The organism is Paraburkholderia sp. IW21 (assembly GCF_041321145.1).
GTDB lineage: Bacteria > Pseudomonadota > Gammaproteobacteria > Burkholderiales > Burkholderiaceae > Paraburkholderia.
Map to the genome: position 1 here is coordinate 457789 of NZ_JBGGWA010000004.1, position 54722 is coordinate 512510.

Genomic DNA, 54722 nt, shown 5'->3' on the forward strand with positions numbered 1-54722 from the left:
CCAGAAAAGCTCCGCTGTGGTTGTCAGCTTCATCTTTGGCATAACGGCTTACAGCGCTGACGCAAGCTTCTTGAAGAACGCTGCGATGTGTTCAAGGAACGATTCAACGTGCGCTGCTGGTACTGCTACGGTCACTGACGTGCCGGTCGCGCCTACATCAAGGGATACAGTGGTTTCTACTGCTGGTGCTGCTGTGTTGTCTGGGGTTGTGGAGTCTGACATTTCAAATACCTTTCACAGCGGGATTGCTGCTCAGGGTTATTTATCCGTGCAGTTCATTTGGTTATGCACCGTGTTGGTGCGTTATGAATATTGACGGACGAGTTTGGCTGCTGGATCATCTCGCTCAACAAGTACAAGACGGGGCCGCCATGGAAGATACCCAATCGAAAATGTGGTTCAGCGGGGTTGCGTTCATCCCGTATCTGGCACTTGCAGGCCTCTATACGTGGTTCATATCGGGCCACGAAAAGGACTTTTGGACTGCCGCAGCGGTATTGATCGGCGGGCGGGTCGTGTATGCCGTACTGGACAGCATCATGTCCACCCTCGCGTGGCGCACGTATGCGAGAAAGCGCACCACGGACAAGATGCAGAACCTGTTCCTTGAGAGCCGCATGCCTCAGCGGGACTATGCAAACGAAACGCTCGACGCCTATCTGTACCGTATCGAGAACGGTGACGAGGACTACCCGGTTGCCGTCAAATGCACCGCTCGACAGCTATCAACTCTGCTTACACAAGCCAAGCATGACGGATTGCTAGCAGGCGGTCGGGTTGAACAGGCAATCACTGATGCCTATAACCGCTATACACGGCGAAGCAGCGTCCAAAATCCGCTCGGTGCGCCAGTTTAATTTTGACTTACCGTATCTGCGATTGCATAATCACATTCCAATAGGTCGCAATGGCCGCAAACGTCGCTGGAAGCTCTTAATTGCAGCTTTTTGAACGAGAATGATAAATAAAAGTAGAAGCGGAATTAGAAGTCGAGACTAGTTCCAATCACAGATTACACACGTTTGGCAAAATACATTTGGCAAACATAAACCCGCTACAGTGCGTGCTCGACTCACCGCTGTTAGCGGGTTTCCCCATTCTACAAACTAAAAATACAAAAGCAGTAATACACGGCAATGACGCATGGAGAAATCCCCGGTAGTTGCTAGGTAGCCAACGGGCAGAGATTAGGGCCACAGTATCCCGAAATAGTATGCATAACCGGTAGCGAAAGCTACGAAGCGCTCTGGTGTTCTACGTAACCAGATTAAAGCGACAGGACGAGAACTGGTAACAGCGCAAGGAAAGCAAGCGCGTACGTTACAACGGGGACTAATGTAGACGGTAGAGATTTGGGTTTAACTCCCAATGAGAACGATAGAAGAGGGTGTCCAAGGGCAGTTGCTTATTACGATGAGCAACACGTAAATCACTTTCCCATCACCGGGAAGAGGGATTTAGATTTCTTTACTCTAAAATTTCTAGCTAACTTGTTTTACTTAATGCAGCTCAGTTGTTCCTGCTAGTCACAACTGAGCGGCGTTTAGTTCTCGCACCTGGCTTGCAAGCAAGACCAGTTGCTTACGAACTAACCGCTTGTTTGTTTTACTTCGCAGATACGAAAAAGCGAAGTAATGTAAAATCTGACCGCCCAGGTCAGATGGCATTACGTAGCCCCTTGATGCAGATGAGCGCTAGCGAAGAAGCAGCAAGGCGCTGCATAAAACAGAAGTACACGAAGAAACACCCGAAGTGATTTCCGTCGAATGAATCCCAAGAAGTAGCTCAGATACGAAGAAGTATCAAAGCTATACCTACGTCCAAAGACGGGACACACGTCGCGAAAAGCAACGCAGCAGCGCGCGAATAAACGCGTCACTAAATAAAAGAAAGAGCCGTACGAAACGGCCAAGGAGAACAAAATCATGAGGCTGGTCACACGTGGCGAATTCCTAACCATGCCTGCTGGCACCGTCTACTACGACGCAGATCAATGGGGCAACGACGAGGGACCAATTGAGATCAAGGGTGAATCATTTGTCTTTGATGGCTTGCCAAAAGACTACTATGTTGGTCGTTTGCTTCCACCGCCTGAAAGATTCTACGAAGAAGGTAAGGATGCCATAGAGCATTGGGAGCAGCGTTCTGCTAGATGGGATGGCGATGACTTCAGCAAGATTCCAGAAGACTACTTTATGGTGCTTGATGATAACGATGCGCAGACGGTAGCGGACGCGATTATCAACACTGTAGACGAGCAGCATATGATCAACTACCACATAAGAGGTCTGCTCAACGCTGGATTGTCAGCAGATGAGATTGTCCAGCAATGCATTATGGCAAAGCTCCGAAAAGAATAACAAACAAGAGTGCCAGTCAACGATTGGCACCGGAGAATAATAACAATGAACAACGATAACCTGACAGTCACCGTCTATCCAAATGGCTACATTCATCTTACAGAGATGCGAGATTGGTGCGACGAGAGCGTGACTAGCTATAGCGACTCTCATGACGAAGCAAAAGCTACCAATCCGTACTACTACACCATCTGGGACATAGGCCACGCAGTCACTACGAAAATAACCAGACGTAGACCAGTCTCGTTCACCTTTACCAACGATGTGGACGCCATGCACTTCAAGCTTAGATGGTCGGCATACCTGCAATCCCTCTCCCCCCAAAAACGCTCCCTCCTTGTCTTGTAAATAGAGTGACAAGGAGAAAGCAATCATGCACAACATATTCGAAGTCACACTACATCTAACCGGCTATGCCACATTGAAGGCAATTCTGAAATGGTGTGCCGCCAATACTAGCGAGTTTGACACTACCAGCCCCGCAGATAACGACCTTGACGAGGCTTGTTTTATTCGGAATCTACTCGACTCCGGCACCGTCGAAACACGGTTCTATTTCTTTGAAGAGACAGAAGCAATGCTGTTCAAGCTGACATTCGCGGAGTACCTGTGATGAAGTCACAATCAGTAATCGTACACGTGGCAGCAGTTGCGCAGGTGCTATCTGGCAAGCTGCAAGCAGATCACAAAAGAAGCAATTACACCAATGCACGTGAGTACATGACCAACACACGCTCATGGAACGAGTTCACGAGAGCATACCTACAGTATCAGGAAATTAAACAATGAGAGGCGGCGGTAAAAGCACGTTCGCACGGCAGTGCCCACACTGCGAGCGTGTTATCAAGTACGAAAAGACCTACAAGGAGAGGCACGGCGACAACTGCACGGAGATCGTGTCCAACGCATATCAAGCGCTGGCCGACTTGAACAATGCCGCAGGAAAGCTCAAGTACGCTGACTATGTGGATCGGCTAAAACGCTTGCATGCAGCGAAGAAGAACCTGCAAGCGCAGATTGATGAGATTGACAAGGTGTTGGCAAGCTTGAACGGATGGAAGCTAGTGTTCATGCAACGCTGAGAAAACGAAAAGGCCCGGGATTACCGGGCCTTCGCGTACAAAGGAGAAAAATACAACTTCAAGTTACAAGCACCATGACAAAGTTCTTGTACTTTTATTTATCTTCCTCAACACCATGTTAGTTTGAACTGTAAAGCGTCTGTCTCATCGTGAAACGTCACTACTAGCGCTTGTACTGATGGGATGAGCGGTTTCCCGTCGATCTGGATTAGCCTTTGCCAACGTACTCCGAATCTCCCAGAACAAGCATGGGAGCACCACTCACCTACTGATGCCTCAAACGCAGCATCGCGGCCTTGTGTGATTAGCTCAAAGCGCGTCACTGTCATTGCCACTCTCCCAACTCTTCGTGATCGAACTCAGCACCAAACACTAGCTGAAACTGCAACGCATCATCCTCGTTGTAGAACGTGTATGTAGGTGCTTCGAATCCAATCATGTATTTGCAAGCACTCGGTTGAGCGTAGTGCTTGACCAACCCTGTCTCCATGTAGTTGCGCACATTGTTGCTTGCCAACCATTCGCTGACCGTTTCTGCAAGCGCAGCGACGTTGTCAAAACCTGCACCATCGAACGTGACTTGCAGGCTGTCTTTCACTGTAAAAAAGTATGTCATGTTGTTGTCTCCTTTTGTATGACCTCTTTATTTAGCGAAAAACGTCGAAATTGACGCATTAACGCACCGCTAAATAGATGGCATTACACAAAAGGAGGATCAAATGTCATTTGATCAAACAAAAGCAAACAACCTGATTCAGATCAGCAAAGAGGAGGTGCGCCAGTACTGGCATTTGGTACGTCCCGGTCTTGAGTACATGGTCTCTGAGGGAAGAAACCCAGACGGCTGGATTCCAGAAGAGATTTTCAACGTCTTGACCGCAGGACGTGCAGACCTGTTCTTCACGTCGATCATGCGTGGTGAAGACAAGGGCATGCGATACGCGACGCGTGAAGCAGCGATTCAAGACAGCAGCGGCTTTGTGGTTCTGCAACTGCTGCCAACGTTCGACGGGCGCGTGGTTCACATCTGGATTGCAGTCAGCAACGACTCAACAAACAAGTCAGACGCTGGTTCGATCATGCGCGTATTCAACGACGAGCTAACTAAGATCGCCACTGACACAGGATCGAACGGAATTACCTTCGGAAGCAACTGCGAGTTCTGGGAAACGATTGGCCCTCGTTTTGGATTCGAGAAGCAAGAAACTAAATGGAAAAAATTGGTGAAGTAAATGGATGACCTGACAACACTCGCAGCAAACCTCAACAGCCTGACAACCTATCCGTCAATCGCTGACATGCACGCACTGGCAACAGAGCTACAGCAGTACAACAAGGACGATGTAACGCAGAAGCTTTTGCCAGCACTGACTAACTCATTGCTGGTGACAGACATTAAGCGCTTGATCGCTGGCGCACTACCTAGCACGATTAGCGCGCCCATCTTTGTGCAGCCTACCAACCCGACTGATCCCAAGTATCCAACCCCTACTTCCACAGTTGATGCCGGCGCAGCTACTGGTACCGAGCCACAAATCAAACCAGCAGCATGAGCGATGAGTCTGTCTTCAACGTCATAGTAGTTGCAAAGGTCGATAAGTGCGGCAAGCGCTTCATCTTCGAGATGCAAGTGCTTGATGACAACGGCGAGGACATAACAGACCTCTTTGCCTTCTACGCCAGATTCGCAGAGAAGGACGTAGGGAGAGAAGACGTCATTGATGCAGTAATCGTCAAAAAAACAATTTGACAAAAGAGCCACCCTTTGCGGTGGCTTTTTCATTTGACCCACTACTCGCTAAATACAGGAACAACAACACGCTCGAATTGGAGAGCGGCGAGAAAGCGGAAACCAAGATGAAAAAGCAACTCACACAAGAGAGACTCAAAAGTCTCCTGCACTACGACCCACAGACAGGTCACTTCACTTACCTCGAAGCGTACAAGGATCACCAAGCAGGTGATCGCGCTGGCTACGTTAAGACAAACGGCTATCGCGAAGTTGCTATCGACGGACACAAAATTTACGAACACCGTCTAGCAGTTTTCTACGTGACCGGCGCATTCCCTCAAGAGTGTGTTGATCATGTCAACAGAAACCCAATTGATAACCGTTGGGCCAATCTCCGCGAAGCAACCTACTGCCAGAACTCTTGGAACACTGGCCTGCGCAAAGACAACACATCAGGCTACAAAGGCGTTTGCCCAGCTCGCAACGGTCTCTGGCAAGCATACCTCTACGCAGACGGAGCACGCTTGAATCTCGGCTTCTTCGAAGAAAAAGAACGAGCAGTAGAAGCAGTTGCAGCAAAGCGCAAGGAGCTACACGGCGACTTCGCATATCAAGCCACAAAACAATAACAACAAAGGCGATTACATGGCGGTGGATTTTTACGCAGGCACGACGTTCAGTTATGCCGGCACTCTAGCTTTAGAAGGTGGCGTAGCCAGTGGCACTTCCGGTGTCAATGGCGATCAGCCTGACTTTAGCCAATGGTCAATTCAAGTCGGGCTGTTTGATGCTGAGGCCGAGACACAAATCGGTTCCTTCTCAGTAACCAACCTCTCCGACCCAACGGTTCCAACAACCAACGGACTTTTCCAGATTACTGCTGCGGCAAGCGCAACGGCTACATGGCCTGTTGGTAAAGCGCAGTTCTGGATTTCCGCGAAGGGTCCAGATGGAACCACGCTTTCTTGCCAACCGTTCTGGTACCGCATCAAAGCTAACCCACTCAGCAAATACGGGTCATAAGAATGACAACAAATACGACACCGCGTCTAACGTTCACCATGCAGGGCGACCAGCAAAATCTGGTTGCCAACTTTGGGCCTTATCTCCCACTGCCCATTGATGCAACGATCCAGCAGGTAATCGCTGCATCTGCTCAAGCGCAAGCCTCAGTCACACAAGCGGCAGCTTCTGCAACAGCAGCTTCATCATCCGCTTCTGACGCTGGCAATAGCGCTTCAAATGCGTCCTCAAGTGCTTCCGCTGCGTCAAGCTCCGCGTCATCAGCAGCAACGCAAGCGGGCAATGCCTCCAACAGTGCGGTATCAGCTTCAACCAGTGCGACAGCAGCCGCAAGTAGCGCATCGCAAGCTGCTACGTCAGCGACGAACGCATCAAATAGCGCGAACTCCGCAAGCTCGTCAGCGAGTGCCGCAAACACATCAGCAACAAACGCGAGCAACAGCGCATCAGCAGCAGCGTCATCACAGTCGGCAGCAGCGACAAGCGCCACAAACGCTGCCAACTCCGCAACAGCAGCGGCCAATAGCGCAGCGTCAATTCCAACACTAGCAACAGTCGCAACGACAGGCTCATACAACGACCTCATCAACAAGCCAACGATTCCACCTGCATACACGCTTCCAACAGCTTCAAGCAGCGTATTGGGCGGAGTTATGGTTGGCGCTGGCTTGTCTATCAGCAACGGTGTGTTGAGTGCCAACGTGCAATCCAACGGGGTTACAACCTTCAACAACCGCGCTGGCGCTGTCTCGCTTACTAGCAGCGACGTATCAGGCGCTGGTGGCGTTGTCTATGACGCACAGGGCGCGATCCACTTTGGCACGTACAGCGAGAGTGTTGAGATTAACGGCGACTCATACAAAGCATACAACGCAAAGTGGGACGGCTCCAACTGGCAACGCGTCGATACGACAAAGGTTGCATGGCTTGAGCAAGCGAACATTCAAAACAACATGCTGTACGAAGGTTATCCGGCACTGTCCTACTGGGTATGTCAACCCGGCAGCAACCCAATTGGTGCGTTTGGAACAGCAGCGGGTTGGACTCTTCTACAAAGCTACAGCCAGTATCACGATGTGACTGTTGGCGGCTACGGCTTCGAGATCGACGGCAATTACACCTACCCGTATGCGCGCGTTCAGCATGCAACAGTTGGCTCACTGAAGCGCACCGGCATGATGACCAACTCGTATATTGACGAGTCGGGTCGTGATGACTCAACGAAGAACAGTTGGTGGTTTGGTGTCAGTGATGATGGCTCTGCGAGCGGCGACGTATTCAAGGTTCAACGAGCAGCAAGCGGCAGCGCGTTCGCGTGGACCGATTTGCTTTCTGTGTCTTCTTCAGCACAACTACAAATTGGCAGTGGTGGATCGTTGAAGTTTGCAGACGGCACCGTTCAGTCAACAGCGGCGGTGGCGCAAGTTAATAGCGACTGGAACGCGACAAGCGGCACAGCGCAGATTCTCAACAAGCCAACACTGGCAACAGTAGCGACTTCAGGCTCGTACACAGACCTAACAAACAAGCCAACTATCACATCGGGCACGGTAACTAGCGTATCGGTATCAAGCTCCGATCTGACAGTAAGCGGTTCACCAATTACCACAAGCGGCACGATTAGCTTGTCGCTTAATACAGTACCAGTCGCGAAGGGCGGCACAGGCCTCACCTCGCTAACAGCAGGTGCTCTGCACTATAGCTCAAGCTCAACGGCATTTGGTCAGCTTGCTTCCGTTGCAACGGGTTCCGTTTTGACCTCGCAAGGTACAGGAGTAGCGCCCGCATGGGGCAAGGTTGCGTTGACTTCAGCAGTAAGCGGCGTGCTGAATGTCGCAAACGGCGGTACTGGTCAAAACGGATGGACAACAGGTGCGCTTATCTACGGCGGTGCAAACCTGAACCAGCTTAATCCTGTCGCTACCGGTTCCGTGTTGCTATCAGCAGGTACTAACACTCCACCGACATGGGGCAAGGTCGCTCTGGCTTCCGTAGTAAGCGGCACATTGCCAGTTGCCAACGGTGGTACTGGTTTAACAATCACAGGCGCAGCGAAGCAATACCTGCGCGTAAATTCGGCGGGTTCAGCGCTTGAATACGCGTCGCTCACAGCTAGCGATATGAGTGGCCTTGCCACTGTTGCGACAAGTGGCTCATATACCGATCTGATCAACAAGCCAGTTGAATCACGATTGTATTTGGACGTGTCTGCTGGGGGAACATTCACCCTAACGGACGCTCAGTTTGCCAACGCCATCTTGGACTTCTACGGAAGCTTGGCCGGTAATGTGATCATCGTTGTTCCGCAGACGATACATCGCTTTACAGTAATCACAAATGCCATAACGGCAAACGGTCACACGGTTTCCATAAAGACTTCAGGCGCATCTGTTTATGCTCCACTTGTAATCCCTACTGATTCTGTTTTGGGCCTTACCTGCGATGGAACCGGCGTGTTTTCCGATGCTGGCTACTCGCTTAATGGCGGCTTTACCGGTGCAGTATGGACTACAAACGCCGACGGTTCTCTCGGCTGGGTAGCACCACCAGTAGGCGTCACTAGCGTTGGAATCTCTAGCTCAACACTGACTGTAAGCAGCTCTCCTATTACTTCGAGCGGCACCATTCAGATTGACATTCCTGCTGGTGCGAATGGGCAAGTTCTCTCAACCAATGGTAGCGGTCAAGTTGTTTGGGCCGCTGCTCCTACTGGCACGATCCCATCACAAAGCGGCAACGCTGGCAAGTATCTAACAACTGACGGCACAAATGCTTCATGGCAGACGCTCAGTGGTGGTAGTACCGGCAGCAACTTGCTTAACGTTCAAGTCTTCAAGACGTCAGGTACTTACACACCAACGTCTGGCACAAATACTTGCATCGTTGAAATGGTAGGTGGCGGCGGTGGAGGTTCAGGCCTCTGGACTCAACCTGATGGAAACGCAGGTGCAGCAGGCGGTGGTGGAGGCGGATATGTCCACATGAAGGGGCCAGTTGCTAACTTCGCCGGCCAAGCAGTAACGGTTGGCGCAGGAGGTTCAGCGGGCGTCGGAACAAGCGCGGACTACGCTGCGCCTATTAGCAATTACTCGGGCGGGGATGGCGGCAATACCACTTTCGGTGCTAGCGGCTCGGTGGCATATGGCGGCACTGGTGGCGCGTCGGGTGGTTGGACTAATACAGGAACGATGGGGACAGCATTCTTCTATCCGGTCGGTGGCAGCGGTGGATCAATTACTGTTTCTGACGGCTTCGACATTGGGAGTTTTTCAGGCGGCGGTGGCGGCAGCGATCAGACTCAAAACATTAACGCCAATTTGCCTTCCGGCGGCGGCTCCAAGTTTTCTGCGTTTGGCCAATTGCCGTACTGCAACGCTGCTGGATCAGCGTTATCGACGCCGAATGCGTCCAACTATGGCGCTGGTGGTGCGGGTGCTGGCACCGGTGGCAACAGCGGTGGAGCAGGCGCTCACGGAATTGTAATCATTTGGGAATTTAGTTAGGGACTACTATGCGATTTGCAGTTATACAAAACGGCCTCGTGTCGAATATTATTATGTGGGACGGAGCTAGTACCCTGGCCCTCCCAAACGGTGCTACCACAGTTCAGCTAGCTGACACGCAGAACGTTGGAGTCAACTGGGCATATGACGGAGCAGCCTTTTCGGCTCCGCCTCAGCCAACACTTACTGTGACGTTGGATCAAGCGAAGAAGAGCCAGCTAAAGGCGCTCTCCAACGCTTGCCAAGCGCAAGTCTATGCAGGCTTTACGTCAACGGCGCTTGGTGCCGCCCACACATACCCAGCGAAAGACACTGACCAGCAAAACCTAACTGCGTCTGTACTTTCGTCGCTCATGCCCAACTTACCAGCGGATTGGACGACGCCATTCTGGTGTGAAGACGTCAACGGCGCATGGGCTTATGTCGCACACACAGCAGCGCAGATTCAGCAAGTTGGGCAGGACGGCAAGAACGCCGTTTTGCTTGCTTTGCAAAAGCTTCAGACATTGCAAGCGCAGGTAGCGGCAGCGGCAACAGTAGCGGCTGTGCAAGCTGTGACGTGGTAAAGCGCGACGTTAAATAATAAGAAAAGCAGGACGTTTATGAATTTCTACGCAGGTGCCACATTCAATTACGCGGGCACGCTACAACTGAAGGGGCCAAACCCGGGCGGTGCTTACGGTGTGAACGGCGATCAGCCTGACTATAGCCAATGGACAGTCACAGCAAATCTTTTCGACCCAACGGGCGATACGCTGATTGGTAGCTTGGCTGTCACTAACAACTCAACCCCTACCCTGCCTTCCACAAACGGCAATTTCCAGCTAACAGCAACGGCGGCACAAACCGCTCTATGGCCTGTTGGCAAAGCACAGCTTGTTCTCAAGGTCTCTACTGACATTGGCACTGTGCTGTATGCAGACCCTATCTGGTTCCGCATTAAACCAATTCCAATGGGACCACGCATTTCATGAGCAGCACACAACTAATCTTTACGTTGGACGGCGATCAAGGACAGATCGCAGCAAACTTCGGCCCCTATTTGCCAATCCAAGTTTCCGGGACATTGCAAGACATGCTCAACACCATTGAGCAAGTCGAGGTATCAGTTTCAACCGCATCAGCAGCGGCTACTACTTCAGCGACAAACGCGGCCAATGCAGCAACAAGCGCGACAGCGGCAGCAAGTAGCGCAGCAGCGGCTAGCACGTCAGCAACCAATGCATCCGCTAGTGCATCAGCGGCAGCAAACAGCGCGACAGCGGCAGCTAATAGTGCGTCATCCATTAGCACGTCCGCATCTCAAGCTGCTACATCAGCACAGCAAGCACAAACAGCAGCACAGGCACTCACCAACGTTGCTCCGCTTGTTCCTACTTCTGACAATGCATTGAACCTTGGGTCGGCAACAAACCGCTACTCAAACATGTATGCGGTCAACTTCCAAGGTGTCGCATCATCAGCACTGTACGCCGACTTGGCAGAACGCTATGAAGCTGACTGCTACTTGGAACCCGGTGACGTAGTAATGATTGGTGGCGAGAAGGAAATCACAAAGACATGCTCCGCATATTGTCCTAACGTGTTTGGTGTCGTCTCCACCGCCCCTGCTTTCAAAATGAACGCGGGCGCTGGAGACGACAGCACGCACCCATACATTGCCTTCTGCGGACGTATCCCGGTAAAGGTAACAGGCAAGGCACAGAAAGGTCAGCGTTTGGTCGCATCTGCAATCCCAGGTGTGGCAATGGCGGTTGACGTTAGCGAGATCAACACTACGCTTATCGTGATTGGCCGCGTCCTGCAAAACAAGCAGTCAGACAGCATCGAGCTTGTCGAAGCAGTGGTAGGAGCGAAGTAATGTCAGCAACAACAGGCGTCAAGATTCCTGCTGCTGACTTCAATTCGATCCAATCGACTATCAGTACCGTATTGGGGACGCCCAGCGGCAATTACGGCTACGGTCAAGCGCCTGCAAGTGCCCAGGTAGCAACTGGCAACCAGATCAAGCTGACCGACTGGCAGAATGTGATTACTGACATCACGCACGCGTATAGCCATATCTACGGCAGTGCCCCATCAGTGCCTGCACTCTCGAACACAACGCGAGTAAAGGCCGCTGATGTAAATGCGTTGGCGACGCTCGCGACACAGTGTTCAACCAACAGGCTCACGATTGCAGCAGCAAACCAGACGGCTATCGCGCCAACGTCAAACACGACTATCACACGCGCAACTACGTGGGGCAATGGGTCAACCGGCATTACATGCGTGGCATCTTTCACATGGGCGTCAGAAGCAGCAGCATCAGCTTTCTTTAACACTGGCGGCACAGTGACGATGAAGCTTGCTCATCCTACTACATCCACAACGCAAGATAACGCGTGGAACGGCTTCTTGTCTGCGATTGGCACGATGGTATTCAGCGGAACAGGCAGCACTAAAGCAGGCGGAAACGGCACCATGACATCGCTTGCATATTCCGCTTACACAACAGGTGGAACGGCAGTCATGAACGCAGTAACGATGACCACTGCTGCATACACGGCCAACTACATCACAGTCACGGTAAAGAAAATTACCAACGGCATGTCGATCACTGTGTTGCTGGAAGATAACCACACGAACGCTTACTACGACTCTGTGGCAAGTGGCACCAACGCTGCATTTGGCTGGAGCTATGCAACCGACTCAGCAAATCTTGCAACTGCTATCACAGTGCCTACTTTCGCGAAGACGACAAACTTCTGATCTCCTGTCAACCATGTCTTGATTGGTTGCCACCAGAACTTACCATCTGAACGTGGTTAAACAAGAGGAGTCCAAAACATGTCGTACGAGATGCCCCGCGCTGCAAAGCTGTTGAAGGAAGTTGAGTCGAAATACATTGGTTTGTCCGCAGGTCGCACGCACAAAGCTGGCAAGAAATGCAAAGTGCAGCGCTCCCCCGCTGATCCCGGTCTGTTCATTATTTGGTTTGGCAAGACCGAGATTGCCAAGGTTCCCGCGCTGCAACTCACCGAAACCATCGAATACACGGACGGGAGGCAACAACTGTGAATCTCGTCAATCTCGCTAACTGGATCGACACACACGACCGCCCGCACCCCACGCTAATCAATGGCGACGGCACGCTGACTGTGTTCTCAGTTGAAATCGACTTCGTAGGCAACACGCACGTAATTTCCGACACGATCCCCGCAACGCTGCAAGACGCACGCAACCTGCTTGGTTACTAGGAGAACAACATGAACGCGAAAGCACTGTCTATGTCCCCTGACGCAGTACGCAAGCGCGAGCAACGCGCTCAAGAAAAGATGGCTGAGTTGGCGAAGGAAATGGAACTGCCCCAGCAAGCAGAATTCACCGTGCTCAAAGTTGGTCACGCGCTGGTCAAGGGCAAGGGGACTGCGAAGCCGAAGAAGGACAGCATGTGGGGCATTTTTGTAAGCGCTGATGTGCTGGTGAAGTTCTTCGGTCGCCGTGGTAGCGCAATGCGTTTCAAGCAGGAGCCGATTGCTGCTCTGGACGCTGCACTTGAGCTTTACCAACATAAGCTTGCAGGCACGGACGCGAAGAAGCTCAAGCATGTAGAGGTAGCTGAACCTGAGCAGAAAGCGCTGCTTGGTGACGACTGGCCGCAGGGCATGTTCGACCGCTACAAGCAAGCGCTGGCTGACGGGAAAGTTGATGTTCCCCTTGTGGTGAAGCCTGCTGCGTGAGAGTGGCCCACTGCTGCAAAGATGACTCAAGCTGCAACCGCGTAAGCGTGCTATAACTATAGGGAGCAACCGACCGTGAGAGAGCAGATGGACATTCTCAAGTTCGAAGCAGAGTTGGAGGTGCTACGCGCAACCAACTCCAAGCTGATTCAAGAGACAGCCAAGATCGCTACTGAGCGACAGTGGATGCCCTTCGTCTGGGGTGCAACTACTGCATCACTTACCATCGGCGCTATCGTTAGCTTGTCACTGCTGTTCGCGAAGATGCTTCACTGATCTCCACAGCAAAACCCAAAGAGGGGAGCAGTGCTCCCCTTTTCTACCTTCAAAGCTTGTAGCCGTTGTGCCCTTCGAAGACCTTGCCATTAACAGACACCGCGTATGGTGTTCCGTTAGCATCCAAGGTGTCCAGAATACCCAAGGGGTCTGTATGACCCAAGTCGAACTCGTACACGTCTGAGTCCGGACTGACCGCTCCACCTGCTGCCTTGATATCGGTCGAGTTGTTCTTGTGAACCCGCAGCACTATAGACATTCGTTTCGCCTCCCCATGTGGTGAGCGTTCAGCTTAACTTATCTTTGCAGCAAGTTCATCAGGCGTGCAGAGGCCGTCGTCCCAACCGCTGACGACGGCGTAGCCAAACTATAGAAAACTATTGTCCGGCTGTGTTTAGCCAACTAAACTACAAGCAGAAGTTGTGGCCTTTCATCCTGCGTGCAGGTGCGAAAGCCACATGAGGCCATACACGACGGCCAAGACAAGATAAAGGTCAGCAGAAGTACCCATAGAGTTACCTAGTGTAAAGGTGGACAAATCTGTCGGAGCCGTTCGGTTACTAGGCCACTGCGGCTCCGACAGAATCCATCTTACTGGAAAAAGCGAGCGCTTCACTAAATTGGGGGCGAGTTGGAAAATAAGTAGCCACTCACATGCCACAAGCGCCCCCGGTGCTTACTACCAGAAGTAGAAAAAAGTAGAAATAGATAGGTCTAGCTAGAAATAGTTTAGATAGCCTACGGCGCAAATATCCGCGTTCATGGGCGATTCGCTGTGGCAAAAATGCAACACAGCGAAGCCAAAGATGCATGAGGTCTCAGCACTTACCTGCTCAGCCGATCTTCGCAGCAAGTTCCTCTGCTGTCGTGTGGTAATAGCGGGCAAGCATCTGCACATTGCTATGACCTGTTACGCGCGACAACTCGATCACGTTGGGTAGTTTCTTCGCAAGCCTCGTTGTAGCCATGTGACGCAGATCATGGAAGTGAAAATCCTTGATCCCCGCTCGCTTGCAAGCACGGTTCCAAGCTCCATCAACAGCAATCTTGGTAATGTCGAACACAGGCTTTTTAGTGCGCGGCAACGCTGACAAAATCTCGCACGCTTTGCTGCTTAATGGCACTGTGCGAGCCTTGCCGTTTTTAGTGATAGCCAGGAACGCTGTGCGTGCTTCAAGATCGACTCTATCCCACGTAAGCCCCAACAGTTCCCCTCTGCGCATTGCAGTTTCCAGAGCGACTTGAACTAGGGGCAACATGAAGGGACTACGCAGAGCATGGAGCTTGTGATCTAGCTCGTGATACAGCAGCGCCAATTCTGCGTCAGTCAAAATGCGCTCACGACCCGGTGGTAGTCTGGGTTTCTTTACGCGGTGTACGGGGTTCTCGATATTAAGGCCCCACTCTCTGCGTGCGTGATTGATGATGCCTTGAATGTTCATCAACTCACGTGCCACAGTAGCAGGCCCGACTTCCTGCATACGCTCGTCTCGATACTTGCCAATAACCAGAGGCGTGAGGTTCAAGACGCTGTAGTTGCCAATCCACCCGTTAGCGATTTTGCCGAGTCTGTAGTACTCGCTTTTGTTGTCGTAGTTGCGCTTGGGTATCTCTACGTCGCGGTAACGCAGAATCAAATCTTTAAGCAGCAGTTCCCGTTCAGCAGACAGGTCAACGTATGACCTGCTATACATGGAAGACTCGACCTCTGCTGCCCACGCTTTGGCCTCAGCCTGCGTGTCGAAGGTCTTGTTTTGCTTGGGATAGCCCTTTACTGCGATGCGAGCTAGCCAGCGCCCGTTACGCGGAACAATGCTTGCCATTTTGTAAGCCTCACTTGCACTTTGTTAGCACTTTCGAGCTACTTTGCGCAGGGGAACTTGGCTAAGTCTTTGTACGGTAAGGGGAAATTCTGGCTACACTCTCAGCGAGCAACGTCGCAATTGATGCACTCGTCGGTAATCATCAAGGCCATACTTCTCTCACTTCGCGTCGGCCGAAGCCGACTTTGATCCGTCAATCCGGTAGTTTACGCCGGTTACGGTTGTCCCGCCGATGCGCCGCCATCCTGATCCAGCGCAGCAACCTTGTCTTTCAGCCGCTTTTCGACCGACGGGAACACGAACTTGCTGACGTCGCCGCCGAGTTGAGCGATTTCGCGCACGATCGTGCCCGAAATGAACTGGTACTGATCGGACGGGGTCATGAACATGGTTTCCACGTCCGGCAGCAGATAACGGTTCATGCCGGCCATCTGGAACTCATACTCGAAGTCCGACACCGCGCGCAGGCCTCGCACGATGACCCGCGCGTTATTACTGCGTACAAAGTCTTTCAATAGCCCCTTGAAGCTCATCACCTGGACGTTCGGGTAGTGCCCGAGCACTTCATGAGCGATGTCGAGACGCTCTTCCAGCGTGAAGAACGGCTTCTTGTTACGGCTGTCGGCAACACCCACCACCAGCGTGTCGAAAATGCTCGACGCACGTCGAACGAGGTCTTCGTGACCGCGCGTCAGCGGGTCGAACGTGCCCGGGTACACGGCGACTACCATGAGACTTCTCCTCTCTTCAGACAAAGGGGCACGTCAAAGCGTCACGCGACGCATTTGGCACCGACCGCACACGTGACGGCAACCCGCCCGGCGCTTGTTTTGGAACGCGCATTATTCCTTATTTTCGCGCTGCAGCAAATGAAAGTGGACAGCGCCCGCTTTGCCTTGCCGCACGATTTCCCATCCGGCGAGCATCTCGTTCCCATCGAGCTGGAGCGCAACGCCGGCCTCCACATACAGAAAACCTTCCGGGCTCAGCAGCGGTACAGCCAGCGCGAGCGCCTTGTCGAGCAGATCGTCGCCGAACGGCGGATCGAGGAAAACCACGTCGAACGATCCCGCTGCGAGACTCGCGGCCAGGCGCAAGCCATCTGCTTCCGCGATTTCGATGGTGCGCGCCGACAGGCGTTCCTGGTTCGCGCGCAACTGGCTCGCGGCCCGCGCATTGCGCTCAACCATCAACACCCGTGCCGCGCCGCGCGAGGCGGCTTCGAAGCCAAGCGCACCGCTGCCGGCGAACAGATCGAGGCAGCGCTGGCCGTCCAGACGTTGGCCGAGCCAGTTGAACAGCGTTTCGCGCACGCGGTCGGGCGTGGGCCGCAGACCGTCGAGATCGAGCACAGGCAGCGGCGTGCGCTTCCAGTCGCCGCCAATGATACGGATGGCGTGCGGCTTGCCGCCTTTGGACGAAGCGCCGTGGGCGCGTGAAGATGCAGAACGGGGCATGCAGTTTCGATTACGTTGTAGAGGCGCCCGCAACGCCGATGCGCGCAGGCCGGAGCGCCAACGTTACCACAGGGGCGCACGGCGTCCAGCCTGGCCGTTCGGCCGATACGACGGGCGGCGGCGCGCCTGATAAAATGTGCGGCTTCCAGCGCCTTGCATCCCGCATCGCAACGCTGCCTGCCGCTCCCGCCGGACTTTTACCGGCTGCGCGCATCGGCGCGCGCTCTCACCACGCCAGATCATGTTCAGCTTTTTCAAACGATTCAAGGGTTCGAAAGAGTCCGATAACGCACCAGAAGAATCGCCGGAGGGCCTCGCGCCCGAGCCCGCCGCAGGCGCGCCGACAGTGCCCGCTGCGGTGCCGGCGCCGGCGCCGCGTCCGGCTGCTCCACCAGTGAGCGTTGTTGCACCGCAGCCGGCAGCCAAGCCGCTTGCAAGCGAGCCCGAAGTCGAGGAACCCGCGCTCGAAACCGCCGAAATCGTCCCGCCGCCTATGCAGGACGAAGGCGCGAAGCGCTCGTGGCTCACCCGCCTGAAAACCGGCCTGTCGAAAACGAGTTCAAGCCTGACGGGCATTTTCGTCGGCACGAAGATCGACGAGGATCTGTACGAAGAACTCGAAACCGCGCTGCTGATGTCGGACGCGGGCGTCGAAGCCACCGAATTCCTGCTCGAATCGCTGCGCGAGAAAGTGCGTGCCGAGCGCCTCACCGATCCCCAACAGGTGAAAATGGCGCTGCGCACGCTGTTGATCGACCTGCTCAAGCCGCTGGAAAAATCCTTGATGCTCGGGCGCGCGCAACCGCTCGTCATGATGATTGCCGGTGTCAACGGCGCGGGCAAAACTACCAGCATCGGCAAGCTCGCCAAGCACCTGCAAAGCTTCGATCAATCGGTGCTGCTGGCCGCGGGCGATACCTTCCGCGCCGCCGCGCGCGAGCAACTCGCCATCTGGGGCGAGCGCAACAAGGTGACGGTCGTGTCGCAGGAAAGCGGCGATCCGGCCGCCGTGATTTTCGACGCGGTCGGCGCCGCGCGGGCACGCAAGATCGACGTGATGATGGCGGACACGGCCGGCCGTCTGCCGACCCAGCTGCATCTGATGGAAGAGTTGCGCAAGGTGAAGCGCGTGATCGGCAAGGCGCAAGACGGTGCGCCGCACGAGGTGCTGCTGGTGATCGATGCGAATACAGGCCAGAACGCTCTCGCGCAAGTCAAGGCCTTCGACGACGCGCTCGGCCTCACCGGCCTGATCGTCACCAAGCTCGACGGTACCGCGAAGGGCGGCATTCTCGCGGCGATCGCGCGGCAGCGTCCGATTCCGGTGTACTTCATCGGCGTTGGCGAAAAGGTCGAGGATTTGCAGCCGTTCAGCGCGGAAGAGTTTTCGGACGCGTTGCTCGGCGGCTGAACACAGCAACGTTCACCGCGAACCAGAAAAAAGGGCGCTCATTTTCGGGCGCCCTTTTTTCGTTCAAGCCATCACGTCATTCCGCGTCCGGCTGCACGCCAGGCGCCGCACGGGCGAACGCGTCAAGTTGCATCGCGTGATCGTAGATGCGCTGAATCATTGGAAACTTCGCTGTGTCGACCTTGAAGCGCTGCGCGTTGAACACCTGCGGAATCAGACACGCATCGGCCAGCGTCGGGGTGTCGCCGAAGCACAACTTGCCGGTGCGCGCATCGGCCGCCAGATGCGCCTCAAAAGACGCAAAGCCCGTTTCGACCCAATGCTTGTACCATGCGTCCTTCGCATCGTCGTCGACACGCAGCGTGTGCTTCAGATACTTCAGCACGCGCAGATTGTTCAGCGGATGTATCTCGCACGCCACCTGCAACGCCAGTGAACGCACGTACGCGCGATCGCCAGGCGTAGCCGGCAGCAACGGCGGCTCAGGATGCGTTTCCTCCAGATACTCGATGATCGCGAGCGACTGCGCCAGCACTTCACTACCGTCGACGAACGTGGGCACGATGCCGTCCGCATTCACCTTGCGGTATTCCGGCTTCAGCTGCTCGCCGCCGTCGCGCATGAGGTGCACGGGCACATAGTCGTACGGCAGATTCTTAACGTTCAGCGCGATGCGCACGCGATACGACGCCGAGCTGCGGAAATAGCTGTAAAGCTTCATGGTGTCCGTCTCCTCCAACCGCTCATCAGACGACGCGTACGCTAAGCTCACCAAGTCCGTCCACGCCGCCCTTCATGAGGTCGCCCTGCACCACCGCCCCGACGCCTTCAGGCGTGCCGGTGAAAATCAGATCGCCCGGTTGCAGTTCGAACAGCGTCGACAGATACGCGACCGTCTCGGCCACCGACCAGATCAGTTGTGACACGTCCGAGCTCTGTTTTTCCTCGCCGTTCACCGACAACCAGATCGAGCCCTTGCCGACATGCCCCACCGTCGTCACCGGATGAATCGGGCCGAGGGGCGCCGAGTGATCGAAACCCTTCGCGGTATCCCACGGACGACCCAGCTTTTTCGCCTCGGCCTGCAGATCGCGGCGCGTCATGTCGAGGCCGAGTGCATAGCCGTAGACGTGATCGAGGGCGCTTTCAGCCGGAATGTTCTCGCCGCCTTTGCCGATCGCCGCCACCAGTTCCATCTCGAAGTGGAGGTTCTTCGATTGCGACGGATAGGGAAATTCGCCGGTCGAGTTGGGCGCGACATACAGTACGGCATCAGCCGGCTTGCTGAAGAAGAACGGCGGTTCGCGGTCGGGATCGTGCCCCATCTCGCGCGCGTGAGCCTCGTAGTTGCGGCCTACGCAGTAGATGCGACGCACCGCGAACTGTTCGCTGGACCCGACTACCGGCACCGCGACCACCGGTGCGGGTGCAAATACGTAACTCATCCCGTTCTCCGTTTTTTTGAATTGTGCCGTCAGCGCGGCGATAAAACACCGAGTGTAACGCGCAGCGCACAGTCAGTGCGCATAGACAGGCACGGCCGGCCGTCCCCGTGCATCGTCTCGCCGGATCGCTATAGATGCGATACTCACATCCAATAGCGTCCTTTGAATACCGTGGCCGACCGCTCCATGTGGCCAGCCACCCCGTCCCACTGCGCCCGATGACCGACTCCACCGATACCGCCAATCCCTTCCCCTGCGCCCGCTATATCAAGGAAATCGGCCGCGGCCCGAACGGCGCCCGCGCGCTGACCGCTGACGATACGCGCGCACTCTATAAGGCGATGCTCGACGGCCGCGTGTCCGATCTCGAACTCGGCGCGGTGCTGCTCGCGTATCGGGTGAAGGGTGAAACCGCAGACGAACTCGCCGCCATGCTGGCCGGCGCGCATGCGTCGTTCGAACCGATCCATTTGCCGCACGCGGCGTTGCGGCCCGTGTCGATACCCACGTACAACGGCGCGCGCAAACAGCCGAACCTCGTGCCGCTGCTCGCGCTGCTGCTGGCGCGCGAAGGTGTGCCGGTGCTGGTGCACGGCGTCACCGAAGATCCGGGCCGGGTGACGAGCGCTGAAATCTTCACGCACCTGCAGATCCCGCATGCCCAATCGCACGCCGATATCGAAGACGGTCTCGCCGAGCGGCGTCTTGCGTTCGCACCAATCGACGTCCTTGCGCCGAAGCTCGCGCGTCTTCTCTCGCTGCGCCGGCGGATGGGCGTGCGCAATTCGACTCATACGCTGGTGAAGATCCTGCAGCCGTTCGCTCCTGCTGGGCTGCGGCTCGTGAACTACACGCATCCGCCGTATCGGGACAGTCTCACGCAGTTGTTCAACACGCATCCGGATGCGGCGGCTGGCGGAGCGCTGCTGGCGCGCGGCACCGAAGGCGAAGCGGTGGCCGACACGCGGCGTCAGGTACAGGTCGACTGGTTGCACGACGGCATCTGCGAAACACGGGTGCCGCACGAGCGCTCGTCGCCCGACGCGCCCGAGGTCGAATTGCCAGAAGCACGCGATGCTGCGACGACAGGCGCGTGGATCGGCGCCGTGCTGCGGGGCGAAGCACCCGTGCCGAGCGCAATCGAACGGCAAGTGGAACTGATCGTGGACGTCGCGAAAACACCGGTGTGACTGGCGCTGCGTGAACCTGGGCGTGAGCACATGCGGCGCTTGCGGCGCAAGTCCGCGCGCTGAACGTGACGGCCGCGGGTTGACACGCCGCACTACGCCGTCATACATTAGACCTATGCGTTACCTTCCGAACACCCTCCGAATTACCTCCGGCCGCCTAGCGCGGCCCCTATCGCTACGCCTAGCGTAAGTCCGGCGTAGCGCCGCGCATTGGCAGCTCGAGTTGCCCAAAGCGCGGGCCTCAAGCAGTTTCTCGCAGTTTCCGTCTCACCCCGATCGTAGTTCTTCACAACCTGTAGTCGTTTGCATTCGTCCGTTTACCGTTCGGACGAAGCGCGAGGATACCCGTGGCAGCCCGCCAGCCGCTCGAGGCCACGCCCTTTCGCATGCGACACAACGAACGAGGCTCATCATGTTGCCCAATCCCGCTGAAAAATACCGCCCCTTCCCCGCTGTACGTCTCACCGGCCGCAAATGGCCGAGCCGCACGATCAACCAGGCGCCGATCTGGATGAGCACCGATCTGCGCGACGGCAACCAGGCGTTGATCGAGCCGATGAATGCCGCGCAAAAGCTCGAATTCTTCGAGATGCTGGTGGCAATCGGCTTCAAGGAAATCGAAGTCGGCTTCCCGTCGGCCTCGCAAACCGACTTCGATTTCGTCCGCATGCTGATCGAAGAAAAGCGCATTCCCGACGACGTGGCCATCGAGGTGTTCGTGCCATCGCGCGCGGAACTGATCGCACGCACGTTCGAAGCGCTCGAAGGCGCGCCGCGGGCAATCGTGCATCTGTACAACGCGATCTGCCCGTCGTTTCGCAAGATCGTCTTCAACCAGTCGAAGGACGAAATCAAGGCATTGGCCGTGGAAGGCACCCGCATCATCAAGGCACACGCGCAGGCACGGCCCGATACGCGCTGGACATTCCAGTACTCGCCCGAAACCTTCAATACGACCGAGCTCCCATTCGCCCGCGAAGTATGCGATGCCGTTGCGCAAACCTGGCGGCCCACGCGCGATCACAAGATGATCGTCAACCTGCCCGCGAGCGTAGAGGCCGCAACGCCCAACGTGTTCGCCGACCAGATCGAATGGATGGACCGCAATCTCAGCTATCGCGACAGTATCGTACTGTCGGTGCATCCGCATAACGATCGCGGCACCGCAGTGGCCGCGACGGAATTGGCACTGCTCGCGGGTGCGGACCGTGTCGAAGGATGTCTGTTCGGCAACGGCGAGCGCACCGGCAACGTCGACCTCGTCACAGTCGCGATGAACCTTTTCACCCAAGGCGTCGACCCGGGCCTCGATTTCTCCGATATCGACGCGGTGCGGCGCATGGTCGAGCGCTGCAACCAGATACCGGTGCATCCGCGGCATCCGTATGCGGGCGACGCGGCCGAGCGGCCGGTCTGGAGCGATGAGGATCCGCAGCGCGTGGCTGCGTGAGACGACTTGAAGCGGCTCGGCACCGACCCTCGCAGCCTGGCGAGCGGCGCACCTGGTAGCGCGACTGCACTAAAACCCGCGCAGCCAAACCTGGGCAGGCGGCAAATTCGGCACGAGCGGCGCAACTCGCCTGCTCCTGCCGTCCGCGCGCTCACCACACAACGCGCAACTAGCGAAACGGCGTGAGTTCAAAAGGCTCACTCGATCGCGCAACGCGTCGCCTGCCAGGCGATCAGGCGCCACTGCCCATCTTCCTGCGTATGAATCGCCGTGTACGCGATCGGAAACAGCAGCGCACCATTATTCGCTTCCATTTCGATCAGTGCGCGGCCGGTGACGACACAGGTCTCCCGCCCCACCGGCAGCACTTCTTGCGACTGCACTTCGATCTGCCGGTAGCGGCGGCGTCCTGCGGTAATGCCATCGATGAACTGCCGTTTCGTTTCTCGCTTGCCGTTCGTATGGACATAGCTCACGTTGTCCGCGAGCAGCGTGTCGAGCGATTGCCCGTCGCCCTCGACCATCGCACGAAAGCGCTCTCGCTCGAGTTCCCGAATCGCTTCGATCATCTTTGCCGCCATTACTCAGCCCCTCGCACCGGTGAGCCGAACGTGGCCACGGTCGTCAGAAGTTATATTGCAAATATAGCTGGCTGAAATTTATACCAGGATTCGGCTCTTTGATACCGCCGTTGGAAATATGCTGGAAACGGTAGCCCGCCTGATACTGCTGACGTTTGCCGAACTGCACGCCCACGCCCGCCATGGGGGCGAACTGGAACGCAGTGGAAAGCGTGTAGTCAGAAGAAATAGCGGGGCTCGACAGCAGCCGGATGCCCGCGCCCGCTTCAATATAAGGGCGAATCGACCCCGAGCCCTTGATGAACCGGATGATCGGCGTCACACCGATTTCGCCGAGGTTCTCGTGCACATTTCCTTCGTTGGTGTGCCACCAGGCCGCGTGCGCTTCGCCGATCAGCGAGAAATGCCAGTCGCCGATTGGCCACCACGTCAGATTTGGGTCCCAGACCAAACCGAAGTCGAGCTCTTTCAAGTGGTGATCTGCCGTACCGACGGCGACCTGCATACCGAACTGGTCAGCCGCGGCCAAGCCCGAAGCCCCAAATATAAAAGCCGCAGAAGCGCCTTTTAGAGCCAGTCTACGCAAAGCGTTTTTCTCGTTCTTCATTGGGCACCGAGCTAGCCGAACGGTTGATCACCGAACTCTGTCCCACTTATTCTAAAGACATTCGAAGCGATGGATCGTATGAAGAAACCCAAATTCTCGAAATTTGTCACTTCAAAATCAAAGAATATCGGTCACTTATGAGAATGAAGGCGCTTTGTCAGCTAAATCCTACGGCGCCCACCAGACTCGCAGCAAAAGAGTCAAATGGCTATCGGAATCCAAATTTCAATAGGAATATACGGAACTTGGATGCCCCTACGGCCTCTAAGTATTAGCACTCGGCAAATCAGAGTGCTAACATCCAACGCTGGAGTCGTTTAACTGAATACGCTTTTGTCTGATTCCAAAGGAGTTTCCTACGTGAGCCATGCAATGACCCTTCCGAGTACTTTGAGCCCGTCGTCGGCTAAGGCCGCTTCGGCAGGTGCACTGGCGCTCTCGCATTCCTCGCTGCTGCCCGGTCAACTGGGCAATATCGACGCCTACATCCAGGCCGTAAATCGGATTCCGATGCTGACGCCGGGGGAAGAACGCCAGTTCGCCACCGAATTTCGCGAGCAGGACAACCTCGTCTCTGCGCGCCGCCTCGTCCTGTCGCACTTGCGGCTGGTCGTGTCGATCGCGCGCAACTATCTGGGTTATGGACTGCCGCACGCCGACCTCATCCAGGAAGGCAATATCGGCCTCATGAAGGCCGTGAAGCGCTTCGACCCGGAGCAGAACGTGCGCCTCGTGTCGTACGCCATGCACTGGATCAAGGCCGAAATCCACGAATACATTCTGCGCAACTGGCGCATGGTGAAAGTCGCCACCACCAAAGCGCAGCGCAAGCTGTTCTTCAACCTGCGCAGCCACAAGCAGGGCTTGGGCGCATTCACGCCTGACGAGATCGAAGGTCTCGCCAAAGAGCTGAACGTGAAGCGCGAAGAAGTGGCCGAGATGGAAACGCGCTTGTCCGGCGGCGATATCGCGCTGGAAGGCCAGGTCGAAGACGGCGAAGAGTCGTATGCGCCAATCGCCTACCTCGCCGACTCGCATAGCGAGCCGACTGCCGTGCTGGCTTCGCGTCAGCGCGACAAGCTGCAAAGCGACGGTATCGCGAGCGCGCTGGAGGCGCTGGACGCCCGCAGCCGCCGCATCATCGAAGCACGCTGGCTGAAGGTGGAAGACGACGGCTCGGGTGGCTCCACGCTGCACGAACTGGCCGACGAATTCGGCGTGTCAGCCGAACGTATTCGCCAGATCGAAGCGAGCGCAATGAAGAAAATGCGCGGCGCACTGACCGAATATGCGTAAGGCTTAAATATCTTCGTCACGCCGGTTCGTCCGGCGCGCGTCGTTTAGTCGCAGAGCCCTGCCCTCGCAAGAAGGCAGGGCTTTTTCTTGCGACCGGCAGCGCATGCGCTCCGTCGCAGACGCTCGCGCACGCACGCACTCAAGAACATGCCCGCCAAGCACGCGTTTCTTGACCTACCACAAAACTCATAGCAATACTGTCCCTACGGGGCGAGATTCGCGACCCAATGCCGCAGCGCAGAACTTACGCACGCACGGCCCTGCTTCTAAAATCGGGATGCACTCTCCAGACCGCTCAAACGGCCTGGATCCAGCCGGATTCACCGGTGTGAAGTCGCCTTCGACCGATCATGACCCTAGCCCTGAATCGCAATACCACCCCGCGCCCGAGCCTGCGCAAACGGCTCGCCGGCTGGGTACGTGGTCCGACGCTGGCGCGGGATATCGCCATTGTCCTCGCCATCAAATTCGCACTGCTGATGGCGCTCAAATACACATTCTTCAATCATCCGCAGGCGGAGCATATGTCGCTGCCGCCTGAGCAAGTCGCGCAGGCGCTGCTGTCCGTGCCTGCCTCGCATCCGTCCCAAGGTGATCACCATGCCCGTTAGCGAAGTCGTAGAACTGTCGCGCCTCCAGTTCGCCATCACGGCGCTTTATCATTTTCTGTTCGTGCCGCTCACGCTCGGCCTGTCCTGGTTGCTGGTCATCATGGAGTCCGTCTATGTGATGACTGGCAAGCAGATCTACAAGGACATGACGCAGTTCTGGGGCAAGCTGTTCGGCATCAACTTTGCGATGGGCGTCACCACCGGTCTCACGCTGGAATTTCAGTTCGGCACTAACTGGTCGTACTACTCGCACTATGTCGGCGACATTTTCGGCGTGCCGCTGGCCGTTGAAGGTTTGATGGCGTTCTTCCTCGAGTCGACCTTCGTCGGGCTGTTCTTCTTCGGCTGGACGCGGCTCTCGAAAGTACAGCACGTGATCGTCACGTTCCTCGTCGCGCTCGGCTCGAATCTGTCGGCGCTGTGGATTCTGGTGGCCAACGGCTGGATGAACAATCCGGTCGGCGCCACCTTCAACTACCAGACCATGCGCATGGAACTCGACAGCATCTTCTCGGTGCTGTTCAATCCGGTCGCGCAAGTGAAGTTCGTGCACACCGTATCGGCCGGCTACGTGACCGCTTCGATGTTCGTGCTTGGTGTGTCGTCGTGGTATCTGTTGAAGCGCCGCGACACCGAATTCGCCCTGCGCTCGTTCGCGATCGCCGCGGGCTTCGGCCTCGCCTCAACGTTGTGCGTGATCGTGCTCGGCGACGAATCAGGCTACCGTACTGGTGAAGTTCAACAGGTGAAGCTGGCTGCCATCGAATCCGAATGGGAGACGGCGCCGGCACCCGCACCGTTCACGATCATTGGCATTCCGAATCAGAAGGAAGAACGCACCGACTACGCGATCCGCATTCCGTATGCGCTCGGTCTCATCGCCACGCGCTCGATCGACGAGCCGGTGGTCGGACTGAAAGACCTGATGGCGCAGAACGAAGTGCGCATCAAGAACGGCATGCTCGCCTACGCCGCGCTGCAAAAGCTCAAGCAAGGGGATGCTTCGGACGAAGCCAAAGCCGCCTTCGACGCCCATAAGAAAGACCTCGGCTACGGCCTGATGCTCAAGCAGTTCACCGCGAACGTCACCGATGCCACGCCAGATCAGATCGTGCAGGCCGCCAAGAAAACGATTCCGCCGGTGGCGCCCGTGTTTTTCTCGTTCCGCCTGATGGTCGGTCTCGGCATCCTGTTCCTCGCGACTTTCGTCCTGGCGTTCTGGTTCTGCGCGCAACGTTCCCTGCTGCTGGAAAAGCGCCGCTGGTTTCTGCGCTGGGCCGTGTGGGCGATTCCGTTGCCGTGGCTCGCCGCGGAATTCGGCTGGATCGTTGCTGAAGTGGGCCGTCAACCGTGGACCATCGCCGGCATTCTGCCGACCGCATTGTCCGCCTCGAGTCTGACGCCGAGTGATTTGTACCTGAGCATTGCCGGCTTCGTCGTGTTCTACACGGCGTTGTTCATCATCGAAATCATGCTGATGTTCAAGTACGCGCGACTCGGGCCTTCGTCGCTCCATACCGGGCGCTATCACCACGAACAACAACAGCCGCTGAACCAGCCGCTGCCGACCAACACGGCCGCATGATTCGCCGCCACGCTGTTTCAAGGGAAAAATCATCATGGATTACGCAACCCTCAAACTGATCTGGTGGGTGTTGATCGGCGTACTGCTGATCGGCTTCGCGCTCACCGACGGCTTCGACATGGGCGCGGCGATTCTGCTGCCGTTCATCGGCAAGACCGACGCCGAGCGGCGCATCGTCGTGAATACGGTCGGCGCGACGTGGGAAGGCAACCAGGTATGGCTCATCACCGCGGGCGGCGCGATGTTCGCCGCATGGCCGCTGGTGTATGCGGCTTCGTTCTCCGGCTTCTATTTCGCGATGCTGCTGGTGCTGTTCTCGCTGTTTTTCCGGCCCGTCGGTTTCGACTACCGCAGCAAGCGTGAAGACCCTCGCTGGCGCAGCGCGTGGGACTGGGCGTTGTTCGTCGGCGGCTTCGTGCCGGCGCTCGTGTTCGGCGTGGCGTTCGGCAACCTGCTGCAAGGCGTGCCGTTCTCGTTCGACACCGATTTGCGCGTCACCTATCACGGCGGCTTCTTCGCGCTGCTCAACCCGTTTGCGGTGCTGTGCGGGCTCGTTAGCGTGTCGATGCTGGCCGCGCACGGCGCGGCGTTCGTGAAGATGAAAACGGACGGCGTCATTGCCGAGCGCGCCTCGCTGGCGTTGCGGATTGCTTCGCTCGCCGGTGTCGTGCTGTTCCTGATCGCCGGCGCACTGATCGCGACGATGATCGGCGGCTATCAGATCGTCGACGCCGCTCCCCTCGATACGGTTGCCAATCCGTTGCTGAAGAACGTGATTGGCGCACCTGGCCTGTGGCTCACCAACTACGCGAACTATCCGTGGATGGTGGCCGCGCCGGTAGCGGGTGTGATCGGCGGCGTACTCGCGTTGTTGCTGGCGCGCTCGCGTTTCGAAAAGAGCGCCTTCCTGTCGACCTCGCTGATGATCATCGGCGTGATCCTGACGGCGGGCTTCTCGATGTTCCCGTTCATCATGCCCTCCTCGCTTGACGGGCGCAGCAGCCTAACCGTGTGGGATTCGACCTCGAGCCGTATGACGCTCCAGATCATGCTGGTCGCCGTGGTCATCTTCCTGCCGATCATTCTGATCTACACGAGCTGGGTGTACCGCGTGATGCGAGGCAAGGTGACCGCCGCGGCGCTCGAAGAGAATCGCCATTCGATGTATTGATCAGGAATACGATTAACAGGAGTTTGCGATGTGGTATTTCAGTTGGATTCTCGGCATTGGCGTGGCGTTGGCGTTCGGCATCATCAACGTGATGTGGCTGGAATCGCGCCGGCCTTTGGAAGCGGGAAAGCATAAGACGCATTGATGCATCCTCTACCGGCCGCGTGCCGGTAAACGTCATGCGGCACCTTGATTCAAGGTGCCGTATTTTGTTGTGCGCTCCTCGGCGGGATGCAGCGTTTGCCTGCTCCCATGCCGCCAGGTTTTACTTCATAAACAGCGCCGGTGTTCGTGTACCGTCGCGCGAAGAAATCTGAACGGTCCGGCCAGTCGCGTTGCGAATGCATACGCCGATTTGCGGCGCGCCCGCAGTCACTTGAGATGCAACGTAGCCTGTGATGTCGTTGATACGCGGTTGCAACGCATTGTCCAGGTAGATGCCGCCGATTCGCCGGCTCGTGTTACAGGCGGCAGCCGTTGGCAGGTTGGCGGTATCGTCCCAGTTGGTGGACGCCGCGTAGATATCCAGCATGACTGCATCGGTATCCGTGACATTCTGCGCAAGCGTCTGCAGATACGAGTTGGTGTACGGATAATCCTTCAGATTCGTGGGCGTCGGAAATTTAATCAACACGATGCTTCCCGCATCCGAGGTCATCGTGCTATCGCTCGCATGCACGACGCCGCCGCTGTCCATCCACGCATCGGCGCTGGCCTTCGAGTAATACGTCGGGATGCTGTTGCTGCACGCGATATTCTGGTTGGAGCAATTGTCGACGGCGTACTGCAGCGAATCTGTCTTCCAGGCGTTGATGAAATCGCCGTGCGCGGTATACAGGCTTCCCCATTGCGGTACCCACGTGCCGTTTACGAGGATCGGGTCCATCGACAATTGCGCGGTGGAGAGATCAGGATCCTGCCCGAGATCGTACGCAACGTTGAGTTGCAGCTCGGGAATCTTGACGGGATAAGCAGCCGGACATTTCCCGTCGGACTGCCGGTACGCCATATTCATGATGTGGCTGGCCATGTTCGGCACCAGGGTCCGGCCGTCCCAACAATCCGGAAAATGGACCGAGATATTGAGCTGCGCGTACGTGCCGCCGCTGTCCGTTACGACAGGGCAGCTGGTCGGCGCGATTTGCGTGTAGGCGCCACCGCGGCACAGATAGTTGATCTGCGGCTTAGGCACAGACGAGTGGTGGTCGCCCGCCAGCATTTCCAGCCCGGCGGGAATCGTGTGCAACGGAACCACGGGTTGATCGTTCTTGTAGTAGGTCTTCTGATAGCTGGGCACCACAATCCCCGACGCCCGTTTTAACTGCGGCACCCAGTACGATGAAAGATCCGCCGCGACATTGCATGTCGTCACTTTGTTGTTATTCAGGGAGTAATACGTGCTGTATGCATCGGCGCCTGGGTTGCCGAAAAAGTCGTGCACCATGGCCCTGCCTGGCTGCCCTGGATAGACGATCGCGTCGTCCGGCAGCGTATGCGAATATGCGCATTGAACATTGAACTGACCACCGGCGTAGGCGGCACCGGCTGGCAGGAAGAACATGAGGCAGATTGCCGATCGCATTGACATGAGCAACTCCTGGGCGCGAACGAAAACGCCTTGCCGGTATGACAAGGCGCTCGTCTCTCATTAATTAGCTTACCCAATTGTTTTCAATGCGGACCATCGTTACGCATAACATGCATCGCCGCGCTACTGCGTCGCATCGCCATGCGTCTACCGCGCAAAAAAAGCCTCCGGAATTCCGGAGGCTTTCGAATATCGTGGCTCGCGAACCGCGCGGAAGACCAAAGTCAGCGCCGCTCGAAGCCTCGATGCAATTACGCGGGCTGCGGCGCCGCACCTGCGCCCGTAGCCGGCGACAGGCGCGTCGCCAGTTGTGCGGCGTAGCGCTGAGCTGCGTCGCCAACCACGATGTGGAACGTATCGGCCGAGACCCACGCCGTATCGAGCGTAGCGAGACGCTGGCGATCCACCGCCGACGGATCGCGAACCACGATACGCAGACGCGTTGCCGCCACGGCATCCAGCGATACCACGTTACCCGCGCCGCCGAACACCGCGAGCCAGCGCAGCGGATCCGGGTCGAGCGGACCGCCTTGAGCACCGGTTGCAGCCGCTACAGAAGGTGCAGCGACAGCAGGCGCCGCGGCAGCCACCGGCTTCACCGTATCGCCAGCGCCTTGCGCGATCACCGTGCGAATTTCGTCGGCGATGATGTCCGCTTCCGGTCCGATGATCACCTGCACGTTGGTGGAACCGCGCTTGAGTACGCCGCGCGCGCCGATCGTCTTCAGTTCGCTTTCCGAGACCTTGTTCGAATCGACCACCGACAGCCGCAGACGCGTCGTGCATGCATCTACGAGAGACAGGTTCGACGCGCCGCCCAGTGCAGCGATATAACGCTGTGCACGCGGCACGGCTGCGCCGGCAACTGGCGAAACGAAACCGCCTGCCGTGAACGACTCGATCTGTTCTTCTTCGGCGGCGGGTTCGCGACCCGGCGTCGCCATATTGAACTTGCGGATGAAAAAGCGGAACAGGCCGTAATACACCACCGAATACACGATACCGATCGGAATCGCCCACCAGCCCTTGGTCGACAGACCGTAGTTCAGCACGTAGTCGATTGCGCCGGCGGAGAACGTGAAGCCGAGATGAATACCGAGCGCCGAGCAGATTGCGAGCGACAGACCGGTCAGCAACGCATGGATCACGTACAGCACCGGAGCGAGGAACATGAAGCTGAATTCGATCGGCTCGGTCACGCCCGTCAGGAACGACGTGAGGGCCATCGAGAACAACAGGCCGCCAACAAGGGCACGGCGTTCCTTCGGCGCTTCATGGAACATCGCCAGACACGCGGCAGGCAGGCCGAACATCATGACCGGGAAGAAGCCCGTCATGAACGTGCCCGCAGTCGGGTCGCCTGCGAAGAAGCGATGCAGATCGCCCGTCACCGCGACACCGCCCGGCGGCGTGAACGTGCCGAACACGAACCACGTCAGCGAATTGAGGATGTGATGCAGACCCGTGACGAGCAGCAAGCGGTTCAGCACGCCGAACACGAACGCGCCGAGCGCACCCGCCGTGGTCAGCCAATGGCCGGCCGTATCGATGACGGCTTGCACCGGTTGCCATACGTAGCCGAACAGGATGCCTATCGCCAGACAGACCACGCCGGTGACAATCGGCACAAAGCGTTTCCCTCCGAAGAATGCGAGGTAGTCGGGCAGCTTGATGTCTTTGTACTTGTTGTACAGCAAGCCCGCGACGATACCCGCCACGATCCCGGACAACACGCCCATGTTGAGCTTGTCGTTGATGTCCTTCATCACGGCGATTTCAATCAGATAACCGATCGCACCCGCGAGACCTGCCACGCCGTTGTTGTCTTTCGCGAAGCCGACCGCCACGCCGATTGCGAACAGCAACGGCAGGTTGTCGAAGATCGCGCCGCCGGCGTCGGCGATCATCTTGATGTTGAACACATCGGGCTGGCCCAGTCGCAGCAGCAGGCCGGCAACCGGCAGCACGGCAATCGGCAACATCAGCGCGCGTCCCAGGCGCTGAATCTTCAGAAACGGATTCCCATCCATTGATACCTCCAATCCTTGTCTCGTGGTCGACTGTCGTCGTTGAGTTTTAGCTTTACGGGGTTACTGGGCGAAGCTGGTTGCGGACCGAGTGGGGTTCAGTCCAAAGGCCAGGTTTCGCGGCTTACTGCTCTTACCGCCTGGGCCGATTCAAGCGCCAGGGCATCCTGGGCGCGTTGCCGGCACAGTTGATAATCGAGGTTGCGCACTCGCGCCTTGATGCCCGGCACCGACACCGGATCCACCGAAAGCTCAGTCACGCCAAGGCCGACGAGCAGTGGCATGGCCAGCGGATCGCCCGCGAGTGCCCCGCATACGCCGACCCATTTGCCATGCTTGTTCGCGCCTTGCACAGTGGCTGCGATCAACCGCAGCACCGCAGGATGCAGGCCGTCGGCTTGCGCCGCGAGATCGGCCTGGCAACGGTCCATGGCCAGCGTGTATTGCGTCAGGTCGTTGGTGCCGATCGAGAGGAAGTCCGCGTGTTGCGACAGCTGATCGGCGAGCAACGCCGCCGACGGCACTTCGATCATCACGCCAACTTCGATCGGCTCGGTACGAGCCGATTCGCGGGCAAATTCGTCGATGCGTTTGCGAATGCGGATCAACTCGCCGACATCCGTCACCATCGGCAGCAGGATGCGTACGGCGCCGAGCGGCTGCACAGCCAGCAGACCGCGCAATTGATCGTCGAGCAGATCCGGGCGCACCTGGGCGAGACGGATGCCGCGTAAGCCGAGTGCCGGATTCGGTTCGGGCGGCAGCGTCAGATAATCGACTTCCTTGTCGGCGCCGACATCCAGAGTGCGAATGATCGCAGTGCGGCCGCTCAATGCGTCGACGATGGCCTGATAACTCTGACGGTGTTCGTCGATGGTCGGCGCTGCGGCGCGGTGGATGAACAGGAGTTCGGTGCGCAGCAGGCCGACGGAGTCGGCGCCGTTGTCGACGGCGGTCTTCGCGTCGTCGAGCGTGGCTATGTTCGCGGCGACCTCGATCGCGCGGCCGTCAGATGTCACCGCCGCTTGTTGCGACGTGCGGCGGTTCGCTTCGCGCACGCCGGCCAGGCGGCTGCGTTCCAGACGCGCACGTTCGACATCGAGCTCGGTCGGCGCATATTCGAGGCGGCCGGTGGTGGCGTTCACCACGACTTGCGTGCCTTCAGGGATCGCGTGCAATGCATCGCCGACGGCCACCAGTGCCGGAATGCCCGCTTGCCGCGCGAGAATCGCCGCATGCGAAGTGGCACCGCCACGCGCCATCACCAGCGCGGTGACGCGCGTGCGATCCAGCGAAGACAAATCCGACGGCGTGAACTCTTCAGCCGCGAGCACCGCTTCTTCCGGCAGCATGCGCGCCGCAGCGTTCGTATAACCCAGCGCACGCAGCACGCGCTTTTCGATGTCGCGCAGATCGGCGGCACGCTCGGCAAGCAACGCGTCTTCGATATTAGTCAGGATGGCGATCTGTGCGCGGATCGCTTCGCGCCACGCAAAGCCGGCGCTCTTGCCGAGGCTGATCAGATCGCGTGCGGCGTCGAGCAGCGTCGGGTCTTCGAGCAATACGCGATGCACCGCGAATATGCCCGCCTCGCCCACCGCGCCGCGTTGCGACGCGTCGCGCACGGTCGTACCGAGGTCCGCGTCGACGGTAGCAATCGCCTTGTCAAGCGAACGGCTCTCCGCAGCCGACGTGCCGTTCGCTTTTTCCGGCGGATCGATGTCCGCATCGTCCCAGCGCACCAGCTTGCCGACCGCCACGCCCGGCGACGCGCACACGCCCGCCAGCGTATTCGGCGCGAGCGCTTCGCCCGCGGCGCGCACGACCGCTTGCGGCGCCGGCGAGCTTTGGCGTGCCGGCTTCTCTTCGACTTCGCCGTGCGCTTCACGCGTCAATTCGTGAGCGATGGCTTCAATCGCGGCTTTGGCTTGCGGGCCGACGCCGAGCAACTCGACGGTCGCGCCTTCGCCCGCGCCGAGACCGAGCAAACCGACCACGCTCTCGATCGGCGCCTTGCGCCCTTCGTAACGCACTTCGACGCGCGCATCGAAACCACGTGCCGCTTCACGCGCACGGGCGGCCGGCCGCGCATGCAAACCACCCGCGTGAACCAGCGTAACTTGCTGACGGGCTTCTTCGGTCACGTTAGTGGCGCTCGCCTGCCGCGATGCATGCGCCGCGTCGCCGCCGCGAGCGCGCAGCACCAGCAATGGCGTTTCGCCTGCCTTCAGCATGCCGCCCTCGGTGCGCTCGACAATTTCAAACGCATCCGAATTGGCAATCGCGATCACCGACACGAGACTCGGCGCGTTCAATGCGACCTGGTCCTGGTCGAACTCGATCAGCACGTCGCCGGTGCGCACGTGTGCGCCTTGCGCGACCATCGGCGCAAAGCCCTTGCCGTTCAGCTCGACCGTATCGATGCCGATATGCAGCAGAATCTCCACGCCTTCGGCCGTCGCGAGCGTGACCGCGTGACCGGTGCGCGCGAGATGGGTGATGGTGCCGTCGCACGGCGCGACGAGTCGCCCCTCAAGTGGATCGATGCCGATACCGTCGCCGAACATGCCGCCCGAAAACACAGGGTCGGGCACGTTCGCCAGCGGCACGACCGGACCGGTCATCGGCGCGAGCAAAACAATATGGCCTTCAGAATGGCTCATCAAGCGGGACTCCTCGACACGTCGCATCTGATTTCTCGTCAGTGAGTTTCGGTGACTTTGTTGAGATGGCGTGGCGCGTCAGGATTGCGCCCGCGCGCGGCGGCAAGGCCGGCGGCCATCACGTAAAAGGACAGGATCGCGGCGATCGGATCGAGCGCCGCATGAGCGGTGGTGGCGAGCGGCAGCGTCGCTTCTGGCACGTCGCCCGGTGCGGCGAGCAGCACGCGTGCGCCGCGCGCCTGCATGTCGCGCGCGAGTTGCAGCAAGCCGGCCTGCTCCGGTCCGCGCGGTGCGAAGACCAGCAGCGGATAGTCGCGGTCGATCAGTTCCATCGGGCCGTGCCGAACTTCCGCGCTCGAAAACGCTTCGGCCTGGATGCCCGAGGTTTCCTTCAATTTCAGTGCGGCTTCCTGTGCGATCGCGAGACCCAGACCACGGCCGATCACGATCATGCGTTCAATGCCGCGCAATTCATTCACCGCTTTCGACCAGTCGAGCTTGCCCGCGGTTTGCAGCGCGTCGGGCAGCGTGTTCAACGCACCGAGCAGCGCGTCGTCGTTCTGCCAGTGAGCGACCAGTTGCGCGGCGATCGACAGCATGGCGATGTAGCTCTTGGTCGCCGCGACGCTCAGTTCCGGACCGGCCATGAGCGGCAGGTGAAATTCGCAAGCGTCCGCCAGCGGCGAGTTCGGTGCGTTCACAGCGGCGACGGTCAACGCGCCGGCGTGACGCAATGCTTCCATCGTGCCGACCAGGTCGGGGCTTTTGCCTGATTGCGAGAACGCCAGCGCGAGCTGATCGCGCACCCGCAGCGGTGCCTGTTGCAGCGTCGCGACCGACATCGGCAGCGAGGCGACCGGCACGCCGAGGCGGCTCATCGTCAGGCTTGCGAAGTAACTCGCTGCATGGTCCGAGCTGCCGCGTGCGACCGTCAGCGCGACATGACGCGGCTGCTGTGCGAGCTTCGCCGCCAACGCCTCGACGCGCGAGGTATCCGCGAGTTGTGCGGCGACCGTTTCAGCGGACGCCAACGCCTCTTTAAGCATATTCGACAATTGATTCTCCTTCGACGTAAGTCGCGCTCAACGCCAGTTCACGATCGAACACGACCAGATCGGCCCACGCACCGCGCGCGATGCGGCCGCGGTCTTCGATGCCGAGATAGTCGGCGGCGTAGCGCGACAAACGGTTTGATACATCGCCGATCGGCAGGCCGATCGACACCAGATTGCGCAGCGCCTGATCCATCGTCAGGGTGCTGCCGGCGAGCGTGCCGTCGGCAAGACGCACGCCGCCGAGGCACTTCGTCACATGCTGGCTGCCGAGACGGTATTCGCCGTCGGGCATGCCGGTGGCCGACGTGCTGTCCGTCACCACGTACAGACGCGGAATCGCACGCAACGCCGCGCGGATCGCACCTGGATGGACGTGCAGCAGATCGGGAATGATTTCGGCGAATTCGGCGTGCGCGAGCGCCGCGCCGACGAGGCCGGGGTTGCGGTGATGCATCGGCGACATGGCGTTGAACAGATGCGTGAAGCCACAGGCGCCGTGCTTGAGCGCGGCAACGGCGTCGTCGTACGTGCCGAGCGAATGACCGAGCTGTACGCGCACGCCGCGCGCCGCCATCTCGGAGATGATCTCCATGTGTCCGGCGATTTCCGGCGCCAGCGTCACCACGCGAATCGGCGCGATCGACAGATACTTCAGCACCTCATCCAGGACCGCCGACACCGCAGCGTCGGGCTGCGCGCCGAGTTTGCCGGGGTTGATGTACGGTCCTTCCAGGTGCACGCCGAGCACGCGCGAACCCCCTGGCGTGCGAATGCGCGCATTGTTGCCCAGACCTGCGACGACATTCATCAGCTCGTCGCGCGGCGCGGTCATCGTGGTGGCAAGCAGGCTGGTCGTGCCGTAACGTGCATGCGTGCGGGTGATGGTTTCGATCGCGTCGCCGCCTTCCATCACGTCGGAGCCGCCGCCGCCATGCACGTGCAGATCGATGAAGCCGGGCAGGATGTACGGCGCGTCATTCTTCGCCGGATCGACACGTTCGCCGGTCAGCGCCGTGATGCGGCCGCTTTCGTATTCGAGCGTGCCGTGAATCCACCCATCGGTGGTGAGTATGTTTCCGGTCAGCATGAGTCTCTCTGGTGAGGCGTAATGCGGGGTGTGACCGAATTGCGTTCGATGGCGCCGCACGTCATGACCAGCGGCGCGGCGTGCTCAGGTACGCAATTCAGCGACAAAGTCGTAGTAATCGTCGCGGCAATAGGTGTCGGTCAGTTCGATCGCGCGCTGGTCGGCGCTATAGCCGATACGGGTAATGACCAACAATGCCGAGCGCGGTTCGATGTCCATCAACGAGGCGACCTCACTCGAAGCATTAACCGCGCGAAAGTGCTGCAAGGCGCGCACGACGGCGGCGCCACGTTGTTCGAGATAGCTGTAAAGCGACACGCCGATTGCCTGAGGGTCGGGCACGATGGCCGCCGGCAGCGCGGAATGCTCGACCGCCATCACGATGCCGTCCGCGCGCCGCAGGCGCCGCAGACTCGCCACCGCCGCGCCCGGCGACAGGCCGAGGTGCACCAGTTCGTCACGGTTGGCGGTGCGGATATCGCGCTCGAGCCACACCGAATCCGGGCGGAAACCACGTTGCTGCATTTTCTTCGTGAAACCGGTGAGCCGCGACAGCGGATCTTCGACGCGCGGCGTAATGAAGCTGCCCGCGCCCCGCGCCCGCCGGATCAAGCCTTGCTCAACCAGCAGCTCGATCGCCTTGCGCGCCGTGATGCGCGACACGCCGATCGCATCCGACAGCGTGCGCTCCGAAGGCAGCGCTTCACCCGCCGACCACACGCCGCAGTGGATCGCCGTGGCAAGATTGCGCGCGAGCTGCAAATAGAGCGGCGTGACGTTGCGAGCGTCAGGCATCAGTGCGGACCAGCGAGTTTCCATGGGGCTCCGGCGGTCGTCTTGAAGAGTGCGGCCTACGAAAATGAGAGCCCATTATATAACCAACATAATACCAGTCAATCGAGTGGTCCCATGCTGGTATGAATCAAGGGAAAGCCTTGCTGGATAAGCGTCAGAAGGGGATTTACGGGCTCGATAGGGCTGATTCCGGGGATCGGGATTTACCCCTATTCGCATACTGAAGGCATCTCTGCGGCCCCACTGGTCCTCTTCTGGTCGGCAGCGCTCCTCGAAATCAATACCTTTCCGATACCAGTTTGATGCGTTCCATCGCCGCACGGCTTTTTTAATGGGATGCGTTCCAATATAGTGCTGTGTAGCAAGCCATAAAAACCCCCGGGGAGCAGCATTTGACAGATTCCGAGGCGCTGCGGCGCGCTCAGGCCGTCCGCCATTTCAACCGCTTCTATACCCAGCACATCGGCGCACTGCATGAGCATTTGGCCAGAAGCGCCTTCTCGTTGACAGAGGTGCGCGTCTTGCACGAACTGTCCCGCGGACGCGCGCAGACAGCTTCGGTGCTCGGGCGCAACCTGGGTCTCGACAGCGGCTACCTCAGCCGTCTTCTGACCAGCTTCGAACGACGCAACCTGATTACGCGGCGCCCGTCCCACTCGGACGCGCGCCAGTCGCTAATCGCCCTCACCGACCATGGTCATGCGGCCTACGCGCCGCTCGATACGGCTGCGATCGAAGAAGTATCGGCGCTGCTGAACGGCCTCACGGCGCTTTCCCAGGAACAGTTGATCGCGGCGATGAAGCTGATCGAGCGGCTGCTCGACGCCAGGCCGCGGCACGAACTGGTGATTCTTCGGCAGCCTCACGCCGGCGAATGCGGCTGGCTCGTGCATAGGCAGGCGCAGTGGTTCGCCGCCCAATACGGCTGGGATCTATCGTTCGAAGGCTTGCTCGCGCGCGTGGTTGCCGACTACTCGCAACGCGACGATCCGGTGCGCGAGATGTGCTGGGTCGCCGATCAGGAAGGCATGGTGGTCGGCTCGGTGTGCGTCGTCGGGGTCTCCACGACGGTGGCAGGCATGCGGCTGTTATGGGTCGAGCCGGACATGCAGCGTCTTGGCATCGGCACGCAGTTGATGAGCGAATGCGTCCGGTTTGCCCGACGCGCGGGGTACACCAAGCTCACGCTGACTACTGCCAGCATGCTCGATGAGTTGCGGCGGCTATGCGAGCGCGCCGGCTTCCAGTGCGTCGGCACGACGGCGCAACGGCGCTTCGGCAAGGATCTGATGATCGAGCGATGGGAGTTGGCGTTGTAGTCCCGCTAAGCAACGCGCGACGCATGGAAAAAACGCCACGATGTGTAACCGTGGCGTTGTCGTTTTGCCGTGCAGGTCGAAGGTGCTCGCTTAGAACGACGGCACCACCGATCCCTTGAACTGCGTCTTGATGAACTGACGCACGTCTTCCGACTGGTAAGCCGCGACCAGTTTCTTGACCCACGGCTTGTCTTTGTCCTGCGCGCGCACGGCGATCAGGTTCGCGTACGGGCTGCGGATGTCTTCGAGCGCGATCGCGTCTTTGGTCGGCTGCAGACCGGCTGCCAGCGCGAAGTTCGTGTTGATCGCGGCAGCGTCGACATCCGATAGGGAGCGCGGCAGTTGCGCTGCGTCAAGTTCGACCAGCTTGATCTTCTTCGGATTCTCGGCGACGTCGAGCGGCGTTGCGTTATTGCCGTTCGTACCCGCGCCGGCCTTCAGTTTGATCACGCCTTGCGCCTGCAATAGCAGCAGCGCCCGGTTCTCGTTCGACGGGTCGTTGGGCACGGCAACCTTCGCGCCTTGCACCAGATCCTTCAGCGACTTCAGCTTCTTCGAGTAGATGCCGAGCGGCGAGATGTACGTCAGGCCTGCATTGACAATCTTGTAGCCACGTTGCTTGACCTGGCTGTCGAGATACGGCTGGTGCTGGAAGCTGTTGGCGTCGAGGTCGCCTGCGTCGAGCGCGGCGTTCGGCTGCACATAGTCGTTGAATTCGACGACCTTCACGTTGAGGCCTTCGCGCTTCGCCACTTTCGTGACGACTTCCCAGATTTGCGCATCCGGGCCGCCGATGGTGCCGACCTTGATGGCTTTGTCGTCGGCATGTGCGCCGAAGCTGGCGACGATCGCCGCACTGGCGACCACGGCCGCGAGGGCTTTGAGGATGTGTCTGCGCTGCATGTAATTCTCGCTTTTCTGATCGATGTCAGATTCGGGTGGAAGCCGGCGGCAGCCTCGCAGCAGTTACGAGCTTATGGCATTGCGCCGCCAACTGGACCGTAAATGGTCTCATATGCCCAGCGAGATGGGAAATATCACGATCGCATATCGTTATTCGCCGTGAGCGGCGCCGCGCACGAACTGAGAGTTCAAGACGACGCGGTTGGCGCCGGGGATGAATTTGCCGATGCCGGCTTGAGGATTTGCGCGGAAGAAGTCTGAAACAGGCGCGCGGCTGATGCACGCGCCTGTGTGTGTCAATGCGTCAATCGAGCAACAGCTTGATATCGTGCACCCACGGCGTGGCGCCTTGGCCATCGCGCGCGAACAGACGCAGTTTGCCGTCCGTGTCGAACACATAGCTCGCCGCCGTGTGATCCATCGTGTAGCTATCGGGCGTCTTGCCCGGCACTTTCGCGTAGTAGACGCGGAAGTCTTTCGTGATCTTGGTGAGTTGCGCCTGATCGGCCGGGCGCAAGCCGACAAAAGTCGGATTGAACGCCGGCACGTATTGCGCGAGCAAGGCCGGCGTGTCTCGGTCGGGGTCGACGGTGACGAACAGCACCTGTACGCGCTTTGCGTCTTCCGGGCCGAGTTGCTGGAGTGCCTGCGAGAGTTCGGCCATCGTCGTGGGACAGACGTCCGGGCAATGCGTGTAGCCGAAGAACAGCACCACGACTTTGCCCTTGTAGTCCGCCATCGTGCGGATTTTGCCGGACGTGTCAGGTAGCGAGAAGTCGCTCCCGAATTGGGTATTGCCGGTAATGTCGAGGTTCGTGAACGCCGGCGGCTGCTTGCCACAGCTCGCCACCAGCAGCGCGCCGCCGAGAGCACAAGCGATCATGGTGGCACGCACGGCAGCGCGCGCCTTGCGCGCGAAGCGGTCTTTGAGCATGGATTGTTACGCGCCGATCACGACGCGCGCATAGTGGTCGATCAACAGCGCCGCGAACAGCAGCGACAGATAAACGATCGAGTAACGAAAGGTTTTACGCGCCAGGTCGTCGGAATATTCCCGATAGATCTTCCACACATACGCGAGGAACACGCCGCCGAGTAACACCGCTGCCGCGAGATACACCACGCCGCTCATGCCGGAGATGAACGGCATCATGGTGACCGCGAACAGGATGACGGTGTACAGCAGAATATGCAGCCGCGTGTACTTCTCGCCGTGCGTATTCGGCAGCATCGGCAGGCCGGCATTTTCGTAGTCTTTGCGGCGATACAGCGCGAGCGCCCAGAAATGCGGCGGCGTCCACACGAAGATGATCAGCACGAGAATCCATGCGTCGCCCGGCACGTGGCCGGTGACGGCGGCCCAACCGAGCGCCGGCGGCATCGCGCCCGAGGCGCCGCCGATCACGATGTTCTGCGGCGTGGCGGGCTTGAGCAGCAGCGTGTAAATAACGGCATAGCCGACGAAGGTGGCGAGCGTGAGCCACATGGTCAGCGGATTGGCGAACGTGTAGAGCGTCCACATGCCGAGCCCGCCAAGCACGGCGGAAAACAGCAGAATTTGCGTGGAAGTGATTTCGCCGCGCGCGGACGGGCGCCACGAAGTGCGACGCATCTTCGCGTCGATTTTCTGTTCCATCAGGCAATTGATGGCGAACGCCGCACCCGCCAGCAGCCAGATACCGACCGTGCCGCCGATCAGGACGGTCCACGGCACCATGCCGGGCGTCGACAGAAACATGCCGATGACTGCGCAGAACACAGCGAGCTGCGTGACGCGCGGCTTCGTCAGGGCGATGTACTGGGAGACCCGGCTACCGGGCGTTTGGGGGAGAGTTGTGCTGTCCATGTGGAGTCACGCTGGCGCGGCATCGCGCGCAGGCAACACGGCGCGGCCGGGACGGCTATAAGCGATCCGAAAGTTTAACATAACGAGCAGCAGCAGCAGGATCGCGGCGCCCCCGTTATGCGCGACCGCAATGGGCAACGGCCACTGCAGGACAATGTTCGACAGGCCGGTGATGAACTGGATCAGCACCACCAGCAACACGCCGTTCGCCGGCCGCCGCAGCGACTCGAAACGGCGCAGTTTCAGCGCGAACCAGGCCAGATAGGCGACCACCACGATCGCGAACGTGCGATGGGTCCAGTGGATCGCGACTAATGCGTCTTGCGTGATCATGTCGCCGTCGCCGTTCATGCCGAGCGCGCGCCATAGGTGAAAACCGTGTTGGAAGTCCATCGGCGGAATCCATTGGCCGTTGCAGGTCGGGAAGTCCGTGCAGGCAAGAACGGCGTAATTCGTGCTGACCCAGCCGCCTAATGCGATCTGCACGACAAGCAGCACGAGACCAGCGATCGCCGCCGCGCGCCAACGCGCGGCTTCGGGCTCATAAGCCGGCAGCGGCGTCTGCCGCGCGGCTAGCCAGCCGAGCGTGCCGAGCAAAGCGAGACCGAGCAGCAAATGGGTCGTCACGATGATCGGTTGCAACTTCATCGTCACGGTCCACGCGCCGAATGCGCCCTGCACGACAATCAGCAGCAACAGCGAAGTCGGCCACCAGGGCGACACATGCAGCGGACGACGCTTGATGCGCGCGGTCCATGCGATCAGCGTCTGCGCGATGATCAGCACGCCGATCGCCATCGCGAAGTACCGGTGGATCATCTCGATCCACGCCTTCGGCATGCTGACCGGCCCGGTGGGCATCAACTGATGCGCAGCGGTGATCGCCGCGTGCGCAATGAACGGCGACGACGTGCCGTAGCAACCCGGCCAGTCCGGGCAGCCGAGACCGGAATCAGTGAGCCGTGTAAAGCCGCCGAACATCACCAGATCGAGCGTCAGGAAGGTCGTGAGCCAGACCAGCTTGCGGAATTTGTTGTCGTCGGCCTTGACCCACACGTAGGACAGCGGCAACGACGCGAAACACAAGCCGATCAGGGCCAGTTGCAGTACAAACATCTTTCTTACCCTTGTTGCGGCATCAGCCGATGCTCGACCATTTGAGCAGCTTGGTCACGTCGCCCTTGATCTTGCTGGGATTCGGATCTTTCGGGAAACGCATCATCAGATTGCCGTTCGGATCGACCATGTAGATGTGGTCGGTGAGGCGGGTGCCGGTGTCGGTCGGCAGCCACGCGGACACCTGCGCCGGGTCGGCGACCAGCATGTCGGTGTCGGGATAGGCTTTTTGTATCACGTCGGACACGTTGCCTGCATCGGTGCGCAGCCACACTTCGACGACGCGCTCGCGTTCCGGGCCTTGGGCTGCGCGGATTTGTCGCATGAAGTACAGCTTGGTGACACAGGCTTTGTCGCATGCGCTGTTGTCCACCGAAATCAGCAGCCAGCGGCCGCGCAGCGACGCGAGCTTGAGCGGCTTGCCGTCTTCACCCGTGACGACGAGCGAATCCGGAATCGGCCGTTGCGGTTCGACCAGCGTGCCGTAGCTCGTGCTGCCGCCGGTCGGCTTGACCACGTAATAAACGAAATACGACACGACGATCGGCGCGGCGCAGATGAGCGCCAGCAATAGCAGCATCCAGCGGCCACGCTTCCACGATCCCTCGCCATTGGGTTGACCAGGCATCACTTTCGAAGCTGCGGGTTTGCCGGCTTGCGGCGAACGGGGAGATTGCGTCGACACTACAGGACCTCTTTTCAATGATTGCGCGGTTGCCGCACCTTGCTCGGGATGCGCAGCCGCAGGCGATGCATTACACGTTCGGCGTGTGCTCTTTCTTCGCGGCGCGGCGCGCGGCGTACAGGCCGAACGCGAGGGCCGCAGCCGCCATGCCCCACCACTGGAACATGTAGCCATAGTTGCGCTCGACGCCGCTCGTCGGCGTCGGCCAGTCTCGCACCAGGTTGTCGCCGTCGTCGTTCAATTGCTGGATCACGAACGACTGCAACGGCAGCCCGATTTCGGCGGCATAAGCCGCCGTATCCAGATTCTGGCGGATCTTCTGATGCGCGGCCGATCCACCCTGCCCCAGCTCGAATGCTCGTGACGCATCGGCACGCGCAATGCCTTCGATTTCGATCTCGCCTTGCGGCGTGGTGTACGGCGCGATGGTCTCGCGATTGTTCATGTTGCGCGGCAACCAGCCGCGATTGACCAGCACATAACCGCCGCCGGCCAGTTTAAAAGGCATCACGACGTAAAAGCCCGGCTGATCGTTATACGGGCGATTATCCAGATAGACGACTGTGTCCGCGACGAAACTGCCGCGCGCCTTCACGCGATGGAATTCGATGTTCTTCAGTTCGACCGGCGCGGCACTCACAGTCTGCGCAGGCGCGTCCTCGAACTGCGTGATATGCGCTTCGAGCGCTTCCTTCTGATGTGCGCGGTCGCGCTGCCAGAAACCGAGCCGCACCGTCACGACAATCACAAGCAGAATCAGCAGCGCGGGAATGAGGCGGAATTTCATCGACCGCGCTCCGACACCCCGGTTTGCAACGGCGTCTGGGACGTACGGCAGACGCCGGCGCGCGGTGCGATAATAAACGTCTTGCCGCTGCGCTTACTGGTTTCAGTTGGTTCCATGCACATTCTCGTTCCCATTGCCTTCGTCCTGATCATCGCCAGCATGGTGTCGGCGCTCTATTTCATGATGCACGACAAGGGCAAAACCAAGCGGATGGTCTGGTCGCTCGCCACGCGCGTGGGCCTGTCGATCTCGCTGTTCCTGTTCATCCTGTTCGCTCACTGGATGGGTTGGATTCAGGCAACCGGTATTCCTTACGGGCGTTGAGCTCGGTGGAAAAAATTTCACGCCGCCAAACAAAACGCCGCCCTGACGGGGTCGAGGGCGGCGCTGCATAAGTCTTTGCAGACTGCTCGTGCGCCGCGCCCTTGCGGGCGATGCGCGAACGGCCTGCACACCATTCCGGGTAGCCGGTACGGCGCAGGCCGGTCTGCGTTACAGCCAGTACACCACGACGTACAGCCCAAGCCACACGACGTCCACAAAGTGCCAGTACCACGCAGCGCCTTCGAACGCGAAGTGATGCTCCGCCGTGAAGTGGCCGCGGATCATCCGCACCAGCACCACGGCCAGCATCGTGCCGCCGAGAAACACGTGGAAACCGTGGAAGCCCGTCAACAGGAAGAACGTCGAACCGTACACACCCGATGACAGCGTCAGGTTCAGTTCGTTGTACGCGTGAAAATACTCGAAGCCTTGCAGGAACAGGAAAGAGACGCCGAGCACGAGCGTAGCCGCGAGCCAGACAATCGCCTTCTTGCGATGATCTTCACGCAGTGCGTGGTGCGACACCGTCAACGTAGCGCCCGACGACAGCAGCAGCGCCGTGTTGATGGTCGGCACCGGCCACGGCTGCATCGACTTGAAGGTCGAAACCAGCGCTGCCGGACCGTTGTTCGGCCACACACCCGAGAAGTCCGGCCAGATCAGCTTGTAGTCGAGGCTGCCGAGCTGATGCAGCGCGATTTCACGTGCGTAGAACAGTGCGCCGAAGAAAGCACCGAAGAACATCACTTCGGAGAAGATGAACCAGCTCATGCTCCAGCGATACGACTTGTCGACATTCTTGCCGTACATGCCGCCTTCCGACTCTGAGATCGCGTCGCCAAACCAGTGCCACAACGTATAGAGCAGCCACAGCAGACCTACGGCGACGCCGATCGGCGCGAGGTCATGGTCGTTGATCCAGGCCGCAAGCGATCCGAGCATGACCAGCAACCCAATCGCGGCGCTGATTGGATGCCGCGACGGATGCGGTACGAAATAGTACGGGCTCTCGTTTTGACCGCTCATTCTTGATTCTCCACTTCAGTCCAGTTGTTCCGGAATCTCCGGCTGTATCTTCGGCGGCGCGTCGATCCGCACCGCTTCACTCTAATTCGTGGGCTCTGCTTCGCCCGGCACTACTCGTGTGGCCGCCGGCTCAACCCACTACGGCGCGCACGATCAGGATCAATACGCCGATGAAAATGGCCGCGCCGATCAACGCCGCTGCAACCACATGCAGCGGGTTCAGTTGCGTCGCGTCCGCTTCGAGATCGCGGCGCTTGCGCACGCCGAAAAACGACCAGAACACGGCGCGCATCGACTGGCCAAAACTGCTCTTGCGCGGGCCGCCGCTGTTATCGCTCATACGTCTTCTTCCTTCGCCCGCGGCAAAAACCGTCAGGCGGGATTGGCGGTGGTTGCCGCCGTATTGGCCTGGGGTGATGCGCTCCCGGCCGTCGCCGCTACCGGCTTATCCAATTCAAAGAATGTGTACGACAAAGTGATCGTTTTCACATCTTTAGGCAACTTCGGGTCGACCACGAATACCACCGGCAACCGCTTGGTCTGATTCGCCGTCAACGTCTGCTGCGTAAAACAAAAACACTCGATCTTCTTGAAGTACTCGGTTGCCTGCTTTGGCGCATAGCTCGGAATGGCTTGCGCGTGAATGGTGCGCGCCTGTTCGTTGCTGACCTCGTACATCACCGTCGTCACTTCGCCCGGATGCACGTCGAGACTGCGCTGCTCCGGCTTGAAACCAAGCGGGCCGCGCGCATTCGCATCGAATTCAATCGAAATCGTGCGGCTCATGTCGACCTGCGTATTCTTCGCCTCGCGCGCCGTGGCATCACGCTGCACGAGATTGTTGATGCCGGTGATCTGGCAGATCGCGCGGTACATCGGCACCAGTGCGAAGCCGAAACCGAACATCATCAGCGCGACGACGAACAGCTTGATCAGCATCGAACGGTTAAAAGAGCGATCGGCCTGGGCCGGCGGTTGCGTCGACATCTCAATCCTCAACAAACCTGCAACAGACTTGAACCGTTGCGTCAGGCGAACCACCACTGCTTGATGATGACGCTCGCGAAAAAGACAGCGGCGATGGCGAGCATCACAAGACCTATCCGCCGGTTACCCGCGCGAATCTGCTCGGGTGTACGTCTTTCTTGAGGATTGCGCGTCATGCTCGATTTTCTGAATTCTTTCGTGACTACACGGCAGCCGCCGCTGTGGCGGCTGCCCACGCTCAACGCCGATTACTCGACAGTCGGCGGGTTTTCGAACGTGTGGAACGGAGCCGGGCTCGGCACGGTCCATTCGAGGCCAGTTGCGCCGTCCCACGGCTTGTCGCCGGCTTTTTCCAGCTCGCCGCCGCCGCGATAGGCCGGCAGCGCAACCGCAAACAGGAAGTAGACCTGTGCCAGACCGAAGCCGAATGCGCCGATCGAGATGACCTGGTTCCAGTCCGTGAACTGTGCAGGGTAGTCAGCGTAACGACGGGGCATACCTGCGAGACCGACGAAGTGCATCGGCAGGAACGCGAGGTTGAAGAAGAACATCGACGCCCAGAAGTGAATCTTGCCGCGCGTTTCGTTGTACATCCAACCGGTCCACTTCGGCGCCCAGTAGTACCACCCGGAGAACAGCGCGAAGAGCGACCCCGCCACCAGCACGTAGTGGAAGTGCGCCACCACAAAATAAGTACCGTGATACTGGATGTCGAGCGGCGCCATGGCGAGCATCAGGCCCGACAGACCGCCGAACGTGAACACCAACAGGAAGCCGACCGCGAACAGCATAGGTGTTTCGAAGGACAGCGAACCGCGCCACATCGTCGCGACCCAGTTGAACACCTTCACCCCCGTCGGCACAGCGATCAGCATCGTCGCGTACATGAAGAACAGCTGGCCCGTCACCGGCATGCCGGTAGCGAACATGTGGTGCGCCCACACCATGAACGACAGAATCGCGATCGACGAGGTTGCGTACACCATCGAGCTATAGCCGAACAGCGGCTTGCGCGAGAACGCCGGGATCACCTGCGACACGATCCCGAACGCCGGCAAGATCATGATGTATACCTCGGGATGCCCGAAGAACCAGAAAATATGCTGGTACATCACCGGATCGCCGCCGCCTGCCGCGTTGAAGAACGACGTGCCGAAGTGGCGATCGAACAGCACCATGGTGATCGCGCCTGCCAGAACCGGCATCACCGCGATCAGCAGGTACGCGGTGATCAGCCACGTCCAGACGAACATCGGCATCTTCATCAGCGTCAGCCCCGGCGCGCGCATGTTCAGAATCGTCACGACGATGTTGATCCCGCCCATGATCGACGAAGCACCCATCAAGTGGATCGCGAAAATCGCGAAGTCCATGCCCGGGCCCATCTGCGTCGACAGCGGTGCGTACAGCGTCCAGCCCGCGGCGGTTGCGCCGCCCGGTGCGAAGAACGAACCGACCAGCAACACGGCAGCCACCGGCAGCAGCCAGAAGCTGAAGTTGTTCATCCGCGCAAAAGCCATGTCCGATGCGCCGATCTGCAGCGGCACCATCCAGTTCGCGAAGCCGACGAACGCCGGCATGATCGCGCCGAACACCATGATCAGGCCGTGCATGGTGGTCAACTGGTTGAAGAACTCGGGACGCATGATCTGCAGACCCGGCTCGAACAGTTCGGCACGGATCATCAGCGCCATCACGCCCCCGGAGAGGAACATGGTGAACGAGAAGATCAGGTACAGCGTACCGATGTCCTTGTGATTGGTTGCGAACAGCCAACGACGCCAGCCATGTGGCGTTTCGTGGGCATGGTCGCCGTGCACGTGCTCGTGGCCCGCGACTACATCGTGTCCGATGCTAGACATGACAATCTCCTAAAGCGAATACTGCGGTGCTGACCATGAACACGTCAGGCAGCCGGGCTGATCTGGACACGCCGGGCTTCTTTCGCATCGCTGCCGCCCGTGATCGTTTCCGGCTTCTTCAAAATAATATGGTCTTCGGCGATGCCGGCTGCTTTCAACGCGTCGCGCACGGCTTCGGCACGACTCTTCGCAAGCTTCGCGTTGGTGTCGGCAGAACCGGTGGCGTCTGTGAAACCCGACAGCGTGAACTTTGCGTCCGGATGCGCCTTCGCGTAGGCCGCGGCCGCCTCGACCGCCGCTTTCGCGTCGGCCGGCAGCGTGCTTTTGCCCGTGTCGAAGTAGACGCTCGCCGGTAACGCCGCAGCTTGCGATGCGGCGGCGCTATCCGAACCGGCCGAAGCCGCGTCAGCACCCGAAGCCGCCGCTGCACCCGAAGCCGCCGCATCCGCGCCGCTGGCTGCTGCGCCTGCGTCGGCCAGATGGTTGCCGCCTTCCGGCAGCTTGCCGTTACGGGCATCCAGAACCTGCTTCGGCTGGAGAATATCGCCGGTGTGGTTGCCCCACGAGTTACGTTCGTACGTGATGACCGAAGCGATTTCGACGTCGTTCAGCGTCGGCGCCCACGAAGGCATCGCGTTCTTGCCCTTGAGAACCAGGCTCACGTGTTCGGCGATCGGGCCGTTGGCGATCTTGCTGCCGTCCAGCGCCGGAAATGCGCCTGCGCCCTTGCCGGTCGGCTGATGGCAGACCGCGCAGTTCGATGCATACACCTTGCCGCCGCGTTCCATCAACTCGGCCATTGTGTAGGTCTTGTTCGGATCGTCCTGGCCGGCGGCCATTTTCTTCTTCTGCGCGTCGACCCACTTCGCGTAGTCGTCTGCCGACAGCACTTCGACCACCACCGGCATGAACGCGTGTTCCTTGCCGCACAGTTCGGTACAGAAGCCGCGGAACGTTCCGACCTTGTCAGCCTTGAACCACGTGTCGCGCACAAAGCCCGGGATTGCATCCTGCTTCACGCCGAAAGCCGGCACGTACCAGGAGTGGACCACGTCGTTCGCGGTGGTGATGATGCGGATTTTCTTGTCGACCGGGACGACCAGCGGATTGTCGACTTCCTGCAGATACGTCGTGGTAATCGGCATGCGGCCATCGGTTTCCGCACGCGGCGTGGCCAGCGTGGACAGGAAGTTGATGCCCTCGCCCGGACCCTTCACGTAGTCGTAGCCCCACTTCCACTGGTAGCCCGTGACCTTGATGGTGAGGTCGGCATTCGTGGTGTCCTTCATCGCGACGACGGTCTTGGTGGCGGGGAGCGCCATCAGCACCACGATGATGAACGGCACGATCGTCCAGATGATTTCGACGGTGGTGCTTTCGTGGAAATTCGAAGCCTTGTGGCCCTTCGATTTGCGGTGAGCAAAGATCGAATAGAACATCACGCCGAACACGCCAACGAAGATCACCAGGCAAAGAATCAGCATGAACATGTGGAGGCTGAAAAGCTCCTCAGCGATTTTGCTCGCCGGCGGCTGGAGATTGATCTCGTTGACGGCAGGGCCGCCCGGAACATCGCCCACTGCCAGGGCCGCACCGGCGAAAAGCAGTCCGCTCATCGCCAGCACGCCCATGAGGGCTCGCTTGATTGTTTTCATAGCTTCCTTACCCAAAATTTCCATTCAAACCCTCGACCCCGCTGGCAGGCTGTCTCGCGCTCCCCGTGAACGCCGCGCGTCTCGACACGTCTAACAACGCGTGAGCCACATACGCAATTCGCCTGCGAACTGCGCGCGCCGATACTGCGCGAGATGTTGCCCGATCATGATCGTCTGGCCGCGCGACACCAGTTTGATCTGGTCACGCGGCGTTGCGCCCGGTTCGATCCGCACCCAGCGCGGATTGAATTCGAACTGCGTGCACCGCTCGGCGCTGACCTGCTCGATCACGAGCCGGTTCTGAAACAGCCGGACGCGCTCGTAATCGACAGCATGGCGCGCATATATGGCAAACGCGATGCCCACCGCGAGCAATTCGATACCGGTGAACGGCAACACCAGCCAGGCGCCGACCAGAACCAGCATGAAAGCAATTGCCAACGAGAACAACGCAAGCGACACGTAGAAACATACAAATTGCCGCGGCGAAATCGAACAGTTGCGCTTCATGGTCCAGTCTTTGAGAACGGATTCTGAATCCGCCAGCAGATCTGATGCTTCCATCGCTGCCTCCTGCCGACCGTCACCAATCGCCGCCTGCGGCCATTGCTCGCGACCGCTGAACGGCACTCAATCACCGCCGCGTCCTTCATGTTGCAGCCCAGTGCCTCGGGCCTGCCGCCCCAAATGTGGGAACTCCGGGCGACAAACTGACGCATTATAGGCGCGATCCATAGCATCCACAAGCAAGCCTCAATCGGCTCACAAGCCAGGCGCGACAAGCCTCCGCGCCGTTTTGACGCAGCTTTAGCGCGTCTTTTGAAGCGGTAATTTCAGACATAACAGATGTCGTCTTTACCGCTTCAACGATTCCTCGGCGAACCTCGTCCTATATCCTCGAGCCGCACAATCCCATGACCTTCGGCTGTGGTGCGCGGCACGGCTTTCCATGCGTGCCCGTAGATCACTTCGAAGGTCAGCGCGATCGTGCCGTCGGCACGGCGGCGGGCTTCGAGCGCCGCCAGCAAAGCCTTATGCAGCCTGCGTGCAACGGTATTCGACGCCGCCTCGCGCGCGAACGGATAGGCGCCCCAACGGCGCACGTCGGCGAGCAGCGACTCGGGCGACTTATACGTAATAGTGAGTGTTTCCTGGTCCATCACAGGAATCTCGAAACCGCTCTCGACCAACATATCCCCAAGGTCATGCATGTCGACAAAGTCGATCACATGGTTGCGCGAAGCGACGCCGTGCGCGGCCTCTACCTCGGCGTAGGCGCCGCGCAATTCCTTCAGCGAATCGGGACCGAGGGTGCTGAACATAAGCAGGCCGTTCACTTTCAGCACGCGTTGCCATTCGGGAAACACGAGATCCGGCCGCGAGTGCCAGTGCAGTGCGAGATTGGACCAGATGAATTCGAAGGCACCGGCCGCGAACGGCAGCGCTGAGAAGTCGGCCTGCGCGAAACGCGGACCGCGGGCGCCGAGCGCCTTGCCGAGCGTGGCCGGAAGAAAGCGCCGCCAGCTCGTGTCGCCGGCATCGTGGCGCAGCGCGCGGCCGAGCATCCCATGCGACAGGTCAGTGCCGAACACCGGCGCCTCAGGGAAGCGCTCGCGCAGCGCGGGGATGTCTTCGCCCGCGCCGCAGCCGGCATCGAGCACGCTCGCCGGAGTGACCTTGATGTAGTCGAGACGCTCGCGCATGCGCTGCGCGATTTCGCGCGGCAGGAACGCAACATCGTGGAAGGTCGCCGCGCGGCGGTCGAAAATCCGCCTGAGACGCCGGGAATCGTAGGCCGGACGGCCAGATTGAGCGGGAGTTGGGGACATGGGTGTCGTACTGGCGAAGAGCACGAAGTATACTCGCTCGCTTACCTCCATTCAGCGTGAAAGGCCTTCGCGGGCGGTCCAATCATCCCATTCCGAACCATTTCCTTGTCCTCCCGCGGCCCAACCGCCCGTTTTGCGCGTTTTACGCGCGGCCTCCGTTCAGCATGGCCGCGTGTGATGCACGCCGCGCTGCCGAACCTCTGCATGCTATGCGGCAATTTGTCGCACAAGACGCTGTGTTCCGGTTGTGATGAGGCGTATTGGAACGAAGGCCGGTTGCGTTGCACTGTCTGCGCGGTTCCTTTGTCCGGAACGCGGCTGGCAAGTCGCGCGCAATATCGCTGCGCGGATTGTATCGGCGAGCCGCCGCCGTTCGAGGCGACCTTTGCTCTCGCCGATTACCGCCAGCCGCTCGACGCCTTGGCACTAGGCCTGAAATTCCGCGCCCGGCTGATGCTGGCGCGCGAGTTCGCGCGACGCCTTGCGCGTCTTGCGGAAGACGCCTGGCAGGATCCATCTGAGCGGCCCGAGGTGCTCGCGCCCGTGCCGCTGGCCAACCAGCGTCTTACCGAGCGCGGCTACAACCAGGCATGGCAGATCGCGAGGCCCTTGGCCCGCGCACTGAATGTGCGCGGCGACGCAACCTTGCTGCATCGGGTGATCCACACCGCGCCGCAATCACGGCTCGACCTCGACGCGCGCCGGCTCAATGTGGGCCGCGCTTTCCAGGTCGCCAAACCCGTGCAAGGTCTGCACGTCGGTATCGTCGACGATGTGATGACCACCGGCGCAACGCTCGAAGCGCTGGCGCGCACGCTCAAAGCCGCCGGTGCGCGGCGCGTCACCAACTTCGTCGCGCTGCGCACGCCGAAAAACTAGTCCCCACCTGAAATCACTATGTTCAATGTCGTCCTCGTCGAACCGGAAATCCCGCCGAACACCGGCAACGTCATCCGTCTGTGCGCGAATACGGGTGCGCGACTGCATCTGATCGAGCCGCTCGGCTTTCCGCTCGACGACGCCAAATTGCGCCGTGCCGGCCTCGACTATCACGAGTACGCGCAGATGAACGTACACGCCGATTGGGCTGCCTTCGTGGCCAAAGAATCGCCCGATCCGACCCGGATGTTCGCCTTCACCACCCGTGGCTCGGGCCGCTTTCACGAGCATGCGTTTCAATCCGGCGACTGGTTCGTGTTCGGCGCCGAAACGCGCGGCCTGGCCGACACGGTGCTCGATCAATTTGCCAATGACCAGCGCGTACGTCTGCCGATGCGGCCGGGCAACCGCAGTCTGAATCTGTCGAACACTGTCGCGGTGGTGGTGTTCGAAGCGTGGCGTCAAACCGGCTTCGACGGCGGCGCCTGACGGCGCTTCAATTCGGCTTCGTAGCGCGCGAGCATTGCGCCGTCGAAGCAGGCGAACACTACGCGCTCGATCTTCGGCGCGCGCGGCAAAGTTTCGACCACCGTGCCGACGGCGATCTGCACGGCTTCATCGGCGGGAAAATGGTAGATGCCGCAACTAATGGCGGGAAACGCGATGCTCGTGCAATGCGCTTGATGCGCCACCTCGATCGAGCGTTGATAGCAGGACGCGAGCAGGTCGGCCTCGCCATGCGCACCGCCCCGCCACACCGGGCCAACCGCGTGAATCACGTGTTTTGCCGGCAATTGGTAGCCGCGGGTGATTTTCGCGTCGCCCGTCGCGCAGCCACCGAGCGCCTCGCACTCACGCACCAATTCCTTGCCGGCCGCGCGATGAATCGCGCCGTCCACACCACCTCCGCCTAATAGCGACGTATTCGCGGCGTTGACGATCGCATCCACGGCGAGCGTCGTGATGTCGACGACGCGTGCTTCCAGCGTGCAACGATTGAAACTGAGCATGGGGAACCTGGCTGATCCGAAGCGTCGATAAAATGTGGACAGCAAGGGAGGGCAGCCGTTCAGCGCTTTTCTGCGCTAAACGGCCGATAGACCGGATTTATTCGGCTTTGGAATCGCGCCGCAGCAAGGCGCTGACAGCGTCGCGAGGCGCCACGCCGTCGAACAGCACGGCACAGACGGCCTGCGTAATCGGCATCTCGATCGCATGAGCGCGAGCGATCGCCAGGACGGCTTGCGCACAGCGCACACCTTCGGCCACGTGACCTAGGCCACCGAGAATATCGCCGAGCGTACGGCCCGCGGCGAGTTGCACGCCGACCGTGCGATTGCGCGACAGATCGCCCGTCGCGGTCAGGATCAGATCGCCCAAGCCGGTCAAACCGGTGAACGTTTCCGCCCTTCCGCCGAGCGTCACGCCGAGACGCGACATTTCAGCCAGACCGCGCGTAATCAGCGCCGCCCGTGCGTTGAGGCCGAGGCCGAGGCCATCGGCAATGCCCGTCGCAATCGCCAGCACGTTCTTCACCGCGCCGCCCACTTCCACGCCGACGATGTCGTCGCCGGTGTAGATGCGCATTGCGCCGTGATGGAACGCGGCGACCGTGCGCTCGCGGCACGCCGCCGACGCACTTGCGATTGTCAGCGCCACCGGCAAGCCCTGCCCGACTTCGCGCGCGAAGCTCGGACCGGACAGCACGCCGTTGCTGACATGCCCCGGCAATTCAGCCGCGACCACCTGATGCGGCAACAACTGCGAGTCGGCTTCGAAACCTTTGCACAACCACACCACATGCGACGGCACTTTGCCTGCGTCGCGCATTGCCTGGAACAGACCACGCAGACCGGCCACGGGCGTCGCCACGATGCATAACGCGTCGTCGGCGAGCGCATGGTCGAGCGCTGCGTTCAGATCGGCTTCATAGCGAAGCGCCGGCGGCAAGGCCACGCCCGCCA

At 59.2% G+C, this 54722-nt stretch carries 62 protein-coding genes and 2 pseudogenes (2 of these 64 only partly in view); 30 read left to right on the plus strand and 34 right to left on the minus strand.

Annotated features, from left to right (window positions below; genetic code table 11):
* Positions 1-33, minus strand: the 5' portion of a protein-coding gene (locus tag ACAX43_RS12520; protein ID WP_370708708.1) for a hypothetical protein. Its footprint begins 147 nt before the window's first position; only the first 33 of its 180 coding nucleotides appear in the window; it begins with the start codon at positions 31-33; its stop codon lies beyond the left edge, outside the window.
* A gap of 272 nt (positions 34-305) precedes the next feature.
* Between ACAX43_RS12520 and ACAX43_RS12525 the strand changes: the two genes are divergently transcribed.
* From ACAX43_RS12525 to ACAX43_RS12540, 4 genes are all read left to right on the plus strand, one after another.
* Complete coding sequence (locus tag ACAX43_RS12525) at positions 306-857, plus strand: hypothetical protein (protein WP_370708709.1); 552 nt, start codon at positions 306-308, stop codon at positions 855-857.
* Between the two features lie 1068 nt (positions 858-1925).
* The gene (locus ACAX43_RS12530; protein ID WP_370708710.1) at positions 1926-2360 is read left to right on the plus strand and encodes a hypothetical protein; all 435 of its coding nucleotides are present in this window, start codon (positions 1926-1928) and stop codon (positions 2358-2360) included.
* Positions 2361-2733: 373 nt separating this feature from the next.
* Entirely contained in the window at positions 2734-2973 is a 240-nt protein-coding gene (locus ACAX43_RS12535; RefSeq protein ID WP_370708711.1) for a hypothetical protein, read from the plus strand.
* A gap of 172 nt (positions 2974-3145) precedes the next feature.
* Positions 3146-3442, plus strand: a complete 297-nt coding sequence (locus ACAX43_RS12540) for a hypothetical protein (RefSeq protein ID WP_370708712.1) — start codon at positions 3146-3148, stop codon at positions 3440-3442.
* A 325-nt stretch (positions 3443-3767) separates the two neighbouring features.
* Here ACAX43_RS12540 and ACAX43_RS12545 read toward each other — a convergent pair whose 3' ends face one another.
* Positions 3768-4058 (minus strand): hypothetical protein, encoded by a 291-nt coding sequence (locus ACAX43_RS12545; RefSeq protein ID WP_370708713.1) that lies wholly within the window; start codon positions 4056-4058, stop codon positions 3768-3770.
* Positions 4059-4161: 103 nt separating this feature from the next.
* Between ACAX43_RS12545 and ACAX43_RS12550 the strand changes: the two genes are divergently transcribed.
* From ACAX43_RS12550 to ACAX43_RS12570, 5 genes are all read left to right on the plus strand, one after another.
* Positions 4162-4674 (plus strand): hypothetical protein, encoded by a 513-nt coding sequence (locus tag ACAX43_RS12550; protein ID WP_370708714.1) that lies wholly within the window; start codon positions 4162-4164, stop codon positions 4672-4674.
* Positions 4675-4995: a hypothetical protein gene (locus ACAX43_RS12555; RefSeq protein ID WP_370708715.1), complete on the plus strand. Its 321-nt coding sequence runs from the start codon at positions 4675-4677 to the stop codon at positions 4993-4995.
* Positions 4992-5192: a hypothetical protein gene (locus ACAX43_RS12560; protein WP_370708716.1), complete on the plus strand. Its 201-nt coding sequence runs from the start codon at positions 4992-4994 to the stop codon at positions 5190-5192. The genes ACAX43_RS12555 and ACAX43_RS12560 overlap by 4 nt, the downstream gene beginning before the upstream one ends.
* A 107-nt stretch (positions 5193-5299) precedes the next feature.
* Entirely contained in the window at positions 5300-5803 is a 504-nt protein-coding gene (locus tag ACAX43_RS12565; RefSeq protein ID WP_370708717.1) for an HNH endonuclease, read from the plus strand.
* 16 nt (positions 5804-5819) lie between these two features.
* Positions 5820-6197, plus strand: coding sequence for a hypothetical protein (locus ACAX43_RS12570; RefSeq protein WP_370708718.1), 378 nt, complete (start codon positions 5820-5822; stop codon positions 6195-6197).
* Between the two features lie 133 nt (positions 6198-6330).
* Here the strand turns inward: ACAX43_RS12570 and ACAX43_RS12575 are convergent, their stop codons facing one another.
* On the minus strand, positions 6331-6897 hold the full coding sequence (locus tag ACAX43_RS12575; protein WP_370708719.1) for a hypothetical protein: 567 nt from the start codon (positions 6895-6897) through the stop codon (positions 6331-6333).
* On the opposite strand from ACAX43_RS12575, the gene ACAX43_RS12580 reads away from it, so the two are divergent.
* From ACAX43_RS12580 to ACAX43_RS12620, 9 genes are all read left to right on the plus strand, one after another.
* A complete protein-coding gene (locus ACAX43_RS12580; RefSeq protein ID WP_370708720.1) occupies positions 6866-9700 on the plus strand; it encodes a hypothetical protein in 2835 nt (944 codons plus the stop codon). The two genes, ACAX43_RS12575 and ACAX43_RS12580, sit on opposite strands and share 32 nt — an antisense overlap.
* Before the next feature lie 8 nt (positions 9701-9708).
* Positions 9709-10266 (plus strand): hypothetical protein, encoded by a 558-nt coding sequence (locus ACAX43_RS12585; RefSeq protein ID WP_370708721.1) that lies wholly within the window; start codon positions 9709-9711, stop codon positions 10264-10266.
* 36 nt (positions 10267-10302) lie between these two features.
* Positions 10303-10674: a hypothetical protein gene (locus ACAX43_RS12590; RefSeq protein WP_370708722.1), complete on the plus strand. Its 372-nt coding sequence runs from the start codon at positions 10303-10305 to the stop codon at positions 10672-10674.
* Entirely contained in the window at positions 10671-11561 is an 891-nt protein-coding gene (locus tag ACAX43_RS12595; protein ID WP_370708723.1) for a hypothetical protein, read from the plus strand. Before ACAX43_RS12590 ends, ACAX43_RS12595 begins: the two co-directional genes overlap by 4 nt.
* Entirely contained in the window at positions 11561-12451 is an 891-nt protein-coding gene (locus ACAX43_RS12600; RefSeq protein ID WP_370708724.1) for a hypothetical protein, read from the plus strand. The genes ACAX43_RS12595 and ACAX43_RS12600 overlap by 1 nt, the downstream gene beginning before the upstream one ends.
* Before the next feature lie 78 nt (positions 12452-12529).
* A complete protein-coding gene (locus ACAX43_RS12605; protein ID WP_370708725.1) occupies positions 12530-12760 on the plus strand; it encodes a hypothetical protein in 231 nt (76 codons plus the stop codon).
* Complete coding sequence (locus ACAX43_RS12610; RefSeq protein WP_370708726.1) at positions 12757-12939, plus strand: hypothetical protein; 183 nt, start codon at positions 12757-12759, stop codon at positions 12937-12939. The genes ACAX43_RS12605 and ACAX43_RS12610 overlap by 4 nt, the downstream gene beginning before the upstream one ends.
* Positions 12940-12948: 9 nt before the next feature.
* Positions 12949-13422 (plus strand): hypothetical protein, encoded by a 474-nt coding sequence (locus ACAX43_RS12615; RefSeq protein WP_370708727.1) that lies wholly within the window; start codon positions 12949-12951, stop codon positions 13420-13422.
* An 87-nt stretch (positions 13423-13509) separates the two neighbouring features.
* Positions 13510-13698: a hypothetical protein gene (locus ACAX43_RS12620; RefSeq protein ID WP_370708728.1), complete on the plus strand. Its 189-nt coding sequence runs from the start codon at positions 13510-13512 to the stop codon at positions 13696-13698.
* Positions 13699-13747: 49 nt separating this feature from the next.
* Here the strand turns inward: ACAX43_RS12620 and ACAX43_RS12625 are convergent, their stop codons facing one another.
* From ACAX43_RS12625 to rsmD, 4 genes are all read right to left on the minus strand, one after another.
* Complete coding sequence (locus tag ACAX43_RS12625) at positions 13748-13957, minus strand: hypothetical protein (protein WP_370708729.1); 210 nt, start codon at positions 13955-13957, stop codon at positions 13748-13750.
* A gap of 574 nt (positions 13958-14531) precedes the next feature.
* Positions 14532-15521, minus strand: a complete 990-nt coding sequence (locus ACAX43_RS12630; protein ID WP_370708730.1) for a site-specific integrase — start codon at positions 15519-15521, stop codon at positions 14532-14534.
* 215 nt (positions 15522-15736) lie between these two features.
* Positions 15737-16252, minus strand: coding sequence for a pantetheine-phosphate adenylyltransferase (coaD, locus tag ACAX43_RS12635; RefSeq protein ID WP_370708731.1), 516 nt, complete (start codon positions 16250-16252; stop codon positions 15737-15739).
* A gap of 111 nt (positions 16253-16363) precedes the next feature.
* Complete coding sequence (gene rsmD / locus ACAX43_RS12640; protein ID WP_370708732.1) at positions 16364-16978, minus strand: 16S rRNA (guanine(966)-N(2))-methyltransferase RsmD; 615 nt, start codon at positions 16976-16978, stop codon at positions 16364-16366.
* Between the two features lie 241 nt (positions 16979-17219).
* Here rsmD and ftsY point away from each other — a divergent pair, with 241 nt between their 5' ends.
* Complete coding sequence (gene ftsY / locus ACAX43_RS12645; protein ID WP_370708733.1) at positions 17220-18389, plus strand: signal recognition particle-docking protein FtsY; 1170 nt, start codon at positions 17220-17222, stop codon at positions 18387-18389.
* Positions 18390-18465: 76 nt separating this feature from the next.
* On the opposite strand, the gene maiA is transcribed toward ftsY, so the two are convergent.
* Together maiA and ACAX43_RS12655 are read right to left on the minus strand one after the other, a co-directional pair.
* Positions 18466-19110 (minus strand): maleylacetoacetate isomerase, encoded by a 645-nt coding sequence (maiA, locus tag ACAX43_RS12650; protein WP_370708734.1) that lies wholly within the window; start codon positions 19108-19110, stop codon positions 18466-18468.
* Positions 19111-19135: 25 nt separating this feature from the next.
* Positions 19136-19834, minus strand: a complete 699-nt coding sequence (locus ACAX43_RS12655; RefSeq protein WP_370708735.1) for a fumarylacetoacetate hydrolase family protein — start codon at positions 19832-19834, stop codon at positions 19136-19138.
* A gap of 218 nt (positions 19835-20052) precedes the next feature.
* Between ACAX43_RS12655 and ybiB the strand changes: the two genes are divergently transcribed.
* Positions 20053-21024: a DNA-binding protein YbiB gene (ybiB, locus tag ACAX43_RS12660; protein ID WP_370708736.1), complete on the plus strand. Its 972-nt coding sequence runs from the start codon at positions 20053-20055 to the stop codon at positions 21022-21024.
* A 412-nt stretch (positions 21025-21436) separates the two neighbouring features.
* Positions 21437-22420, plus strand: a pseudogene (locus ACAX43_RS12665) (2-isopropylmalate synthase); the annotation flags it as partial.
* On the opposite strand, the pseudogene ACAX43_RS12670 reads toward ACAX43_RS12665, so the two are convergent.
* The 3 genes and pseudogenes from ACAX43_RS12670 to ACAX43_RS12680 form a co-directional block, all read right to left on the minus strand.
* Positions 22405-22632, minus strand: a pseudogene (locus ACAX43_RS12670) (hypothetical protein); the annotation flags it as partial. The pseudogenes ACAX43_RS12665 and ACAX43_RS12670 overlap by 16 nt on opposite strands.
* 39 nt (positions 22633-22671) lie before the next feature.
* A complete protein-coding gene (locus ACAX43_RS12675) occupies positions 22672-23055 on the minus strand; it encodes a nuclear transport factor 2 family protein (protein WP_370708737.1) in 384 nt (127 codons plus the stop codon).
* 43 nt (positions 23056-23098) lie between these two features.
* Positions 23099-23662 carry an acyloxyacyl hydrolase gene (locus ACAX43_RS12680; protein WP_370708738.1) on the minus strand — a complete coding sequence of 188 codons (564 nt, stop codon included), beginning with the start codon at positions 23660-23662 and terminating at the stop codon, positions 23099-23101.
* Positions 23663-24022: 360 nt separating this feature from the next.
* Here ACAX43_RS12680 and rpoH point away from each other — a divergent pair, with 360 nt between their 5' ends.
* From rpoH to cydX, 5 genes are all read left to right on the plus strand, one after another.
* A complete protein-coding gene (gene rpoH / locus ACAX43_RS12685) occupies positions 24023-24958 on the plus strand; it encodes an RNA polymerase sigma factor RpoH (RefSeq protein ID WP_370708739.1) in 936 nt (311 codons plus the stop codon).
* A gap of 350 nt (positions 24959-25308) precedes the next feature.
* Entirely contained in the window at positions 25309-25569 is a 261-nt protein-coding gene (gene cydP / locus ACAX43_RS12690) for a cytochrome oxidase putative small subunit CydP (protein WP_370708740.1), read from the plus strand.
* On the plus strand, positions 25559-27154 hold the full coding sequence (locus tag ACAX43_RS12695) for a cytochrome ubiquinol oxidase subunit I (RefSeq protein ID WP_370708741.1): 1596 nt from the start codon (positions 25559-25561) through the stop codon (positions 27152-27154). The genes cydP and ACAX43_RS12695 overlap by 11 nt, the downstream gene beginning before the upstream one ends.
* 34 nt (positions 27155-27188) lie before the next feature.
* Positions 27189-28325 carry a cytochrome d ubiquinol oxidase subunit II gene (gene cydB, locus ACAX43_RS12700; RefSeq protein ID WP_370708742.1) on the plus strand — a complete coding sequence of 379 codons (1137 nt, stop codon included), beginning with the start codon at positions 27189-27191 and terminating at the stop codon, positions 28323-28325.
* 28 nt (positions 28326-28353) lie between these two features.
* Positions 28354-28470, plus strand: coding sequence for a cytochrome bd-I oxidase subunit CydX (gene cydX, locus ACAX43_RS12705; protein ID WP_095417563.1), 117 nt, complete (start codon positions 28354-28356; stop codon positions 28468-28470).
* A gap of 120 nt (positions 28471-28590) precedes the next feature.
* Here cydX and ACAX43_RS12710 read toward each other — a convergent pair whose 3' ends face one another.
* From ACAX43_RS12710 to ACAX43_RS12735, 6 genes are all read right to left on the minus strand, one after another.
* Entirely contained in the window at positions 28591-29913 is a 1323-nt protein-coding gene (locus ACAX43_RS12710; RefSeq protein ID WP_370708743.1) for a DUF1996 domain-containing protein, read from the minus strand.
* A gap of 251 nt (positions 29914-30164) precedes the next feature.
* Positions 30165-31943: an N-acetylglucosamine-specific PTS transporter subunit IIBC gene (gene nagE, locus ACAX43_RS12715; RefSeq protein ID WP_370708744.1), complete on the minus strand. Its 1779-nt coding sequence runs from the start codon at positions 31941-31943 to the stop codon at positions 30165-30167.
* A 95-nt stretch (positions 31944-32038) separates the two neighbouring features.
* Positions 32039-34603 carry a phosphoenolpyruvate--protein phosphotransferase gene (ptsP, locus tag ACAX43_RS12720; protein WP_370708745.1) on the minus strand — a complete coding sequence of 855 codons (2565 nt, stop codon included), beginning with the start codon at positions 34601-34603 and terminating at the stop codon, positions 32039-32041.
* Between the two features lie 38 nt (positions 34604-34641).
* The gene (locus tag ACAX43_RS12725; RefSeq protein WP_370708857.1) at positions 34642-35649 is read right to left on the minus strand and encodes an SIS domain-containing protein; all 1008 of its coding nucleotides are present in this window, start codon (positions 35647-35649) and stop codon (positions 34642-34644) included.
* Positions 35642-36745 carry an N-acetylglucosamine-6-phosphate deacetylase gene (nagA, locus tag ACAX43_RS12730; RefSeq protein ID WP_370708746.1) on the minus strand — a complete coding sequence of 368 codons (1104 nt, stop codon included), beginning with the start codon at positions 36743-36745 and terminating at the stop codon, positions 35642-35644. Before nagA ends, ACAX43_RS12725 begins: the two co-directional genes overlap by 8 nt.
* An 84-nt stretch (positions 36746-36829) precedes the next feature.
* On the minus strand, positions 36830-37564 hold the full coding sequence (locus ACAX43_RS12735; RefSeq protein ID WP_370708747.1) for a GntR family transcriptional regulator: 735 nt from the start codon (positions 37562-37564) through the stop codon (positions 36830-36832).
* 368 nt (positions 37565-37932) lie between these two features.
* Between ACAX43_RS12735 and ACAX43_RS12740 the strand changes: the two genes are divergently transcribed.
* Positions 37933-38859 (plus strand): GNAT family N-acetyltransferase, encoded by a 927-nt coding sequence (locus tag ACAX43_RS12740; RefSeq protein ID WP_370708748.1) that lies wholly within the window; start codon positions 37933-37935, stop codon positions 38857-38859.
* Between the two features lie 90 nt (positions 38860-38949).
* Here the strand turns inward: ACAX43_RS12740 and ACAX43_RS12745 are convergent, their stop codons facing one another.
* The 6 genes from ACAX43_RS12745 to ACAX43_RS12770 all read right to left on the minus strand — a co-directional run bounded on the left by ACAX43_RS12745 (position 38950) and on the right by ACAX43_RS12770 (position 44196).
* Positions 38950-39762, minus strand: coding sequence for a MetQ/NlpA family ABC transporter substrate-binding protein (locus tag ACAX43_RS12745; RefSeq protein ID WP_370708749.1), 813 nt, complete (start codon positions 39760-39762; stop codon positions 38950-38952).
* A gap of 304 nt (positions 39763-40066) precedes the next feature.
* Positions 40067-40696, minus strand: a complete 630-nt coding sequence (locus ACAX43_RS12750) for an SCO family protein (RefSeq protein WP_370708750.1) — start codon at positions 40694-40696, stop codon at positions 40067-40069.
* Between the two features lie 6 nt (positions 40697-40702).
* Positions 40703-41608 (minus strand): heme o synthase, encoded by a 906-nt coding sequence (gene cyoE / locus ACAX43_RS12755; RefSeq protein ID WP_370708751.1) that lies wholly within the window; start codon positions 41606-41608, stop codon positions 40703-40705.
* A gap of 6 nt (positions 41609-41614) precedes the next feature.
* Entirely contained in the window at positions 41615-42724 is a 1110-nt protein-coding gene (locus tag ACAX43_RS12760; protein WP_370708752.1) for a heme A synthase, read from the minus strand.
* Positions 42725-42746: 22 nt separating this feature from the next.
* The gene (locus tag ACAX43_RS12765) at positions 42747-43409 is read right to left on the minus strand and encodes an SCO family protein (protein WP_370708753.1); all 663 of its coding nucleotides are present in this window, start codon (positions 43407-43409) and stop codon (positions 42747-42749) included.
* A 70-nt stretch (positions 43410-43479) separates the two neighbouring features.
* Positions 43480-44196, minus strand: coding sequence for an SURF1 family protein (locus ACAX43_RS12770; RefSeq protein ID WP_370708754.1), 717 nt, complete (start codon positions 44194-44196; stop codon positions 43480-43482).
* Positions 44197-44310: 114 nt separating this feature from the next.
* Here ACAX43_RS12770 and ACAX43_RS12775 point away from each other — a divergent pair, with 114 nt between their 5' ends.
* Positions 44311-44520, plus strand: a complete 210-nt coding sequence (locus ACAX43_RS12775; protein WP_370708755.1) for a twin transmembrane helix small protein — start codon at positions 44311-44313, stop codon at positions 44518-44520.
* Positions 44521-44688: 168 nt separating this feature from the next.
* Here ACAX43_RS12775 and ACAX43_RS12780 read toward each other — a convergent pair whose 3' ends face one another.
* The 8 genes from ACAX43_RS12780 to ACAX43_RS12815 all read right to left on the minus strand — a co-directional run bounded on the left by ACAX43_RS12780 (position 44689) and on the right by ACAX43_RS12815 (position 51879).
* Complete coding sequence (locus tag ACAX43_RS12780; protein WP_370708756.1) at positions 44689-45546, minus strand: cytochrome c oxidase subunit 3; 858 nt, start codon at positions 45544-45546, stop codon at positions 44689-44691.
* Positions 45547-45676: 130 nt separating this feature from the next.
* The gene (locus tag ACAX43_RS12785) at positions 45677-45886 is read right to left on the minus strand and encodes a DUF2970 domain-containing protein (protein ID WP_370708757.1); all 210 of its coding nucleotides are present in this window, start codon (positions 45884-45886) and stop codon (positions 45677-45679) included.
* 32 nt (positions 45887-45918) lie between these two features.
* Positions 45919-46533, minus strand: coding sequence for a cytochrome c oxidase assembly protein (locus tag ACAX43_RS12790; protein ID WP_370708758.1), 615 nt, complete (start codon positions 46531-46533; stop codon positions 45919-45921).
* Between the two features lie 41 nt (positions 46534-46574).
* Positions 46575-46709 (minus strand): cytochrome oxidase small assembly protein, encoded by a 135-nt coding sequence (locus ACAX43_RS12795; RefSeq protein ID WP_370708759.1) that lies wholly within the window; start codon positions 46707-46709, stop codon positions 46575-46577.
* 72 nt (positions 46710-46781) lie between these two features.
* The gene (gene ctaD / locus ACAX43_RS12800) at positions 46782-48395 is read right to left on the minus strand and encodes a cytochrome c oxidase subunit I (RefSeq protein ID WP_201072259.1); all 1614 of its coding nucleotides are present in this window, start codon (positions 48393-48395) and stop codon (positions 46782-46784) included.
* 44 nt (positions 48396-48439) lie between these two features.
* Positions 48440-50074, minus strand: coding sequence for a cytochrome c oxidase subunit II (coxB, locus tag ACAX43_RS12805; protein ID WP_370708760.1), 1635 nt, complete (start codon positions 50072-50074; stop codon positions 48440-48442).
* Positions 50075-50140: 66 nt separating this feature from the next.
* Entirely contained in the window at positions 50141-50614 is a 474-nt protein-coding gene (locus ACAX43_RS12810) for a DUF2244 domain-containing protein (protein WP_370708761.1), read from the minus strand.
* Positions 50615-50913: 299 nt separating this feature from the next.
* A complete protein-coding gene (locus ACAX43_RS12815; protein WP_370708762.1) occupies positions 50914-51879 on the minus strand; it encodes a methyltransferase domain-containing protein in 966 nt (321 codons plus the stop codon).
* A gap of 177 nt (positions 51880-52056) precedes the next feature.
* Here ACAX43_RS12815 and ACAX43_RS12820 point away from each other — a divergent pair, with 177 nt between their 5' ends.
* Positions 52057-52758 (plus strand): ComF family protein, encoded by a 702-nt coding sequence (locus ACAX43_RS12820; protein WP_370708763.1) that lies wholly within the window; start codon positions 52057-52059, stop codon positions 52756-52758.
* 18 nt (positions 52759-52776) lie between these two features.
* A complete protein-coding gene (gene trmL, locus ACAX43_RS12825) occupies positions 52777-53247 on the plus strand; it encodes a tRNA (uridine(34)/cytosine(34)/5-carboxymethylaminomethyluridine(34)-2'-O)-methyltransferase TrmL (RefSeq protein WP_370708764.1) in 471 nt (156 codons plus the stop codon).
* Here the strand turns inward: trmL and ACAX43_RS12830 are convergent.
* Positions 53220-53768, minus strand: a complete 549-nt coding sequence (locus ACAX43_RS12830) for an O-acetyl-ADP-ribose deacetylase (RefSeq protein ID WP_370708765.1) — start codon at positions 53766-53768, stop codon at positions 53220-53222. The two genes, trmL and ACAX43_RS12830, sit on opposite strands and share 28 nt — an antisense overlap.
* Positions 53769-53865: 97 nt before the next feature.
* On the minus strand, positions 53866-54722 hold the 3' portion of the coding sequence (locus ACAX43_RS12835; RefSeq protein WP_370708766.1) for an NAD(P)H-dependent glycerol-3-phosphate dehydrogenase. The gene runs 142 nt beyond the window's last position; 857 of the gene's 999 nt are visible here — the last part of the coding sequence; its start codon lies off the right edge, out of view — the gene reads right to left on this strand; the stop codon is at positions 53866-53868.

Bases quoted from the DNA above. Each gene is read 5' to 3' on its own strand.
- ACAX43_RS12525 (WP_370708709.1), top strand. From the start codon at position 306: ATGAATATTGACGGACGAGTTTGGCTGCTGGATCATCTCGCTCAACAA.
- ACAX43_RS12530 (WP_370708710.1), top strand. From the start codon at position 1,926: ATGAGGCTGGTCACACGTGGCGAATTCCTAACCATGCCTGCTGGCACC.
- ACAX43_RS12535 (WP_370708711.1), top strand. From the start codon at position 2,734: ATGCACAACATATTCGAAGTCACACTACATCTAACCGGCTATGCCACA.
- ACAX43_RS12540 (WP_370708712.1), top strand. From the start codon at position 3,146: ATGAGAGGCGGCGGTAAAAGCACGTTCGCACGGCAGTGCCCACACTGC.
- ACAX43_RS12545 (WP_370708713.1), bottom strand. From the start codon at position 4,058: ATGACATACTTTTTTACAGTGAAAGACAGCCTGCAAGTCACGTTCGAT.
- ACAX43_RS12550 (WP_370708714.1), top strand. From the start codon at position 4,162: ATGTCATTTGATCAAACAAAAGCAAACAACCTGATTCAGATCAGCAAA.
- ACAX43_RS12555 (WP_370708715.1), top strand. From the start codon at position 4,675: ATGGATGACCTGACAACACTCGCAGCAAACCTCAACAGCCTGACAACC.
- ACAX43_RS12560 (WP_370708716.1), top strand. From the start codon at position 4,992: ATGAGCGATGAGTCTGTCTTCAACGTCATAGTAGTTGCAAAGGTCGAT.
- ACAX43_RS12565 (WP_370708717.1), top strand. From the start codon at position 5,300: ATGAAAAAGCAACTCACACAAGAGAGACTCAAAAGTCTCCTGCACTAC.
- ACAX43_RS12570 (WP_370708718.1), top strand. From the start codon at position 5,820: ATGGCGGTGGATTTTTACGCAGGCACGACGTTCAGTTATGCCGGCACT.
- ACAX43_RS12585 (WP_370708721.1), top strand. From the start codon at position 9,709: ATGCGATTTGCAGTTATACAAAACGGCCTCGTGTCGAATATTATTATG.
- ACAX43_RS12590 (WP_370708722.1), top strand. From the start codon at position 10,303: ATGAATTTCTACGCAGGTGCCACATTCAATTACGCGGGCACGCTACAA.
- ACAX43_RS12595 (WP_370708723.1), top strand. From the start codon at position 10,671: ATGAGCAGCACACAACTAATCTTTACGTTGGACGGCGATCAAGGACAG.
- ACAX43_RS12600 (WP_370708724.1), top strand. From the start codon at position 11,561: ATGTCAGCAACAACAGGCGTCAAGATTCCTGCTGCTGACTTCAATTCG.
- ACAX43_RS12605 (WP_370708725.1), top strand. From the start codon at position 12,530: ATGTCGTACGAGATGCCCCGCGCTGCAAAGCTGTTGAAGGAAGTTGAG.
- ACAX43_RS12615 (WP_370708727.1), top strand. From the start codon at position 12,949: ATGAACGCGAAAGCACTGTCTATGTCCCCTGACGCAGTACGCAAGCGC.
- ACAX43_RS12620 (WP_370708728.1), top strand. From the start codon at position 13,510: ATGGACATTCTCAAGTTCGAAGCAGAGTTGGAGGTGCTACGCGCAACC.
- ACAX43_RS12625 (WP_370708729.1), bottom strand. From the start codon at position 13,957: ATGTCTATAGTGCTGCGGGTTCACAAGAACAACTCGACCGATATCAAG.
- ACAX43_RS12630 (WP_370708730.1), bottom strand. From the start codon at position 15,521: ATGGCAAGCATTGTTCCGCGTAACGGGCGCTGGCTAGCTCGCATCGCA.
- coaD (WP_370708731.1), bottom strand. From the start codon at position 16,252: ATGGTAGTCGCCGTGTACCCGGGCACGTTCGACCCGCTGACGCGCGGT.
- rsmD (WP_370708732.1), bottom strand. From the start codon at position 16,978: ATGCCCCGTTCTGCATCTTCACGCGCCCACGGCGCTTCGTCCAAAGGC.
- ftsY (WP_370708733.1), top strand. From the start codon at position 17,220: ATGTTCAGCTTTTTCAAACGATTCAAGGGTTCGAAAGAGTCCGATAAC.
- maiA (WP_370708734.1), bottom strand. From the start codon at position 19,110: ATGAAGCTTTACAGCTATTTCCGCAGCTCGGCGTCGTATCGCGTGCGC.
- ACAX43_RS12655 (WP_370708735.1), bottom strand. From the start codon at position 19,834: ATGAGTTACGTATTTGCACCCGCACCGGTGGTCGCGGTGCCGGTAGTC.
- ybiB (WP_370708736.1), top strand. From the start codon at position 20,053: ATGACCGACTCCACCGATACCGCCAATCCCTTCCCCTGCGCCCGCTAT.
- ACAX43_RS12675 (WP_370708737.1), bottom strand. From the start codon at position 23,055: ATGGCGGCAAAGATGATCGAAGCGATTCGGGAACTCGAGCGAGAGCGC.
- ACAX43_RS12680 (WP_370708738.1), bottom strand. From the start codon at position 23,662: ATGAAGAACGAGAAAAACGCTTTGCGTAGACTGGCTCTAAAAGGCGCT.
- cydP (WP_370708740.1), top strand. From the start codon at position 25,309: ATGACCCTAGCCCTGAATCGCAATACCACCCCGCGCCCGAGCCTGCGC.
- ACAX43_RS12695 (WP_370708741.1), top strand. From the start codon at position 25,559: ATGCCCGTTAGCGAAGTCGTAGAACTGTCGCGCCTCCAGTTCGCCATC.
- cydB (WP_370708742.1), top strand. From the start codon at position 27,189: ATGGATTACGCAACCCTCAAACTGATCTGGTGGGTGTTGATCGGCGTA.
- cydX (WP_095417563.1), top strand. From the start codon at position 28,354: ATGTGGTATTTCAGTTGGATTCTCGGCATTGGCGTGGCGTTGGCGTTC.
- ACAX43_RS12710 (WP_370708743.1), bottom strand. From the start codon at position 29,913: ATGTCAATGCGATCGGCAATCTGCCTCATGTTCTTCCTGCCAGCCGGT.
- nagE (WP_370708744.1), bottom strand. From the start codon at position 31,943: ATGGATGGGAATCCGTTTCTGAAGATTCAGCGCCTGGGACGCGCGCTG.
- ptsP (WP_370708745.1), bottom strand. From the start codon at position 34,603: ATGAGCCATTCTGAAGGCCATATTGTTTTGCTCGCGCCGATGACCGGT.
- ACAX43_RS12725 (WP_370708857.1), bottom strand. From the start codon at position 35,649: ATGCTTAAAGAGGCGTTGGCGTCCGCTGAAACGGTCGCCGCACAACTC.
- nagA (WP_370708746.1), bottom strand. From the start codon at position 36,745: ATGCTGACCGGAAACATACTCACCACCGATGGGTGGATTCACGGCACG.
- ACAX43_RS12735 (WP_370708747.1), bottom strand. From the start codon at position 37,564: ATGGAAACTCGCTGGTCCGCACTGATGCCTGACGCTCGCAACGTCACG.
- ACAX43_RS12745 (WP_370708749.1), bottom strand. From the start codon at position 39,762: ATGCAGCGCAGACACATCCTCAAAGCCCTCGCGGCCGTGGTCGCCAGT.
- ACAX43_RS12750 (WP_370708750.1), bottom strand. From the start codon at position 40,696: ATGCTCAAAGACCGCTTCGCGCGCAAGGCGCGCGCTGCCGTGCGTGCC.
- cyoE (WP_370708751.1), bottom strand. From the start codon at position 41,608: ATGGACAGCACAACTCTCCCCCAAACGCCCGGTAGCCGGGTCTCCCAG.
- ACAX43_RS12760 (WP_370708752.1), bottom strand. From the start codon at position 42,724: ATGTTTGTACTGCAACTGGCCCTGATCGGCTTGTGTTTCGCGTCGTTG.
- ACAX43_RS12770 (WP_370708754.1), bottom strand. From the start codon at position 44,196: ATGAAATTCCGCCTCATTCCCGCGCTGCTGATTCTGCTTGTGATTGTC.
- ACAX43_RS12775 (WP_370708755.1), top strand. From the start codon at position 44,311: ATGCACATTCTCGTTCCCATTGCCTTCGTCCTGATCATCGCCAGCATG.
- ACAX43_RS12780 (WP_370708756.1), bottom strand. From the start codon at position 45,546: ATGAGCGGTCAAAACGAGAGCCCGTACTATTTCGTACCGCATCCGTCG.
- ACAX43_RS12785 (WP_370708757.1), bottom strand. From the start codon at position 45,886: ATGAGCGATAACAGCGGCGGCCCGCGCAAGAGCAGTTTTGGCCAGTCG.
- ACAX43_RS12790 (WP_370708758.1), bottom strand. From the start codon at position 46,533: ATGTCGACGCAACCGCCGGCCCAGGCCGATCGCTCTTTTAACCGTTCG.
- ACAX43_RS12795 (WP_370708759.1), bottom strand. From the start codon at position 46,709: ATGACGCGCAATCCTCAAGAAAGACGTACACCCGAGCAGATTCGCGCG.
- ctaD (WP_201072259.1), bottom strand. From the start codon at position 48,395: ATGTCTAGCATCGGACACGATGTAGTCGCGGGCCACGAGCACGTGCAC.
- coxB (WP_370708760.1), bottom strand. From the start codon at position 50,074: ATGGAAATTTTGGGTAAGGAAGCTATGAAAACAATCAAGCGAGCCCTC.
- ACAX43_RS12810 (WP_370708761.1), bottom strand. From the start codon at position 50,614: ATGGAAGCATCAGATCTGCTGGCGGATTCAGAATCCGTTCTCAAAGAC.
- ACAX43_RS12815 (WP_370708762.1), bottom strand. From the start codon at position 51,879: ATGTCCCCAACTCCCGCTCAATCTGGCCGTCCGGCCTACGATTCCCGG.
- ACAX43_RS12820 (WP_370708763.1), top strand. From the start codon at position 52,057: ATGCACGCCGCGCTGCCGAACCTCTGCATGCTATGCGGCAATTTGTCG.
- trmL (WP_370708764.1), top strand. From the start codon at position 52,777: ATGTTCAATGTCGTCCTCGTCGAACCGGAAATCCCGCCGAACACCGGC.
- ACAX43_RS12830 (WP_370708765.1), bottom strand. From the start codon at position 53,768: ATGCTCAGTTTCAATCGTTGCACGCTGGAAGCACGCGTCGTCGACATC.